Raw genomic sequence first — 57,671 nt, forward strand, 5'->3', positions numbered from 1 at the left:
TGACAGAAGACCAAGAACCAGACCATTGGAAGTGCTTGCGGATTCTGCTTATGATGAGATACAAATCAGGAAATATCTGAGACGCAGAGCGATCAAAAGTAATATTCCTGTTAATATCAGGAATAGGAAATATCCTAAAAGAGGAAGACCTACAAGACTTGAATATGAGTCATATCGGAAAAGAGGGACAATTGAACGATTCTTTGCATGGTTGAAAATGGGATTCAGGAAAATAGCAAGTCGATATGAAAGGCTTAATGTTGTTTTCAAAGGACTACTGGATATTGCATGTTTTCTACTATGCTGGAAAAAGTTTCAAGAGGCGTTTTGAGATAGGTTCATCTTCTTTTTTAGTGTATTGTTCCCATGTGCTGCAGCAATGGATGAAGCAGTGTGAAAATACCGATGATTATGATTATCGTACCACTAACAAGTGGAAGGCTATTGATACTTTTATTTCCCACATAGCTCTGGAGAAATCCTCTTCCCTTCACCATCATTACTGAGAGTCCGACTATTGAGATTGCAAGTCCAACACTGAATATCAGTATGTACCAGAGTCCGTTGTATACCTGATTGTTTGCAATGCTTACGAGAAGGACTGCAAGCGCAGCAGGACAGGGAACAAGTCCGGTGGAAAGACCAATTGCAATGACTCCTTTTCTTGAATCTATTTTGTGTTCATGGTGGTGCGGGTGATAGAATCTTCTGAGAATCCACAGGCCAACGGTTATGAGAATAAGTCCTCCGACAACGCTCATGATGTCATGGGTGATATCAACATCCAGCATGTCTATAAGGTATATGGAAGCAGCACCCAGTGCTATAACTACAATTATGTGTGAAAACACCACTGTAAGTCCAAGTATAAGTGCATCTTTTAAATTGGCATCAGTTCCCATTACAAATACTGCCATTACTGATTTTCCATGTCCTGGTTCGAGGGCATGTAGTGCCCCCAGAACAAATGCTGAAATTATGAATATGAGGTTCATTTCTGATGTTAATACACCAGGATCTGATAGTAACTCCATAGATTCTCACTCTCTGTTTAATTAGTTCTAATTGAGTTGTTTCTTACTTAGTAATACTTTATTTTTGTTTACTTATATAAGAGTTATGAGTTAGTATGTTATTAAAGTCATATTTTGTGTTACTATTGACTCTGGTCAATGATTTTTGTTTTTCTTCTAAAATATGCGTAACTGTTTTATATTTAGCAACATATATTCAGAAAGTGCATTTTAAATGTTCTTTCTTAATCTTTCATCAAAAGAGAGCACATTTGTTTGACTGGAATTCCAATGCAGCTGGTAGGGTAAAACAGGAGAGTTACAAAAATGACAGGACAACTAGAAAATAAAGAACTTGCCGGAATTATGACTGCTGTACACAGTGACATTATGGCACATATTGGCATAACTGATGCCCAGTTAGAGAAACTGATGAAGCTGTCTCAGGAAGAAGTATTACTTGGAGCAACAAAGGACATCACTTTCAAACTCAATGTCAAGAATGGAAAAGGTCACCAGTCAGTTTCCCAGACAACAGCATGGGTTACGATTTCCGGTGATTTTGAGATAATATCTCCTGATGGGGGCACCTGGGATATAGTTGTAAAAGATGGTAGCAGCACGATCCTGGATAAAAAAGGTGTAAAGAAAGGAGAGAAAATAAGTTTCAAACACAAGACCGGCTGGAAAGCAAACATCTCACTTGATGTAAAATGGAGTGAAGCCAAAGACACAACCCTTGAAGCTAAGATCCACGCTTCTTACTGAAATGTTGTAATTTGAGATATGTGGGAGTTTCCACATATCTCCCTCTCTAGTTTTTAGGTTGTCAGCCTCTTATACAAAAGCGGCAACATTTCCGGTAACATCAATGCATCATCAATAATTGTATATCCTACATCGGAAAAGATGTTATTGAGATATTCTCCCGGATTCTTATCCACAGTTATACAGAAGAAATGCATTCCACGATTTTTTCCTTCAGAGATTGCCATTCGGGTATCTTCCTGTGCAATATCGCCCTGATATGAATCTTCACCTCTGGCTCTGTCATAGGGTTCTCCATCAGACAACAATACGAGCATTTTAGTTCTTGCACCATTTTTTTCCAGTTTCTTAATGGAATGCCTGATAGCCGGTCCAAGGCGCGTGTTTGACTCGGAAGACAGTATGCTCATTCTCCGTGCAACGTCATCTGAGAATCTCTCATCGAATTCTTTGATCTTGAAATATTCCACATTATCTTTGCTCTTGCCCGAAAACGCATAGATGGCATACTTGTCACCAATGCTCTCAAGCGCCTGGCTCATTATTATCAAAGCATCCTTTTCCACATCAATTATGCTCCTTCCATCCATTCCAAGTATCTTGCGTGTGGAGGCGCTGACATCCATGAGGAACAGGGTTGCAACGTCTCTTTCCTGTTTGTCCCAACGAATATACATTCCCTCGTCGGGATTGGACCCACATTTTTTAGTTATCAGGGATTCTGTGTAGGCATCAATGTCAATTTCAGTACCGTCATTCTGTCCTTTCATCCTGTGGAATGCTTCAGGTTTCATAAGGCCGAATGTGTGCCTGAGAAGTGCGATCTCATTGCCATAACGTTCCAATGCTTTTTTGTAATGAGCGGTGTTTCCTCCGTATGGTTCCATCTCATTGACAGTGCTCCACTCTGAGCGATAATCGTTGATGGTGCTGTCCCACTCATCATATTTGTAACTGCCAAGCACACGCCAGTTATTTTCAAGAGGTTGTGTAGGTTTATCGGTAGCCTGCTCCTTTGGTCTTTCTTCATCAGCGGTAAGGTCAGCTTCAGTTTCCGGGATGAAGTTCTTGATGACATTTTCATATGGTTTTGTCATCATAGGGTCAGTTTGACCGGTTGCACCGACATCCATTCCACGATACTCGATATTTCTGATCATTCTGTAGTTGATCTCACCGAGTGGGCCAAGTTTGTCTTCCAGAGAGCGGTATGTTTCAAAAGCCAGCTCTAAGGTTGAAAAGGTGCTGGATCCTGTGGTGAATATCCTTTTTTCAAGTTCATCCTGCAAGCTTCTCTGAATTCCAGGCAGAATATCATCAAGTTCAAGTTCTGATCTTGCTTCATGTCCGGTGGAAATCCATAACAAACCCTCCATGAACTTCTCAAGTTCACTTTCAGGGATGTCCCTCATAAAAAGCATCTTGTGGCGTACTTCCTCAAGGTCAGTACGAACTCCTCTGTAATGCTCCATTATCATATACTCTACACGTGCATCTTCCAGTAATCCAAATATGGTTGCTGCAAGTATCTGGTTTGGAAAAAGTGAGAGCAAATCTACAAGGTCGATGCTTTCAGCATCTTGTTTATTATCGGTAATTGCTACAGGATATTTTTCTTTGATCTTTTTTTCAAGTTCTGTCAATTTTTCCGGTTCAACATCCAGCGAACTGTAGCGTGCATGTCCTACTTCATGCATCACACTGAGCTTGTAGATCTTGAAATTATCCTCTATGTTCTCGTAAACTCCAATCTTTGGTGCGAGATAGATTGTATTGCCAGCGATTATAGGGTTCATTCCCTGAACTTCAATTTGCAGAGGAAGAGCTGCCATTGAACGTATTATGAAATTGCTACCTGAAAGACCGAGGGCATAGTATCTCAGGACGTTGGCAACTTTCTTAAGAGCAATCGCACCGGTAAGTTCCTCCACAAATTCTCTGGAGCTTTTTGATTCAAGTGAAAAATAGGCTTTTCCGGCAGGTTTTTTTTCATCTGCCGCTTCCATTCCTTTAAGTGTCCACTCTTCCAACTCTTCCATGTCCAGTTTTTCAAGAAGGCCGGGAGAATTTGCAAAGAAATCCGGTGCGAGTTTTCTGTCTTTTCCGTAAACTCTGATTCCTATGTTTGCCCATTTCTCAGCATTTTCAGGTTTGTTTTTCTCTGAAAAGTTCCCTAAATTGGCAAAGAATGCACTGGTAAGAGCTTCTTCTTTTTGAAGAAGTTTATCAGCTATACTGAATATTTCTTCATGCAGTTGAGGTGGTATTTTTGATAAAGATGCAACCGATTTTTCGTAGTATTCTCTGGCACTATCCGGGTCTTGCAATGCAATTCCCTCTCCAATCTCTGCCCAGATGGAGAACATATCTTTGGCAAGAATGTTGTAGGCGGCTGAAGCATTCTCAAAATAGCTTTCAAGGCATTCGGTCTGAATATCTGCAAGTTTTATTCCTGCATCTACAATCTCTGATCTTGTTTTATGAGTAGTATTTTCATATTTTCCAAGTGCAAAGGTAGTTGTTATAAACTCTCTGAGAGCATCTTTGTTTTTGTTTAATTCTCTGGTTCCTTTGTTTATCCATTCCAATGCTTCGGAAAGTTCCAGTGTATCAATGTGCTGTGGGTATGTTTTTAGAAAATAACTTGCACTTTTCCTGTCTTCATTTGCAAGACTACAGGTGGCATCAATTAATCTTGTCAGCTTTTCATCATCTGTTTTTTCCACAATTATTCCGGCATTTCTGAACAATGCCATTGTGACAAGTTCTCCGCATTCCAATGTTTCTTTCATAGAAATAAGGAGCTTTTTTCTTTTCTGAGGTGGAATTTCGGTTAATATCTTTTCAGTGATATCAATAAGTTCAATGCCTGTAAGCCAGTGTATGCTACTGATTTTTTCTACTATTTCGCAGTAGGTTGCAAAGTCGGTTTCATCAATTACAGAACTTAGCTGTAGCAGATGTTCAAAATAGGCTTCTGCAACTTTTGTGTTGATATTTCCAAGCTCACTTCCATGAGAAACCAGTTTCAGGAATCTTTCAGGTTCTGTTGTGACAACAACTTCTCCTGTGTGTTTGAAATAGGCTATAGCTATCCATTTGTTCTGTTCAGATAGTTCAATTCCTCTCAGGGTCCATTTTTCGAGAAGTTCAAATCCACCTTTATTAATTATGTCAGGTGATGAGTCAAAGAATCCTTCACAACATGAAATGCTAAGCAGCGATACTTTCTTTGCAAGTTCAAGCCAGTTGTTAAACTCTGTTTTTCCAAGGGTTTTGTATACTCCGGGTGCTGCTCCAAGATAAGCAATGAGGATTCTTTGCCCTCGCTTTTGTGCACCTTTTCCTGCGTGGAGTATAGTTTCCAGTGCATTCTCTTCAAGATTGTCAAATCCTGTTGCAAGCTTAGAAACCAGCGAACTTTCCAGTGATGGAAAATAGGATGATATAAGTCCTGTAATTTTATCAGTACTCATAGTCTCTCTTTTTTCAGAGTTGTGGGTTGGCGTGCAGATCCACTCCAGTACTCATTTATTCCCGCTATTCGTCAATCCCTATATTTATCCCATAATCGCTGCAATGATCTCATCAATACTTCTCTGCAGGTCCTGATTGTCAGTAATAGGCTGTGACATTGCTATTTTGCAGGCTTCTTTTGCATCGATGCCTTCCCGGATGAGCTTGCCCGCATAGATGAGCAGACGTGTGCTTACCCCTTCTTCAAGTCCGTGGTGTTTGAAGTTCCTTATGCTCTGTCCGATTTCAACGAGTCTGGCTGCTGTTTGTTCGTCTACCTGTGTCTCATGAGCTACGATCCGCTTTTCAAGTTCAGCAGGAGGATAATCAAATTCAATGGCAACAAATCTCTGTCTTGTGCTCTGTTTCATATCCTTGACAATGCTCTGGTAGCCGGGGTTGTATGAAACTGAGAGCATGAACTCATCCGGTGCTTTTACGATAACTCCGAGTTTGTCGATTGGGATTATGCGCCTGTCATCGGTAAGCGGGTGAATGACTACTATGGTGTCCTTTCTGGCTTCCACAACTTCATCAAGGTAACAGATGGCACCGCTTTTCACAGCTTCTGTGAGAGGTCCGTCACTCCATTCAACGTTCTCTCCCTTGATGAGAAATCTTCCCACAAGGTCGGTTGCTGTGAGGTCCTCGTGGCAGGCAATTGTTATCAGAGGACGCTGTAATTTCCATGCCATGTATTCCATGAATCGTGTTTTTCCACAACCTGTCGGTCCTTTGAGATTTACCGGAAGTTTGTTCCTGTAAGCAGCTATAAAAATCTCCACTTCGTTGCCTACCGGTACGTAATAAGGTTCTTCAGTTATCAGGTATTCATCAACTGGCAGTTCCTTGGATAAAGCGCATTTCATTGCCATAGCAATCCTCCTCTTATGGTAGTAACTATCCTTTTCTGGTTTAAATGTGCTGTGCAGGAGTTTCTTGAAGTAAGAACTGTATGTTTATTATCTATTAAAGAGACAGTTACAACTCCTCCTGATAATCGAGTTGGCAATGATCAATAGTATTCTACTTCCAAAAGCTGCCATTATCTCAGATTAATATAACCTGCTGCTAACCCCATGACAAATATCATTGCGATATATAGGAGAATTACAAGCATGATTCCCATGGTGCTTGATTTGCCATTATCATTCATATGTACCATATAAAAAGGTGTTAATCTTGTATAAGTATTTTTTTAAATATTTTTTGATTAAAAAAGCTGCTTTACTTAATTTATAACATATGTATCATACATTGCTATGCAGTAATTTTCTTTACACAGATGCCACCTCTCTTTGTAATAGTTGACAGGGTTTATTTTATATAGTATCAGTTTCCCAATTAAAATAGGAGATTTCAAGGGGTTTAAGCTATTTGAAAAAAACTTCTTGTTTTCAGGGGAGGTTAATTTAATGGAGTCTGAAAATAGTCTGCAAGAAGATGATGAATCGTTCTTACAAAACAAATCTGAGACTAATAATCAAAAAGATGAACTTGCCGGGGATAAGTTCATCGAAGGCGACGACGCAGTGAAATACTGGTTCATAGGGTCTTTATTATGGTTCCCTATATTTGCCACACTTGGATTTATACTGGCGATAAAATTCTTCCAGCCTTATTTCTTAAGTGATGCGGCTTTCCTTACATTTGGCAGGATACGGCCTGCACATATCAATGGTGTGCTTTTTGGATTCGTTTCTTCGGGTCTGATAGGCAGTATGTTTTGGGCTATCCCAAGACTTGTGAATACGCAAATATATAGTGCCAGACTTGCCAAGTTATCTGCTGTACTCTGGAACTTCGCTCTTCTGACAGGAATATCCATGATCCTTTTCCTTGGTGATACACAGGGAAGGGAATATGCAGAACTTCCATGGTCAATCGACGTTCTTATAATGCTTGTATTATTGCTGATCCTTTACAACATTCTGCGCACTTTCGGACGCAGGACAGAGAAAAAACTTTATGTTTCCACCTGGTATTACACAGGTACGTTCATCTGGTTCCCTATTGTTTATTTTGTTGGTAATGTCATGTGGAACCCACCATCCGGTGCCCTTCAGGGTATTACCGATTCCATATTCAACTGGTACTATGGACACAACGTTCTGGGACTCTGGTTCACCACCCTTGGAATAGGTACTTGGTACTATGCAGTACCACGTATAATAAACAGGCCATTGTACAGTCACCTCCTTTCGGTTATAAGTTTCTTCACCATTGCATTCTTCTATACCGGCGTGGGAGGTCATCACCTGCTCCAGACACCAATACCTGAATGGGTAAAGACAATGGCTGTGGTGATGAGCATTCTAATGCTTGTACCTGTAGTTACTTTCGCTGTCAATCTGGGTATGACCCTTAGAGGCACATGGGATACCTTCACAAAGGATATTCCTTTCAGATTCATAGTCACAGGTTTCTTTTTCTATGTTCTCACTTCCATCCAGGGAAGTTATCAGGGTCTGAGAAGCACCAACTCATTCCTGCATTTCTCACAGTGGCCTGTAGGACATGCTCATCTTGCAATACTTGGAGGCTTTGGATTCCTTGCAGTAGGAATGATGTACTGGTTGATCCCTAAAATAACAAGGACAAAGATATACAGTGAAAGACTAATGAGCATAAGCTGGTGGCTTGCACTTATAGGTTTTACCGGTTTTTTCCTCGCCATGACCATAGCAGGACTGGTGGCCAATTCAGCATGGTTCCAGAACATCACTGTAGCACCTGTTCTAAAGTTACTACAATTCTGGTATGTTACCAGAGCTATGGGCGGTGGACTGGTAGTGGTGGCAGGTTATGTCTTTGCATATAACACACTGCTGACATTCACGCACTCAAAGGAACCTCATGTAGAGGAGAATATCTTCAGCATATCTTCCAAACAAAGTTCCCGACCACATTCATCATTGCAAAGAAAGTCCCAGCATGCTATAAGTATGCCTGTTATAGTATTCGGTGGTCTGGCTCTCTTCCTTCTGATGACCTGGATGGTGGTTGCCATGCCGGCACTTAATCTTGATTCTGTAAATGCCACGGATATGGCACATCCATATACCGAAATGGAAGCAAAGGGAAGAGTGCTCTATACGGAAATGGGTTGTTTCTATTGTCATTCACAATTTGTAAGACCACAGGACTGGGCTATCGGAAGAATATCCGAACAGGGTGATTACTACTATGACTCACCTCATTTGCTGGGTACGGAGCGTACAGGTCCGGATCTGTCCCAGATTGGAGGAATGAGGCCTACAGGATGGCATTACCTGCATGACAGGGATGCAAGGACCACAAGTCCGAGTTCTATTATGCCTCCGTTCGGTTTCCTAACGGATACTGAACTTGATCAATTGGTAGCATATATCCAGAATCTTGGAACATACAATCTTGATGAGATGAGTTTCCATCCTGAAGTTCCATATGAGTATCAGAACAAAGATCAGCCTTATGCAAACTATATGTCTGCTGCCATGATGAATTATAATTCAAGTGACCAGACATATACAGGAGATCAGGCAACAGGTGAAGAATTTGCCACTATATTCGAAGAGGGCAAGCAAACTTACACTGAACGTTGTCTGGCATGTCATGGGTGTTCCGGAAATGCGCAGGGTCCATATGCAAGACATGTTGTAACTCAGCCTGCAAATCTGCATGAAAGGATAATGAGCTATATGCCGGAGCCTGGGGATCCTTATCACTTCTGGCGTGTAAGTGAAGGTGTCCCAGGTACAGCAATGCCAAGCTGGAAACTGAGCCTAAACGAGACTGAAATCTGGAAGACGAATTTCTATGAAATGAGCTTTGCAACAGGTTCCATCAGAACTGTTAGTGGTGATGTATCTGATGCAGAAGCAATTAACTTCTCTAACCAGACCCATATCACACCGCCTATTGCTGGAACGCAGGAACAGTTCGAGAAGGGACAGAAGCTCTTTAACCTGTACTGTTCCCAGTGTCACGGTGTTGACGGACAGGGAGATGGTGTTGCCTCTATTCTGAGTTCAGGCGGATATATCAACCCGGAACCTGCAAATTTCACAGAATCCGGTGGTGATTTCCAGTACTACGGACAATATGTATGGAAGGTAAAGGAAGGTGTGGAGACCACAAACATGCCTCCATGGAAATATGCTCTCAGTGACGATGAGATATACATGGCTATATTCTATATCCAGAATTTCGCCACAACAGACGATTACAATGCAAAATGGGGTCCATTGTATGAAAGTGAATATGCAAGAAACATGAGGAGCTGATTTCGTATGGATGAATATAATCTGGCAATGTTTGTGGTAGCATTCTCATTATTCCTCATTTTCCTTGGTTTTTTAATATGGGGGATTAAGACCGGCCAGTTCAAGGACATAGAAGAGGCAAAGTATAGGATGCTTGAGATAGACAGGCCGGGTAGAACAGGTACTGATGAACTGGATGAAGTTAGGGGGGAGATAATATGAGTTTTACTATGGAGTATGCATCCTATGTTAACTCTTTGGCATGGCTAACTGTTCTCATAGTGCTGTCAAGCCTGATATTTGTCTGGCTAAGCGCAAAGAACAAGGACCACTACAGTCTGGAAGATGCAAATTCCCATGCAGAGGAGTTTGGAGGAGTGATAGCTGAATCCCATGGACCTATCACAATTTTCCTATATGTGGTCTACATTATACTATTCGTATGGACAGTGGCCTACTTTATGGCACACTGGGCTGAGTTTGGAAGTATTTCAATGTGAATGGTGACAATGTATGAAGGAAACGGAAACCTCAGGTATAACCAATGCAAAAGATTTGAGTGTGGATGAATTATTCACCAAATTAGGATCGACTTCAAAAGGCATAAAAGATAGTGATGTACAGGGAAGGCTTGAACAATACGGCTATAACGAACTGCTTGAAAAGAAGACAAGTCCTTTCATAAAGTTCATCGGTTATTTCTGGGGTCCGATTCCCTGGATGATCGAGATAGCAGCTTTGCTTTCGGCATTTATACAACGCTGGGAAGATTTTGCTATCATCTCAATCCTTTTGATTTTAAATGGTGTGGTAGGTTTCTGGCAAGAAAACAAAGCAGATAATGCCATTGAGTTACTTAAAAATAAAATGGCTCTTCGGGCAAGGGTTCTAAGAGATGGTAAATGGATAACTCTTCCTGCACGTGAACTTGTGCCGGGAGATGTTATACGTCTTCGTTCAGGTGATATTGTGCCGGCAGATGTCAAACTCTTTGATGGTGATTATCTGCAGATAGATGAGTCCGCATTGACCGGAGAATCTCTGCCAGCAGATAAAGGTATCAACGATATTGGTTTTTCAGGTTCCATTATCCAGAAAGGAGAAATGAACGGACTCGTATTTGCTACTGGAATGGATACTTATTTTGGCAAGACTACAAAATTGCTGACAAACGTCAAGACACAGAGTCATTTCCAGAAAGCTATCATTAAGATCGGTGATTATCTAATAGTCCTTGCTGCCATTCTGGTTGCAGTTGTTTTTATTGTTGCTGTTTTCAGGCAGGAGAGTCTTGTAGAGACACTTCAGTTCGCTCTGGTACTTGTTGTTGCTGCAATACCTGCAGCTTTGCCCGCAGTACTTTCGGTATCCATGGCTGTTGGTGCTACAAACCTTGCAGGAAAGGGTGCTATTGTAAGTAAACTGGTGTCAATCGAAGAAATGGCAGGAATGGATGTTCTCTGTTCCGATAAGACCGGTACGATCACAAAGAATGAACTGACGTTGTCTGACATGATCCCATTCGGTTATTATACAACAGAGGATCTTCTGATTTACAGTGCTCTTGCTTCCAGAGAGGAAGATAATGACCCAATCGATAATGCGGTTCTGAGAAAGATAGCAACTCTGGATGGTGTACAGGAAAAAACGGCTGGTTATAATGTACTGAATTTTAAACCGTTTGACCCTGTTATCAAACATACGGAGGCCAGTATTGAGAGTTCTGATGGCAGAAAGTTCAAGGTAGCCAAAGGGGCACCACAGGTTCTTCTTGATATGGCTATTAACAAGGATAGTATCAAGGATGATGTGGAGGAGAAAGTAAATGTCCTTGCATCGAAAGGTTATCGTCCTCTTGGAGTTGGTGTATGCGAAGGGAATGAATGTCACTTTGCAGGACTGATCGGACTGTATGATCCTCCTCATGAAGATTCTGCAGAAACGATAGATACGGCTGTTAGCATGGGCGTTGATGTTAAGATGATCACTGGTGACCATGCTGCCATTGCAAAGGAGATTGCAAGCCAGATAGGTCTGGGTACTAATATCACCACTGCTTCTGAACTGGAAGATAAGACTGACATTCAGGCACAGGAGGTAGTTGACAAGGCTGATGGGTTCGCACAGGTGTTCCCGGAACATAAGTACAGAATAGTGGAGCTACTTCAGGATGACGGACATATAGTAGGTATGACCGGTGATGGAGTAAATGATGCTCCAGCGCTTAAGAAGGCAGATGCCGGAATTGCAGTTGCCGGAGCTACGGATGCAGCAAGGTCTGCTGCTGATATTGTGTTCACTGCCCCGGGTCTTTCAACGATAATCGATTCGATAAAAGAGAGCCGAAAAATATTCCAGCGTATGAAGAGCTATTCGATATACAGGATAGCTGAAACTGTACGTGTGTTATTCTTTATTGCAACTTCGATTATTGCTTTTAACTTCTATCCCGTGACCGCTATTATGATAGTATTGCTGGCACTGTTCAATGATGCTCCTATAATGGCTATTGCATATGATAATGTGAATTATTCACCTTTCCCTGAGAAATGGAATATAAGGGAAGTCATCAGTATGGCAACTTTCCTGGGAATTATAGGTGTGATATCTTCATTCACGATATTTTATATCGGACTAAATGTTCTTAATCTGAATCAGGATGTACTACAGTCATTCATATTCCTGAAACTTGCAGTTGCAGGACATCTCACAATATTCGTTGCACGTACAAGAGGTCCTTTCTGGTCTATCAAGCCAAGTGGCATACTCTTCTGGTCCACGATTGGTACCAAATTCCTTGCAACCCTCGTTGTTGTCTATGGTTTCTACATATCACCGATAGGCTGGAAGCTTGCAGGCATTGTATGGCTGTATGCACTTGTGGCTTTTGTGATAACTGATCTGATAAAAGTGAGATTGTACCATCTGCTGGATCATAAAGGTATAATTTTCCAGAGATGATATATTGATCAGATATCGTAATGATGATTAAAAAGAGGGTAATGGAAACTTACCCTTCTTAGTTTCTTTTAACTTCTATCTTCATAGAGTCAGAACTACACAATCTCAACTGTATTCATAAATATAATATGTAGTGTAAATCACTGCGCTTCGATTATTGCCCAGTTTCTAGGGATGACTGCCTTGGCTTCAAATGCCCCGTCAGCCTGGAACTCTCCAAGTAGTGTGGCATCCGCTGTTATTTTTATATCGTTTGCAGTAATGGTTGTAATGTGTTTTCCTTCTTCCGTGTAAATCTCAAATTTAGTTCCCATTCCCGATCACTTCCATTCTTTGTTATTTAGTTATATATTGTCGTAGAGATTTTAAATTTGTGTTTCGACTTTGCTTTTTATACTCTAACTTACAACGCTGTATGTGATGAATATGTTTAATCGACAGGAATGGAGTCAGGTTCTGATTCCCAAAACGACAAAGGAAGGTATATGCAAGACTGCAAAAGCTCATAATCTCAAGATATGGGAAGTTGTTGACAATTCCTTCCAGGTATTTAATCACAGGTTGAACAATGAAACAGAATACTTTAACCTCGAATCAAGGCTTGAAAGAATAGAGAAAGACCTAGAAATCATTCAAGAACAACTATCAGAAGTTCCAAAAAAAAAAGATAGTCCCGGCCGAATTCGAATCGGCGTCTTCGGCTCCAAAGGCCGAAAGGATTGACCGCTACCCTACGGGACTACATTGATTAGCACAATAATTGCATAATAATACTTATTTGTTATGCAGGCAAGGCATTTAAGTACATCACTTAGCGATGATAAGCGTCAGTAAGTCCTTGTCTGCAAGCACGTGGTCAAGACCGGCTCGCTGTCCAGGGTGCTTTGCAGATTCTCCCCATACCTGGGCGTACCTGAACTTTCTTCTGAAATCACGATGCAGGTGGTCACAGATATCACCCACGGTGACACCGTTCCTCACAATAAGAGGCTCTTCCATATCAGCAGGTCCTCCCTGTGGTTTCAGATAGATACGAATAAAGTCGAGGGCATCGTATATCAGATCCTTCACAGAATCAAGGTTAACTTCTTTATCTGCAGAAATATATGTAGCTTCTGGGTATTCTGCTTTACATTTCTTCAACACATACTCATCAGCCATGTCTACCTTATTCACTACGGTAACTGCAGGGATATAGACCCTGTTACCCATTACGGCATCAATAAGCTGGTCCACATTGATATGATCCCTGATAAGCACATGTGCATTATGGATCTTATAATCGTTGAGTACCGCCTTAATAAGGTCATCAGATATCTCAAGGTCAAGGGTGCTGTTAATGTTAATTCCACCCCTATCCTGTCTCTTGATAACTACATCAGGGGATTTCTGGTTAAGACGGATGCCTGCATCATATAATTCCTGTGTAAGGACTTCATGGTGATAATTCTGGAAAACATCAAGAATAAAGACCACAAGGTCACAGTTCCTGACCACAGAGATGACTTCTCTTCCACGACCTCTGCCGCTGGCTGCACCTTTTACAAGTCCCGGTACATCAAGGATCTGGATAGTTGCATTATTGTACTCAAGAACACCGGGAATTACATCAAGGGTGGTAAACTCATAGGCACCTACCTCTGAATTAGCTCCCGTGAGCTTGTTAAGCAACGTGGATTTACCTACGGATGGGAAACCTACAAGTGTAACTGTGGCATCTCCTGACTTTCTTACGGAGTAACCTTCACCGCCTCCTTTACTTGCAGCCTTTTTCACAACCTCATCACGCAGACGTGCAAGTTTTGCTTTCAGCCTGCCTATGTGATGTGATGTCGCCTTGTTGTAAGGAGTCTTCTTGATCTCCTCTTCAACTTCCTGTATATCCTCGTGTAATCCCATTTGCAACCTACCATAACGTCAAAATAAAAAAGATTTTCCCGATTTTTGAATATGACTTAACGTTAAAAGGAGGATATTATACTACCGGTCATTTCATAAGTACTGATTCCTGCTGGCAGTCTCTTTGAGAACTCCTCAGAACGCAATACTGCAAGGAAATTCTGTATCTCATCTATTTGCAGAAGGTCTTTTCTGATTACAAAATCAAACTCATCCTCTGCCAACGGAATAAATTCAAGTCCTGCTTCCTCTGCCGCAGCCCTTATACCAAATCCGACATCGACTTTGCCACTCTTCACAGCATCGCAAACCGACCTGTGAGTCTTGGAACCGGAATTATATCCCTTCAGGCTTTTGATCATCTCTGTTTTAGAGAGTCCCTTACCCTCAGCCAGCAGACCAATCTCTCTATCAAGAAGCGCCCTTGTACCAGAACCTCTGTTCCTGTTGATAAGCTGGAGATTGATCACATCTTCAAGTCCATAGATGTGGTTATCAGGACTGAATATAAGACCCTGCTCACGCCTGTAACCTTTCACAAGCACCACATTATCAAGGTTCATTCTTTTCAGGACAGATGAATTATAATTGCCATCTGAATCAACCATGTTGACACATGCAATATCTGCAGTGCCGCTCGATATTGCTGTAAAACCTGCACTTGATCCCATGTTTAAAGTTCTGAATGTGAGTCCTGTCATCTCTTCAAGCAGATCTACTCCTGGACACTGCCCTCCAACCAGCATCAGGTCAGGACTTCTGACATTGCCGAACATTGTAACTTCAACCACCGCACCTGGTTCGATGTACTCAGTATGTGCTCTAATCTCAATAATTCCATCGGCATCGGACAGTGTGGTAATAGCTCCTGATGTCTTATCCGCAGGATAGACCTTTCCACGAACAACTCCAACAGGGAAAAGTTCCTCCCTACCACCTGAACGTATTCCTGTTCCCATGACAGCAGTTACTTTAGTTCTAAATGATGGCTTAACACCAAGTGAATTGTAAATGATCGGTGCAACAAACTCATTGAATATACTGAGTGCAGAAGTCGGATTACCCGGAAGTCCGATTGTAGGGACGTTGCCAACCATGCCGATGACCACAGGTTTTCCCGGCTTGATTGCAATTCCATGAGTAAGAGTTTCTCCCTTTTCCTCAATAATCATATACATGATATCGCCTGCACCGGCGGAAGTGCTTCCTGATGTAAGCACGATATCACATTCTGCTATAGCTATGTCAAGAGCTTCTTCCATGAGTTTCTCGTCATCACGCACGATTCCGTATATCCGGGGAGTACCGCCACATTCTTCAATTGCAGCACCGATTGCGTATGAATTAGCATCATATATCTTGCTGATTCCCAACTTTTCTCCGGGTCTGATAAGTTCACTGCCAGTAGAAATTATTCCAACAACCAGTTCTTTGACCGGAACTTTATCCATGCCAATTGATGCCAGAACTCCAATCTCACGGGAACCTATTCGTGTGTTCTTTCTCAGTATCCTCTCACCTTTCATGATGTCGGTTCCCGCACGCATTATATTCTCATTGATATGTACTGGCTGGTAGATGAGAAGTGAGTCTGAAGTCTGTTTTGTACTTTCAACCATCACAACGGCATCAGCACCATCTGGAATTGGTGCACCGGTTGAGATCTCTATTGCCTCGCCATCGCCAACAAAAAAACTGTCTTCGCATCCTGCAGGTATAGCACCTGTAACTTTAAGTTCAATTGGTTCTGGCTCGCTTGCCTGGTATGTGTCTTTTGCCCTGACAGCATAGCCATCTTTTACAGAGCGATTGAAAGCAGGCACATCAAGTCCTGAAAGCATGTCCTCTGCAATTATGTGTCCTGCAGCTTCTTCAATAGGTAAAACAGTAATTTCCGGTTGAACTCTTATGCTGTCAACCAGTTCTCTCGCATCCTCTACAGATGTCAGTTCTCTGAATTCTTTCCTTTCCATTCTGGTCGGTCTACTTTTCGTCTATATACTCAATAAGCTTTTTGTTAAGCTTGAACACTCTTGAAGCTACATACCAGAGTCCCATCAGGTAAACTATCCATGTTGCAATAGAAATCCATTTGAGACTTCCCGTATCATCAAGTGCTTCAAAAGTGATGACAAGGGTAACAGGCATCAAAAGTAATATGGCCAACACTGAATCGTTCAGATATTTCAGGTTCTCCAGAACGATTTTATCTTTTCTTCCCTCTTCTACCATTTAATGACCTCTTTGTTTGACTAAAGTCCCTCAGTCTTTGTCCTGTTGTTAATCGTAATTCAATTATTATTGTAATAATATATAAGAAGACTTATTCCTAATTAATGTTTTGAAAAATTTTGTTTTATTTCGGATTATACAAAGCTCAAGCTGGTAGACAAGAATCGTTACTAAAGAAAAAAGAGAATGAAGAACTATGTCTTCATTTTAGTCCCATTTATGTCTGAGATCTAGGGATAAATTGGTGTACCGGTAGTGGTTGTTACCTTTTCAAAGGCTGCAACCATCTTCTTTGTGATCGGGCCTGGCTTTCCATCACCTATTGGACGACCATCTACCTTTACAAGCGGTGCGGCTTCTGCTGCTGTTCCCGTAACAAATATCTCGTCTGCAGTGTAGAGATCGAACATTCCCAGGTTCTCAACATGGGTATCAATACCCATTTCTGCAAGAAGCTCAATAGCTGTTGCCCTGGTGATTCCCTTTAGATTATTGATGGTTGGTGGTGTGTAAACCTTACCGTTCTTGATGATGAATATGTTGTCGCCTGAACCTTCAGAGAGGTAACCGTTCTGGTCGAAGAAGATCGCTTCATCCCCGCCTTTCTCGTTTGCCTCGATCTTTGCAAGAATGTTGTTCAGGTAGTTGAGTGATTTGATGTTTGGTGAAAGTGCATCACAGGAGTTCCTTCTGACTGATACGGTAACACCGGTAAGACCAACTTCATAGAGGTCTCCATACATTGCGCCCCATTCCTGTGAAATGATGAATATGTTTGGTTTTGGGCATTTTCTTGGGTCAAGACCAAGATCTCCAACACCTCTTGACACTATAGGTCTGATGTATGCGTCTGTCAGGTTGTTTTTCCTGAGTGTTTCCAGAATAGCTTCTTCCATCTCTTCCCTGGATATTGGTATTTCAAGAGCTATTGCCTTTGCGGAGTCATAGAGCCTGTCAACATGCTCGCGTAATTTGAAAACACGCCCGTTGTAAGCTCTTATTCCCTCAAAGACACCATCTCCATACAAAAATCCGTGGTCGTAGACGGAGGTTGTGGCCTGGGACTTAGGGACAAAGTCACCGTTGTAATAAATCAATAGTTCACTCATTGTAAAGCCTCAGTATAATAATAGTTGCTAGTGTTCAGGTTAAACTATTATTTATTATTATTCACCTGAACCCATCAGATTAATTGTAAATGTGTACAGGTCCTGACAAAAGTGTTTTATACTAAAAAACCTATTTGCAATCCCAGTCAATGCTTAGCGGTCCCGTGGCTTAGCCAGGATATAGCATCGGGCTTCTAACCCGAGGGTCAGGGGTTCAAATCCCTTCGGGATCGCTTTTCTTCTTTTTCACTTTTGTATACCATAAACAAATTTATGAATAATTTATATTAACTTTTTTACATTTTTACGGAACATAGTTTCGCAACGGGATTATATCCCAAATACTAAACATATTATTGTACAATTACTGAATAATTGTATGTTGATTGGAGTATATCTGCTATAAAAGGGGTATTTATGTGAAAATAGATGCAATGCGTCTAACATTAACAATAGCAGTCTTGTTGATAGTGGGTATTGTATATTCATTGGCTGTTGATACTGATGGTGAGATCCCAGAATTTCCGACAATTGCACTCCCTATGATAACAATTGTAGGACTGACGTTGTTCTTTAAGAGGAGGGGATAAATCCTCCTTCTTTTACATTTTCTATTTTCAAATACTATGCCATGATAAAAGTATGGGCGCCGGTGAACCAGTTAGACGCCCCGTTCGTACACCAATACGTTTTTCAGAAATGTTTTGGGAAGGCACTACAGGTGAGTAACATGTTACTCGAAGCATACTAGTTCAGGCTCGTATTTAGTTATAGGCAAAAGAATCTATATAGGCACATAGGATTGTCAATATGGATCTGAAAAAAAGATTAGTATGGTAAAGTACACTGTTTTCACTTTACAAATACTAAAGTCTACGAAAAATAGCTGTAATTGGTAATGTTATCACATAAATAAAAGAAAAAAGAATCTCAATCGTTAAGGCCGAGGATGTTTCTCTTATCTTTCTTTTTCTCTTCTTTTTTCTCTTTTTTGCTGGTCTTTACAAACTCATTGACTTCCTTGAGTCTGTGCATATTTACTTCATCTTTTCCCATACTTTTTCTCCAGAATATAATTATCATTCACTATATATCCAGTATCCTTTTAGGCTTTTCTGCCACCTTTTAAGTGTAAAATCATGCTATGTTTTCTCAGGGAGATTTATTATACGGTGTAGTATATTTCTACATTTATTATATTTATGATGTATCTTCTCAAAGGTTGCGGGTATAAGATGAAAAAACAATTAAAATACTACGGCTTATCCTTAATATTCTGCTTAATCATATTCTTTACAATTATTTCGGTCAATGCAGCAGAAGTAGATTCACAAACAGAACTAAGTTCCAGTGATATTTCAAATGGGTCTCAATTATCGATGGCTCCTCTAAATCCTGCATTTCTTCAATATCAGGAAGAACTGGAACAGAGTCAAAATGATGCATCAGGTGCAGATAACCTGATGTCCGTGTCTAGTTTGGTATTACCGGTCAGTCAATCAAATCTACTATTTTCAAATGAAAATGAATCATCTGATATATTTACTCCTTCAAACGGTTATATGCCTTCACCTGTAGACCTCTCTCATCTTTCTCCCGTAAGCATGGATGCCTTACTTGCCGACGATACTATCAGAACTTCAGGTCTTGAACTCATGGGGTCTGAAGTATCATACCCGTCACGATATGACCTGCGTGATGAAAATGGTGTCACAGCAGTAAGAGATCAGGGACAGGCTGGAAGTTGCTGGGCACATGCATCGATAGCATCCCTAGAATCCTACCTTTTATATAATCGATCTGAAACCTGGGACTTTTCGGAGAATAACGTAAAGAATACACTTGCATCTTCTTATCCGAATGGATTTGACCGTGATGCTGACGGTGGAGGAAGCCCATTCATGACAGCTGCATATCTTACAAGGTGGGATGGACCGGTACTCGAGTCCGATGATCCATACAATGACCTATCAGGCATATCTCCCTCAGACATAACAGTGGCAAAACACGTTCAAGAGGTACTTATGCTTCCTGAACTAAATCATTCGGATGATATCTTTAGATGGGGTCTGACCAATTATGGTGCAATAGCAATATTCATGGAGTTTTATGACTCTTCGATGAATTTAGAAAACAATAGTTATTACTTCAGTAGTGATCCTGATGAAGTTGATAGTGGAAATCACCTTGTGACTCTTGTAGGCTGGGATGACAACTATAGCAAATATAATTTTACACCCACTGCTCCTGATGATGGCGCTTATATTATCAAGAATTCCTGGGGAGATAACTGGGGTGAAGATGGATATTTCTATATCTCATATTACGATAACACACTTCAATATTCCTGCACAATTTTTACTGCTGAAAATGTAAGTGATTTTGATCATATCTATCAGTATGACGAACTTGGTTTGGTAAATGATTATGGCTTTTCCAATACCACAGGATATGGGGCAAATATCTTTACTGCATCAACAAATGAAACTTTAGAGGCAGTAAGCTTCTACACAACCGATTCAAATTCCTTCTATAACATATCTGTCTATCTGGACCCGGTATCCGGTCCAATCAACAGTTCAGGTCCTGTATCGGTACAAAACGGAACAATGGCCATTGCCGGATACCATACAATTGATCTGGATACAAACGTTTCACTTAATGCAGGTCAGAATTTTTCAGTGGTTGTAAACTTCACAACACCTGCCTATAATTATCCTCTTCCAGTAGAATATCCGATGTCAGGTTGGAGTAGCAATGCACATGCAGAAGCAGGTCAGAGTTATGTAAGTTCTAATGGAAACGAATGGGAAGATATAAGCGAATCTGATGCAAATGTATGCATCAAAGCGTTCACAACAGAAAATAAAGAGCCACAAACTGCATTTGTTGCAGGTACAAGATACGTTCATGTTAATGAGTCTGTAGATTTCCATGATGCAAGTCTTTTCTCACCGGAAAGCTGGGAATGGGACTTTGGGGATAATTCTACATCATCAGTACAAAATCCGTTGCATTCTTATTCAGATGCTGGCGTTTATAATGTATCACTGAATGCATCGAACTCTTTTGGAAATAACATTTCCACAAGAACTTCGTTTATTCATGTTCTCAATTCAACAATTGTTGTCAATAGCAGTGGAAGTGCTGATTTCACGACAATCCGTGAAGCGGTTGATGCTGCATCTGATGGTGACACCATTGTTGTTGAATCTGGTACTTATAATGAGAATTTGTATTTTAAAAATGATAATATCAGTCTTGTTTCATCGACAGGCAATCCTGAAGATGTCAGGATTATTTCATCTTCTTCCAGTCACGTTGTTATCTACGTAAAAGCAAATTACATCACTATTTCAGGTATAAGTGCCGAAGATGGCTCTACTGCAATAGTCGTTGATTCATCAATTGGGTGTAACATAAGTAATTGCTATGCATTTGGAAGTACATATGGTATCTATCTCTATAATTCTCAGGACAACAGTGTCTCAAATTGTACTTCATATGAAAATTCATATGGTTTACGTTTGAGTAGTTCTATGAATAATGTTCTGGCTAATAATTCTATGAATAATAACACGTTAAATTCATATTTTGATTCAAACGTCAATATTGTGGGAACAAGTAATCTGGTAGACGGAAAACCAATATATTATCTTGTGAACAGCTCCGATCAGGTTATAGATGCCAGTTCCAATGCCGGACTTGTCTATTTATTTAATTGTTCTAACATAACAGTAGAAGATCTGGAAATCGAGAACAATTATTGTGGATTTTACCTCTACGACAGCAACAATGTAAGCATTGAAAATTGTACGAGCACTGGTAACCGATATGGTGTATATCTTTCTTCTTCTTCTGATAACAACACAATCTATAGTTGCAATATAAGTGAAATTTCCACTTATGGTCTCTTACTGGCTGAATGCAGCAATAATCTCATTTATAACAACTATTTCAACAACAGCAACAATGTCTATATTTCAGGTGTCGGGTCAAATGAATGGAACTCTATAATGACAAATGGAACCAACATTATCAACGGAAGCTATCTTGGCGGAAACTTCTGGGCAACACCTGCAGGAACAGGCTGGAGCCAGACTGAGTACTCCGTTGGAAATGGTTTCTGTGCTGCATATGAGATAACAGATGACGGAAACAATACTGATTATCTTCCACTGACCTTGAATAGTGTTCAACCAACTGTTTCAGGTGACAGTTCCAATCAAAACAATGATGATGGAATACGTGTAAAAATAGCCACAACCACATCATCTCCGTCAAATGTGATTGCAACAGATTCAAGTGTACGTTTCGTAGGCAGGGACGCTGAAGTGCAATATGTTTTCAGTAAAGATAACACCCCTGTAAATGAGATTAGTTTTGAATCCGATGTCAATGAAGGCTATATTATGGCAAGTGTCAGTCTTCTTAATGAACTGCCGGAGAGCTCTCCCGCACCTACGTCAGTAACGGTTTATCAGGGAATGGAAATTCTCCTTGGTGACAAAGACTTCTCATCTGGCATTGGTGATGCGAAGATATCTTTCTCAGTTTCAAAAGAATGGCTTGAGTCAAATGGTTTTGGTGAAGGAGATATCCGCATGGAACATTTCTCTGATGATATTTGGAACAAACTCCCAACTGTTGTAACAGGCGAAGATGACGAATATTTCTACTTTGAAGCGACAACAACAGGATTTTCACCATTTATGATCTGTGCAGATAATACTACGGTATCTGCTGATAATAATGTTCAGACAGCTGACTCTGCAATAGTTGCAAGTAGTCCGGGTTCCACGGCGACAAACGAGGATATTCAGGTTACCAATGAGAACGACAGTTCCGATTCAGGTAATCTGCTATCTATCTTTGTTATATTGTTGATAGTTGGAGCTATAGGTGTCATTTACTGGAAAAAGGGGATCAAGAGATGAAAATGTGATCCTTTATTTTTATTTTAAGTGAAAACAGAATGGAATTTGGAGCTTAATCTCTCATAGTTTTTTGCTCCATTTTTTTGCAACAATTATTTTAATTACTACTAATATACTATTTCTCCTTACATTTTTAATACTCTCGCATTTTAAGAAGGTACATATAAATGAAAAATCCATTATTATCAAATCACCTGTTATTTGCATGTTGCATCGTGTTGATATTACTATCATCCTGTTGTGCTGCAACAGAAAATGATACATATATGAGTTCTGATCAGAATGACTCTTCGCCTGGGATTTTGATTGCACCTCTGAATCCTGCATTTGTAGAATATCAGCAAGAACTGGTGGATGAACAAAAATCAGTTCAGGTAAACTCAAATGATTTGACTTTTTCAAGTCTCGCATTGCCTGTCAGTTCAAAAAATAATGTGCCTTCTGAAACGTTCGATCATCCCACAGGACTTATTCCTTCTCCTGTAGATCTCTCTCATCTTTCTCCTGTAAGTATGGATTATCTAATGGCTGATGATACCATTAAGACTTCAGGTCTTGAACTGATGAGTTCTGAAGTATCGTATCCTTCCTGTTTTGACTTGCGTGAGCACAATGGTGTCACGGCAGTTAGGGACCAGGGCCAGGCCGGAAGCTGCTGGACTCATTCAGCTACTGCATCCCTCGAATCTTATCTCCTTTTTAACAGATCAGAAACATGGGATTTTTCTGAGAATAACATAAAGGATACTCTGGTATCAAGCAATCCCGATGGATTCACCCGCACATATGATGATGGTGGTTTTGACCTTTTTGATGCTGCTTACTACTCAAGATGGAGTGGCCCTGTACTGGAATCCGATGATCCGTACAATGATCACTCAGGTTTTTCCCCGGATAACCTTCCAGTAGCAAAACATGTGCAGGAAATTATGATCCTTCCTGGTTTTGAAGGCAATGACACTCTTTATAAATGGATGCTTACTCACTATGGAGCCATATCAGTAGCCATAATGCAGGATGATTCTTATTTTGATTCCGATAATAACAGTTATTATTACAATGGCCCGGTTGTATATGCAAACCATGCTGTGACTCTGGTTGGCTGGGATGACAATTATTCTGCTCAGAATTTCACTCCCACAGCTCCTGGAAATGGAGCGTTCATAATCAAAAATTCCTGGGGTGATTCCTGGGGTGAGGATGGATTCTACTATGTATCCTACTATGACACAGTAATGGGAAATGATGAAGGTATAGATGGAATTGGTACCAAACCATATGCTGGCAATTTCCTGTACACGGCAGAGAACGTAAGCAATTATGGCCGTGTTTATCAGTATGATGAACTTGGATGGGTCGGTTGTGCAGGTTACAATAACAGCACTGCTTCAGGTGCTAATATCTTCACAGCGAGTTCAAATGAGACTCTTGAGGCTGTGAGCTTTTATACTGTAGATTCTAACTCCATTTACAATATCTCTGTGTATCTGAACCCTGAATCAGGTCCTGTTAATAGTTCAGGTCCGGTATCTGTTCAGAATGGAACGATTGCCATTGCAGGTTATCATACTATTGACCTTGATACAAATGTTTCACTTAATGCCGGTCAGAATTTCTCAGTTGTTGTAGAATTCACAACACCGAATTATACTTCCCCGATAGCAATCGAAAAAGTTGTAAAAGATTATAGTGAAAATGCCCATGCTGAAGCAGGCCAGAGTTTTATGAGTTTCAATGGCAGCCAGTGGACAGACATTTCGGATTCCAATATGAATGTATGTATCAAAGCGTTCACCACAGAGAACAAAGAGCCTGATTCTGCATTTGTTGCAGGTACAAGATATGTTCATGTCAATGAGACAGTTGATTTCCATGATGTAAGTCTGTTCTCACCGGAAAGCTGGGAATGGGACTTTGGGGACAATTCAACGTCATCGCTTCAGAACCCACTGCACTCTTATTCAGAAACCGGGATCTACACAGTATCACTGAATGCATCAAACTCTTATGGAAACAATACTTCTGTAAGGACTTCTTTCATTCAGGTTCTTAATTCAACAATTGTTGTCAATAGCAGTGGTAGTGCTGATTTTACTACTATAACTGAAGCAATCAATGCTGCATCTGATGGTGATACGGTTGTTATCGAACCTGGAACTTATACGGAGAATTTGTATCTGGACACAGACAACATCAGTATTCTGTCATCTACAGGTAATCCTGAAGATGTCAGAATAGTCTCTGAGGATTCAAGTGAGATTACAATTTATTTAATAGCTGATAATGTTAATATTTCAGGCATCAATGCTGTAGATGGATATATTGGAATACTTGTTTATTTTTCAGAAGGATGTAACATAAGTAATTGCTCTGCTTCTGGAAATACGTATGGTATCTATTTCTATTATTCTCAGGACAACAGCGTCTCAAATTGTACTTCAGATGAGAACACATATGGATTACGTTTACGTGGTTCAGAGAACAACATCCTGAATGACAATTCTATGAATAATAACACGTTTAATTCATATTTTGATTCAAACGCCAATATTGTAGGAACGGATAATCTGGTTGACGGAAAGCCGATATATTACCTTGTGAACAGTTCGGATCAGGTTCTAGATGCCAGTTCCAATGCAGGAATTGTCTATTTATTTAATTGTTCCAACGTAACAGTAGAGGATCTGGAAATTGAGAATAACTATTGTGGATTTTACCTCTACGACAGCGACAATGTGAGCATCGATAATTGTACGAGTACTGATAATCGATATGGTGTTTATCTTTCTTCTTCAGATAACAACACTATCTATAGTTGCAATATAAGTGACATTTCCACTTATGGTCTTTCACTGGTTGATTGCAGTGACAATCTGATCTATAACAATTACTTCAACAGCAGTGCCAATGTCTATGTTTCAGGCGGTACGTCCAACGACTGGAATATCACAATGGCAAATGGAATCAACATCATCAATGAAAGTTATCTTGGTGGAAATTTCTGGGCAAAGCCAGATAACACTGGTTGGAGCCAGACAGAATATTCTATTGGAAATGGTTTCTGCGATGCATATGAGATCACAGATGACGGAAACAATACTGATTATCTTCCGCTGACCTTGAATAGTGTTCAACCGGCGGTTTCAGATGACAGTTCCAGCCATGATGACGGAATACGTGTAAAAATAGCCACAATCACTTCTTCTGCGTCAAATATTGTTGCAACTGATTCCAGCGTACGTTTTGTTGGTAAAGATGCTGAAGTAAAATATGTATTCACAGGTGATTCCACTCCGGTAAATGAGATAAGTTTTGAATCCGGGACAAATCAAGGTTATGTCATGGCAACTGTCAGTTTGCTAAATGAACTGCCGGAAAGTTCTCCCGCACCTTCATCTGTATCGGTTTATCAGGGAATGGATATTCTTCTTGGTGATGAAGATTTCTCATCTGGCATTGGTGATGCGAAGATCTCCTTCTCAGTATCAAGAGAATGGCTAGAGTCCAATGGTTTTGTTGAAGGGGATATCCGCATGGAACACTTTTCAGATGGTATCTGGAACACACTTCCAACGGTTGTGACAGGTGAAGATGATGAGTACATCTACTTTGAAGCGACAACAACAGGATTTTCACCATTCATTATCTGTGTTGATATCTCAGGAGACGGTCAGGTTAACGCAGGCTCTTCTTCAGGCAATAAAGGCGACACCGCAGTTTCAGAGAATATCATACCGGATGTTCTGCAGGATTCTGATCAATCCCGGAACAATTCTGTACGCACATTAACAACGTTGTCCGGTTTGATAGTGGCCACAATTCTGGGATTAGTTTTCAAGATGAAGAAATCAGAGTAACATTCTGATTTCTTTACTTTCTTTTTAATATTGTAATCAATAACCTGAGGCTAGAATATTCAATACCAGAATTAGATTATTAAGCAAGCTTAAAAAAGTTTATTCCTGATATCTGATCTCTGCTTCCTCACCGAATACATTTCTTAAGTTCAAAAGAAGTGACGATCTGGTCCTATCGATCTCATCTTTAAGATTATAGAGGTGCTTGCTCTCAGAGTCGATATCGTTGTTCACATCTTTTAGATTTAGATTGTACTTCTCTATTTCCTTCTCTATCTCTTCTTTCTCTTTGTAGATGCTAAGGGAATTCAATTCAGCAAGAAGTTCATCTTTCTCCTCAAGATGTTCTTTCCTATGTTCAACAAATGATGAAATCAGATCTCTGTCATTGAGGATATCTATCTGTTTCAGGGCCTTCTCACACATCTGCTCCTTAAGTCCCAGTTCTCCACTCTCTATTCGATTTGTAAGTTCAGTAAGGAATGGATCAATATTCTGTTCAATTGCATTAGCAGGCTCTTCTTTTATTGATTTGAGAATTGTCCTGTTCTCAGGTGAAAGCACACACCTATCATTATCATCCTGCTTTTCCATTCTTGAGATAGCCTTGGATAAAGGTGTGAACAATCTCTTGATTTCTGCTTCTATGTCTTTTATCTCTGAGTCAACCGTTCTAATCTCATCTTTCAGTTGCCTTGCTTTTTCAAATTCCTCGCTGTTCTCCAGTTCCGTAAGCCTTGACTCTGCTTTGCTGAGTTTCTCTTTTGCAGCGTCATATCTGGAATGCATTTCCTGGATTCTTTTAGCGATACTGTCCATTTCTTCTTCTATTCTTTTTACATCCTCAGCATTGGATTCAATTTTATCAAGGTCTTCGATTCTTCTGATTCCTTTCATAATTGAGGAATAGAGTTCATCAAGAGAATCCTCAAGTTCAGAAAGCCCTTGATTGATCATCTGGTGTTCCTGAGGATAAAGTGCTTTGATGTACATCAGGCTACGACTTGTGTTATCAAGAACAGTTTTAAGAACAGATTTTGCATCCTTGTAGAATTCTGAGGCAATTAATGGTGATGTATCTTTTGGGACTTCCAATTTATCATGTATGAGGTTCAGGTTGTTGACAACATTATCCCTGTTTGATCCACCGAGTTTCTCTCCTCGTTTGCTGACATTCTCCATAGGCTCAGCAGCCAGCAACTCTTCCTTCTGGTTTTCAAGTTCCTCTAATGCTGCCTTAATTGAACCATAATTCTCCTCTACGACAGGTCTGAGTCCATCTATCTGTTTTTCAGATTCCTCTGTCACAATTGCGGCAAGTTCCCTGAACTCAAAAACAGCTGAATGAGACTCTTCTTTTTCCTGCTTTTTCCCTAAAAGCCTTTCAATGAATTTCATCTCTTCACTCAGAAAAGGCGATGCAACTTTAAAAGTTTATTGGGTATTTTGGCTCTGACAAGAAAGTAATATCAGAAAAGGACTATTCTGTCTCTTTCAATACGGACAAGACACCTGTCATCCTCTTTCAGGTTGAGATTTTCAAAGAACTGGTCGGATATTTCAGCTATCATCAGATTTTCATGTTCCTTTATCTCAAGTGCAAGGGTTTTGCTTGAACCCTTGTTCACCATGCTCTTAACACATGCATGGAGTGTATTCTCATCTTTGATGGTTTCATCGGTCACAGGAAGGATACGCAGGTTTTCCGGTCTGATCCCCCATGATATGGTTTCTTTAACCTGATAGTCAGGCCTCTTTGCAGTGATCTTCAGGTTTTCACAACCTATTGTGAGAGTTCCTGCCATCTCATCATCTTTTATTACCGACGAATCCTCAAATATATTTGTCACACCTACAAGTTCGGCAACATGGCAGTTTTTGGGATGATAGAACACCTCTTCAGGAGTTCCTATCTGCTGAACTCTTCCATCATGGAACACAACAACCTTATCGGCGATCGTGAATGCTTCAACGTGGTTATGGGTTATGAAAAGTACAGGGATCTTCAGTTCTCTCTGTATCTCCTTGATCTTCTCCCTGAGTTTCATGCGGACAACCCTGTCAAGAGCGGAAAACGGTTCGTCCAGTAATAGTATGTCAGGTTTTGGTGCCAGTGCACGTGCAAGTGCAACTCTTTGTTTCTGACCGCCTGAAAGCTGAGAGGGGTAATTATTCTCCAGTCCTTTGATGTCAAGCATCTGGAGCATGTCATCGATTCGTTCTTCCTTGTCTTTTTCTTCCCATCCCTTCAGTCCATAGGCTATATTCTTTTTCACATCCATATGCGGGAAAAGTGCATAGCTCTGAAAAACATAACCAAGGCTGCGTTGTTGTACTGGCAGGTTGATCCTCTTATGGCAATCGAAATACACATTGCCGTTGACAATTATCTTGCCACCGTTTGGTTCCAGCAGTCCAGAGATGCATTGTAGAGCTGTTGTTTTCCCTGATCCCGAGCGACCGAAAAATACTGCAAGCTCATCGCCGACTTCAAATTGAGCATCTAGTGTGAAAGCGGCTTCAATGCCTTTTCTCTTATCACTTTTTTTTCGATAATACCGTTTTCTGAAATCCGCTTTAATGCCCATGATATCGCCTCATATCTTCCAGTTGTTAATGACCTTTGCAGTTATGGCCATTGAAAGCAGGGACATTACTATCAGTATGATGACCAGTGTGTTGGCAAGTTCATTATTCCCTGCCTGGAATGCGCTGTAAATTGAAATAGACATTGTGTTAGTTCTTCCGGGGATGTTTCCGGCAAACATAAGTGTGGCACCAAATTCCCCGACTGCCCTTGCAAAACTGAGGACTATTCCTGCAAGTATGCCTTTCTTTGCAAGCGGAAGAGTTATGAAGAGGGCGGTGTCAAGTTCTTTTCTCCCAAGGGTGAAAGCCGCATACTCGTATTCCCTGTCTACTGCTTCTATGGCTGCGGTGGTGGTTTTGACCATAAGCGGCAGGGATACAACAAAAGCTGCAATTACCGCTGCCTGCCAGGTAAATACTATGCTCCATCCTGTAAGGTTGTAGAGAATGCTCCCAAGTGCTCCTTTTTTCCCAAGCAACACTACCAGAAGATAACCTGTTACTGTGGGTGGAAGTACAAGGGGTAAAGTTACAACAATGTCGGCCAGCCATTTTCCCCGAAAATCACGTCTTGCAAGTATGTATGATATCACCATGCCTGTTATTGCCACTATTAATGTGGAAAGGCCGGCTATTTTAAGTGTGATCAGCAGGGGAAATCCAATCTGGTCGAACATTATTATTTTCCTTTTAAGCTGTGAATCCGTAAGACTGCAGGATTGCCTTTCCTTCATCGGATGTGACAAAGTCCACAAATGTCTGTGCTTCCGTCTGATGTTCTGATGATTCAACTACTGCAATCGGATAGCTGATAGGGGTTACAGTAGGTATGGTTGCTTTTACCTCGATTGTACCTTCATCTGCTGTTGCTGCGTCTGTGCTGTAGACAAATCCCGCATCAACTTCTCCTCTTTCAACATACACGAGCACCTGCTTTACATCATCTGCAAGCAGTGTCTTGGACTGAAGTTTGTCCCAGAGACCTGCCTGTTCCAGTGCTTCTACGGTGTATTTTCCAACCGGTGCAGTTTCCGGGTTTCCGATGCTTATTGTTTCAACATCATTTGACAGAAGATCTTCAGGTCCTGTTATGTTCAGTGTACTGTCAACTGGTGTTATCAGTACAACGGTGTTTGATGCGAAGTCCTTTCTTGATTCTTCAACAATAAGGGATTCATTACTTAATATATTCATATGGCTCTGTGATGCTGATGCGAACACGTCAATAGGTGCTCCACCTTCTATCTGTATCCTGAGTGTTCCTGAACCTGCAAAGTTGTAGTTCACATCGATATCAGGATTCTCTTCTTCAAAAACGGTTTCAAGTTCTGTGAATGCTTCTGTAAGGCTCGCTGCTGCCGATACTGTGATGGTTGTCACTTCACCTGAGCCACTATCGGTATTTACGTCAGTTCCTACGTCACTTGTTGTACTGGTGTCGGTACAACCGCTTACGAATACCACAAGAGCAAGTATGGCTGCAATAGCCAGAATTAGTTTTTTGTTAAATGTCATAATTACTACCTTCCTGCATGCAGTCAGCCGAACTTAACGTAAAATATCTATTAATTATGCGTTATGTTCTCTGCCACATAACGCTAACTTCCTCATTCTAATATAAGTAATTTTCCTGATAGTGATACTGTTAAGTTAAGGAGTATTTTGATTATCTGAAATTTCTGTTATAATAAGAAATAATTCAGTAGATTAAAAATGTATCTTAAAAAAGAGAGTAGCAGCAAAAAAGCTGCCAAAACAAAATAATTATTCTTCGACGACAGTGACTTTGTTCATCTTGTCTTTTGCCTTGATCTTGTTGACGACATCCTGACCTTCGATAACCTGACCGAAGACAGTGTGCACGCCATCAAGGTGTGGCTGTGGGGAGTGTGTGATGAAGAACTGGCTTCCACCGGTGTTCTTTCCTGCGTGTGCCATTGAAAGTGCACCCTTGCCGTGTTTGCGTGGGTTTCCCTTTGTCTCACACTTGATAGTATATCCTGGTCCGCCGGTTCCGTCTCCTCTTGGGCATCCACCCTGGATAACGAAGTTTGGAATCACTCTGTGGAAAGTAAGTCCGTCATAGAATCCTTCCTTAATGAGCTTCTCAAAGTTTTCCACGGTCTTTGGTGCGTCCTTTTCGAACAGTTCAAGGACAATATTTCCTTTATCGGTCTCAATGATTGCTTTCTTCATGAATTTCACCTTTATGGGATTTCTAAAGGCTTATGGCTAATTTAAGTTTTTCTGTGAACTCCACTTGATCGAGTTATATTAACTGACAGTAGCATGCAGCTCATTACTGGTAATGTGCAGGAATGTAATGATACCGCCACCGGAATCATAGATAAGAGTATATTCTGATTGGTCTTCCTGTATCTTATTATTGTTCTTCTGCTCCCAGGAACATGCAATAACACCATCCTGTGCCAGCAGCTTCATGTAATGGTTAGTAACGTTGTACAAACTCATTACATCCCCATCTGATATTGTAACATTTGGAAGCATTGTTGTCGAGCTTTTCTCATCCCACGAATATTCCGTAATATCAGCGTCACTGTACTCCAGCATATAGGTATCACTCAGAAGATCAAAAGTACTGTTTGCCAGCTTCACATTTGCAGGATCCTCATAAACCGGGAATTCACTGCTTCCATAAGTATCCCAAATTTCTTTATCCGGACTGACCGATGTATCTGAATATTCAATAGTATCTATGACATTCTTTTTGATCTCATAGTAAAGTGTCTTAGTTCCTGAAGTTGCAGTAACAGTGGTTTCAACCGAATTGAAATTTGAAGCTTCACCATCTTCATCCTGGAAATAGAACGAAAAATTATACATCGGGTCCGGATTTGAAGCATTCAGCTTTATGATCTTGAATGAATTTGAAAGTGCAAAAGTTCCCATGGGTGGTAAAGTATCAAGTTCAATTACTGCAGTTTGGTTTTCATGATCCAGAGCTACTAAAGTAGATGTAAGTGACTCTGCATACTCTGCCCATCCCTCATAGAAGTCGCTCTTTATGTAAATTATAATATTATCAGCTTTCAGAGGGTTTGTAAAATTACTATTCAGGACCACATTTGGGAAGAGGATCTCTGGCTTATTAGTAGAAACAACCTTAATGGTCGTATCGCTAATTCCTGATACAGACGTATTTCCACTTATCCTCATTACAGGAAGTGTAAGTGTTTCTATATTGTAGTGGAATTCTGGTGGCGAGATCATAATAGTGCCGCCATTGCCATACTTAGACCACACACCACCACCTTCGTAAGCAATTATCCTGTTACCTGAAGTGTACTTGATCTTTCCCATTGGTATAGGTGAACCATATCCTGCAAAATCCGATTCGTTCTCATATTTTTTCCATGAATTCCACAGTGTGCGGTTATCATAAAATTCTGAATACCATGATGAATCACTATCCAATGCTAATACCATTATCTGGCTATCGTTGTAGTCTGCGGTGTCACCCATAACCTCAAGTTTTCCACCCATCTGGTTGACCCTCGTTATCTGGATGGGTGATTCTCCCAATGAGGCCTTGCTTGCTCTTGAGTCAAAAACCGTAAAGGCCTGCTCGACCTTTTGAGCTTCAGCGATATCTTCGAGGTTGTCCAGGGTAGGTGTTGTGTAAAGGATTATAATTGCTATGGATAGAAGTGTAATTGCAAGGATGAGTACAATTCCAACAACAGATGAAACTGCTCTTTCATTTGATAATTGTTTTAGTTTCATTATTCCATCTCATCCTTTCAATTTATGGTAACATGCATGGGTGCTTCAACAATAAAGACATCTATATTTGATGAATAATCTTTACTGGTACTGACTGTGCTATTTGTCCAATCCACATTTTCGATTGGCATTTCCATACTTTCGTTCAGGTATTTTTCCCACGCTTTAAAGTAATCACTTTTAATCGAAATATTGACCTGAGATACATTGTAGTATCTCTCTATTGTTCTTCTGCCACCATTTACACTAACACTTACAAGTCCGGTTCCTGAAAGGCTGGAAGTACCGGATAGACTTGAACATGGTATCAGAAGCACATTATCAGAAAAACTGAACAAAGGGTTCAGTTTAACCAATGACTGACCATTTTCATATCTCGACCAAATTCCTGTATTCTCATAACAAACAAACGTATTCTCATAGTTATTCTCTATCGTCCCAATATGCTTTGCAAACTTTTCGGTATCATAAGAACTATTTGATACATTCCATACCTGCATATTGACTTCCATGTAACTGAAACTTGACACAGAAAGTGATCCACCATACATTTTCAGTTCAATGGATTGGGAAGGTGCACTACCTTTAACCACTTTATTGATATTCGGGGCAAGAACCTGGAAACTCTGTACGATATTCTCTGAATGCTGATTTTCCTGCAAGTGTTGAATAAGCGGATACCCGGCAACCACAATGATGGCTGTTGCTAGTAGTATAATACTCAATATTATGCTGAAATCTATTAATTCAGATACCGCATCATCAGATCTCAGATCCCTTCCTTTCATATCAACACTTCTTTTTGGTTTATCTGATACCTATTAAATTTGAATTTGCATCATAATACAGTTCAAAATAGTCCTGTCCGCTGTATACTTTATTTGAGGCAACACTTGAAGTTGATGTAACGTACGTTATCTTTACTTCTGTTTCAGGCCCGCTCTCTGATCTAAAAATTATTTCCCTGGTACTATTTGATAGTTCAATAGAATATTGATGCCTTGCAATTGCAGCAGGTAATGAAAACTGATAGCTGATATTCTCAGCTTTTCCACCGTAGTTGTTTGTGATCTGAACAGCGGTATCTATATTTGATATTTGCAGTGCCAGATCATTTCCATGTATTTCAAACTGATCACGTGCGACACTCCTCTCGTGCCTGTCCATCATTGTGTAGAACGAACCAACCACAACCACCAGTGTTATCACTGTTATTGAAAGCATAAGAACAGTTCCAACCGAAATGGATACTGCATTATCGTCATCTTTTATTTTTTTGATCATGCTTGCCCTTTTGGTAATGTGATTGGTATCAATGCGTTCATCTTGAGATTACCATTTTTAACCATCTCGATTCTCGTTTCAACTACATCAATTCTCTCTATCTCAAATTGATTTCCATTTATTGTATCTCCTGCAATCAGGAATGTACCGGATGTAGCACTTCCATTAATGAATCGGATGCTGTATGTTTTCCCGGCTGTTTCGTCATTAAAATAATAATTGAAAAAGGAACTTCCGTCTATAAGGTTAGAACTAATGTTCATTTCCCCGCTGCTGCTACTATATGTGTCGAGTACTGTAACTCCATCTGTAACACTAACGTTTACGTTGATGCCGGATCTAACAAATTTTGCAGACCATATTGTTCCTGATAGATCAAAGGCCTCTACGGAAAACACTGTACCGTTGGTGAATGCTGTAGAATTGATTGCCACCATAAAAGTATCAGTGTTATTTATTCTTTCAATAACGGTCCAGTTAGCTTTTCCATCAATAAGTCCATTCTGTGTAAAGTAAGGCTCCTGAAAGTCTCCGTGTTCTATAGTATAGATAACTCCGCAAAAAGCACAGCTTTCCGTCATCTTCCGGGAAAAAACACCAATATAATCATTGAATTTAGCATCATTTACAGATCCGTTATATGAGTAAGAATATGCTTTTTCATAGGCTTCAACAGTAACCTGGACAGTGTTTGAATAATCATACACATTTGTTTCAACATTTGATTCCGAAGCTGTGTTGCTGGCAAAAATAATGCTGTTTAGCATAAGTGTCAATACGACTACAGCCATGCCTATGGCAAAACTGGCAATCAGTATCATCTGTGCAGCATCATCTGATTTTCTCATATTTACACCATCACATCCGCCACAAGGTTAACCTGACATCTATCAAACTATAGAAGTCAGTATTTGTGTCCATATCTCCTATTCCGGTGGTTGTTGCAAACTGTGAAGGTGTTTGCATGTCAGAATTTGAAAGTAACAGTTTTTTTGAAACAACGACTGCATTGTTTGAAGGCTCACCATTGTAAATGTAAGGAAGAGTAATCGTATTTCCGTTATTATCTATCCAGGTAAATTCAACATTATGCGCAATTCCTCTCGGAACAATTACCGTTTTAAGCATATCTGCTGTTGAGCTGTTAACCAGTGTTTTATTGGTATGGGCATAGGTCACACTGTTCCAGCTATAAGAATCTCCATCCCAGTTGAGTATATCCTTTTTGAGATCGGAGTCTTCACCATTCTGTGAATAATCCAGTGAGTTCAGGATATCCTGTCCGATTGTATAAAGGTGGGTTTCCACATGGGCATTAGCTGTTGAGGATGTCAGGGGGGTAAGTGATGTAGCCTGGATTGAGAATATGAGTACACCTATTATGATGGTGGCAGCGATCAGAGCCTCAAGGGTATATATTTGAGCTATGTTGTCTTTGCTGATGGAAAATGGTGCTTTAGCTCTCATATTACCACACCCTTACAGAAAGAACAGATATGGATGAGTTACCTGTGGTCTCATTCCTTAACATTATTACCCTTTTTGTCTGAGCAATATTGCTGTATTCAGGAAGTTGTTTACCGCCAGCATATATTGTGCTGTTTTCATTTTCGATCGTGACATTCATATCATAGCGCAAATATGTACTATTTAAACCATAGAAATTGAGGATCCCGTCATAATTGCCATTGATCTCTGTGAAAAAGGTGGCAACTTTTGTACCGTCAAGAAGGTTAATGTTTCCAGGTTTCTGGGCACTGAGTTCCTGTTCTACTATATTTGTAGATATTCTGTCAGCAATAAGGGTAATTTCATCGGAGTTTGACTCGAATGGAAGAAATAATCCTGATGTATATGAAAATACGAAAATAATGGTGGTCAGGAATATCGATATTCCTATTATATAGTCAATTTGCATCTGTCCGCGATTATCCAAAAAATCCCCTTATTTTTATAATAGATTTAGTATTATATAATAATATCTTTGTTTGATCCCTTTCTATACTCTGTTGTAGTTGATTTTTCTTAACTTGATTTTCTGCACAGTTTCACAATGGAGTAATATACAAAATGTCTTATATTATTGTCACATTATATTATCTTATAATAGATTTGCTTAAAAATTCAAATCTAGTTTTTGCGGTGACATAAAAACTATCACGTGGTGGCTTAATGGTGTTCTTTAAAAAATTAACGTTCTTTCTATTGATCTTATTTGTATTCTCTATAACTTCTTTGGCGCTTGATGTGGAAATGCTTACAACAGATATACAGAGCAATGCTTCAGAGGGTGTCAACATCAGCGTAATGATCACAGACAACGGCACTCCGGTGAACAATGCACCTGTCAACTTTACAACAGATCTTGGTATCCTCAGTTCTTCTTCAGCTTATTCAAATCTATCCGGCATAGCTGAAGTAACTATCAATTCCAGTGTAGCAGGTACAGCCCATGTCAATGCAAGTGCCGGAAATTTCTCTAACCAGACCACCGTAACATTTTCTCCATTATCAATATCTTCTATAATAGTCCATGCAGATCACTATCAGAATACGGCAGGCAATATCACAAACATTACATTTTCACCAATCGATTCCATAGGAAATATCAACTACAGCACACCGGTTACTCTGAATGTGATCATAAAAGATATTTTTGGCATTCCATTGCATGACCTGGAAATGTATGTAAACTCATCAAAGATATCATCCCTATATGCAAGTTCTGCAACAAGAAATGTTACTTATGTTACATCTCCTTCCCAGGATTTCCTTCTCTCACTCAACTCTACTGTAGCAGGCAATATCACTATTTATTCAACTGCAGGCTCAGTTACAAACACCACATATCTTGATGTAGTTCCTGGTTCACCCGGACTGATGAAGGTAATATACAACAAAGAATATACTGTCAACACCGGTTCTAACATTTCCGCAATAGTCTATGATTCATTCTATAATCCAGTAGGGAATGTGAATATCAGTTTTTCAGTAACACCACCTGAAAACACTGTTTATAATAGTCCCAACACTTACAATTCAGCCAGTCTTGAATATTATAATGGCACCACTGATTCAAGCGGTATAGTTCCAAATATCTTCACAACCGACAAAAGAGCAGGTGGAAATACTGTTACCATTAATGTTCTGAATACCTCATTGCAACATAATGTTACTATTACAGGAATTGCTGATAAGATCAATAATTTTTTTATGAGCTATAGTCCAGAATATTCACTTTCAAACAATGAGGATCGCTACACACTTTCAGCAAGACCTGTTGATCAATTCATGAATCCGATACTTCCTCTTTCCACTCCTGTCAAAGAGCAAGTCAGGTTCACAAGTGCAAGTGGAAACCTTGTATTAGTACCTCTGAACAGCCAGGGACGTGCAAATATTGTTATTGGTCCCACACCCTACATTGAATCCCTTTCAGTAACTGCAACCTATAAGAATGAATCCGGCTTTACTAATTTCACAAACGGTTCCACTCTCTATTTCACAGCGGGTCCTCTTGATTCAATGGACCTGTACGCAAATCCAGCTGCAGTACTTTCCCAGGATCTCAATGGAAACCATCATACTGACATAACACTGGTCGCACTGGATGAATGGGGTCATTCGTTGCCAAATATCCATGTTCTTTTTAACAATACAAACACTACAGTGGGAACATTTACTATTGCTAACTATAATGATACAGATCTCATTAATGCAACAACAGATTCTCAAGGACGTATCTATGGTGCCTTCACTGGAAACGTATCAGGAAACACCAGCATCTTGGCAACCAGTGCAAATATGACCGTCTCTACTAATATAAGTGTTAAATCAGAGCCATTCCTTAGTGTAAGTCTTAATGTAACACCTTCAACAGTAAACTCCGGTTCTCTTGTAAATATTACAACTATTATTTCCATAGAAGGAGAGCTTCCTATTGTAAGACCAGCAGCAAGTGCAATGCTTGTGCTTGACCGCTCAGGTAGTATGGATCCTGACTATTATGCCGGTTCTCCTCTGGATGTTGTACTTGTGATCGACCGTTCAGGAAGTATGTCGGGCACACCTATCCAGGATGCAAGGAATGCAGCAAAAGAATTCACTGATAATCTTGTGTCTAACTCTGAAGTGGGTATTGTTTCATTTGCAAGTTCAAGTGGTGTGAATGAGGATATGACATTGCTTAATGCCTACAACAATAAAGTATCCGTTAAAAGTGCCATTGATTCAATAACCGATGGTGGTTCTACGGCCATGGGAGAAGGTATGGCAGATGCAAATGATCTTCTCATTAACCACGGACGTTCAAGTGCCAGAAAAGTAATGATTGTTCTGACTGACGGAGAAACAAATGCAGGTGAGGACCAGGATGGTGAGAACGCCATAGCATATGCAAATGCCAATGGTGTGACCATCTATACAATTGGTCTTGGAAGCAGTCTCGATGAAGCCCTGCTGCGCCACATCGCATCAGAGACAGGCGGTACTTACTACAATGCACCTGACAGTTCCGACCTCAGTGAGATCTATGCTACGATCTCCCAGGAACTTAGTGATTACGATGTATCTGAAATTGAATATGGTGTTGAAGGTTTCACCCCTTATGATTACACATTCCAGGGTTCACTTTCAGCGCCTTCTTCTATAAGTAATGTGAAACTCAGGTTTGATGGATATGATCTGGATACTACGTTTAATGCAGGTTCCAACTATGGTGGTTCAAGTGCAGGAGAGGCTCTTGTTAAAGTAAATGGCGATAATTTTGTATTGATCCCTTCTTCTGATACAGGTATAAATGAACAATGGGATAGTTATGAGTATGACATCTCAAGCTATGTACAACCAGGAAGTAATACAATCTCATTCTACGATTATTATTATCTTATTGAGCATAGCAATTGGAACAATCGTGTAAAGAATGTTGAAATAGTCTGGAATGGAACTCCAATCCAATCTTATTCTGCTGACACTGAGCTGTACGATCATGCTTATGATTGTTCATTCGATTTGATGGAACCTTATGAGAAGACAATCTTTATCAACGAAACCATCAATGATCTGAAAGTTCAGCTCGATTGGCAAAATAGCAGCAATGATTTTTCTCTTCAATTGACAAGTCCTTCCGGAACAATTTATGGTCCGAATGACAACACCACAGGTTATTACCCAGATGCTACTTCCGAATATATATGGATTCAGCCATTGTCTTATGTTTACCCGAACGATGATGGAGATACAGTAGAAAAAGGTAACTGGACAATTACTGTGTTTGGAAGTTCTTCAGAAGACTTTACAATCACAACCTACATCGATAAAAAGAGTGCAACACAGTTGTCCTCACATGCTTTTATGTCAAGCTTTGATGAAACAAGAGGTGACAAGGCAGGACTTGCGCTATATAGTTTCGAGGACGTGGTTTCAGAAGGCAGCCAGACCAGTTATGTGCTGGCTAACAGTACTTGGGTCGGTTATTTCACTCCGGATACGGACGGATATTACATATTCAATGTATCATGGGATGATTCCACTACAGTAAATGTGTCCCTGTATGATGGTATAGATGTCCTCTCTTCATCTACGGGAACCAGTTTCTGTGAAGTCTCAGCACTACTTACCGCAGATAATACTTATAATATTGATGTATCCAAAGGCGCCGGTGTCCAGGCAGATACGAAGTTTACGGTAAATGTATCCACCACTGATATTGATACTGTAATGACAGCATATTACGACAGTGGAGGCGGTGGAGGTACACCAAAGGTACGTACATGGGACGGTGTTGACTGGTCTTCAGAAAGCTCTGCCAATTATGTTGGTGCAAGTCCTTGTTATGTAGTACTTGAATCAAGTCCTATAGATTCAGAGATCATAATGGCAACTTCTGATGACGGTTATGATGTTAATGTCCAGGTATGGGATGGTTCTTCCTGGGGAACTGTCAATGAGTTCTCAAATCATCTCGATTCATACGGACAGAGAGGTTTTGACCTGAAATATGAACAGGTGTCCGGAGATGCCATAATAACTTACATGAACATGGATGAGGATGATGGAGTTCCATTGTATCGTGTCTGGGATGGTTCATCCTGGAGCTCAGAGTCTCTGGTATACAGTAACAATGAAGGAAAAGGAGATGTAAGGTGGATCCGGCTCGAAGCAAATCCAAATTCCGATGAGATGGTTCTTGTAACACTGGACGATAAACTTGACCTTTGTGCTCAGGTCTGGGATGGCTCCTCCTGGGGCAACCAGATAGAATTGACCAACGATGCTGTTATTGAAAGTTACCAGTGCTTTGATGTCATGTATGAGCAGGACTCAGGAAGGGCAATAGTTGCATGGGCTGATTCTGATGGCCGCATGAAATATCGCATATGGGATGGCAGTTCATGGGGTTCAGAGACAAACATGTATTATTACTCCGATTATGTTTTCTGGGTAAAGATGGCAGCTGATCCTAACTCAGACAGAATCCTTCTTGCTACTGAAGACTGGTCATATGATATCTATGTAACAGACTGGGATGGCTCTTCCTGGGAAACACCTTTAAGAGTAGAAAATGATGTCTACGAATACAGTCGAAGGTCTGTTGATGTTGCTTTTGAAGAGAACAGTGGTACAGGTATCATTGTATGGGGTGAAAGCAATCCTGTTCCTAAATATAGAACATGGGATGGTTCTTCCTGGAGTTCAGAATCTTCTGCATTCGCTATAGGAAGTAGCGGTTACACACGTTGGGTCCAGTTGACTCCTGATCCATCATCTGATGCTATCTTCCTCATGACATCTGATGGAAGTAATGATCTTAATATCCAGAGGTGGGATGGTTCATCCTGGGGTGTTGTTACAGAGGTTGAAACTTCATCCACCAGATATTACGAGTGCTTTGATATAGTGTTCAGTGACACTGATCAGACGCCGGTATCAACTCCTGTTTCATGGAACGAATGGACCGGAAGTGTGACATCAACATTTGACAATGATTCTCTCTCACATTTGGAAAATGCGATAGATACAATCACTGCTGACGGACTTACAGCAATCGATGAGGGTCTTTATCTGGCTAATAATGAATTATCGTCTGTAGACGGAAACTCAACCATAGTCATCATGACAGACGGACTTGACAATGCAGGTTATCATTCCTTGCTGGAAGAAGCATACAGGGCCAGGGACAACAACACAGTTATCTACACAGTAGGATTTGGTAACAGTGAAGCAGACGTAGACCCGATACTGCAGGAAATTGCAACCATCACCGGTGGTGAATACTATTTCGCACCAAATTCCAGTGTCCTGAAAGATATCTTCCAGGGAATTGCCATGCAGATAACTAATTTCTCTGCAGATGGCCCTGTTCTGGATCTTCGTGTTCCATATAATTACGTAACTCCTCTTGCAGTTGCAAAAGCAACATATCAGTCAGGTAGCAGCAATGCTACCATAGGCAATTTGACATTCTTTGATACACCAACTGCGCCTGCAACCGGTAATGCAGAGCCTACAATTACTCAATCCGGTTCAACTTCATCCTTAGAATGGCAATTGCCAAACATGGGACCAGGTGACAAATGGGGTATATGGTATCAGATGAAAGTGGATGGTGCAGGTTATGTTCCTATTATCATGCCAACTTCAACGGTAACATATACAGACCTTAGTGGTGAGAATATCACTGTTTCTGTTGGTGGTGCTGGAAGTGCCAGTGTAGGTGGTAGTGTCACTGGAGTGTCTGCGTTCCCATTGGGAAGCTTTGATATGTATCCTGATGATGAGGTTATACTGATAGACAATACTACTACGTTGACTCTAACTCTTAAAGACACGATGGGAAACACAAGTTTTGCTTATGTGTATCTTTACAGCAACATAGGATATTTTGGAAACTATGAGAACCCAATTAATGTCACCGTTGTTGATTGGGATACTGTGGACTTTACCAGTGCAATTGCTGGAAGAGCTTACATCACTGCATATGCCTATCAAATAGGAAATGAGAGTAGCATGCTTGTTGCCAGGGATGTGCTGGCAGTCAGACCAAAAGGGATGATAAGTATTAGTTGATTTACAGTTGTAGTATTAGAGATTAAAATCTATTCAGAAGCTTTGGTAAAACCTGAGCTTCTTTTACTTTTCTATTTGTAGTTTCATTCAAGAACTGACTACTTACCTTATTAATCTATGATTCGGTTTTATCGGTGCAAAAGTAGCTTTGTACTTACCGGATGTTCTGTCAGTTCAGCAGATCCAAAATTAGTAAAAATAGTCTATCTATCAATTCAAGTATGGTCGCTCGTTATCGAATAGATATATAAAAAAGCATCCGGTTTGCCATGGAACCGGATACTGTTTGTAATATAATGCTTATGTTATGTCAACATCCACAACGTGCTCGCTCATGATGAGCATCGTGTTGTTGATGTGTGCATTAACGCTTGATGAGGTCACATTGTCAACTGTGAATCCCATGTCATCGAGATAATCTTCCCATTTGTATGCGTGGGTGCTGTTTATAAGCACACTGACATTGGCGATTGATGAAGTCATGTTCATACTACTTGAATTATGTCTCAGGTTAATTGTAGCGATTCCTTTTCCGGACATCTGTGAATATCCACTCAATGATACTATTCCTATATTTGTTACAGTGGTACCTTCAAGTGAAGTGACATATATGGGTGGTTCAGATACCATCACAGTGGCATCATGCGGATATTTCTTGAAAACTCCTCCCATCTCATAGCTTATCATTTTATCATCTCTGGAGAACACTATCTCTCCAGTGGGATATTTTTCCATAGGGTTCCCATCATAGGCCACAGATATGGAAGAGTGATTGCTAACACTTATTGAAGAACTCTGAAGCTTGAATTTAAGCATTTTTACAGGTGTCTGGTCAAATGCTACTCTTTCGATATTGCTTTGCAGAACAATGAAATTCTGTTCTGCGCTTTCAAATACATTTGCATCCATATTTGTCTGCAGTGCCGGGTATCCTATAGCATAGATAACTCCCATGGACAGGGTAACAATTGCAAATAACAGTATATATCCAAGTGTTTCGGAAACTGCTGCATTCCTTCTATCTTCTCGAGTCATAACTGATCATATGATTTGTTGAACTGCTGGATGCAGTACCATTGATCGGCATTGTCGTAGCAATTCCACCGATCGTAACTCTTATTTTCTTTCCAGAATCGGATGAGACTAATTCTATTATCTGGTCCGTATAGGCGATGTCCGCATTGATGATATATGTTTCAGTGCCTACTTTTGGCGGGAGATTGTACTCAGTATCAATCCTTCCGTTTGCCGGAAGAATGAGATACATATCCGTTATCATTGTGCTCATCATGTTCCCGATATCGCTCATCTCGTTCTCCATTACCACTTCGTTTGGTGTGTGCATGAATATCTCATCGGAGTTGACGCTCACGATCATGAAAAATCCGATACATATAAGGGAAAACAGGATGTATTCGAAAAGAAGTGATACTCCTTTTTCATCAGCAAAGAACCGTTTCATTTATTCACCTCAATTAGTTCCGGTTCAGCCACATAATGAGTTATTCCGTCATCGTAGGTAATGTTTACAAGTACCATGTCAATGTCATCCATAGTATATTTCCCGGTAGTGGAATTTATTGAAACCATGGACACATCAACAACTTCCCCATGCACAGCATAGAGCTTCTTCATTTGTATACTGTAATTGTCAAACAATTGATCAAAGGCATCAGGGACTGTTTCATTGGTTGTGCTGTTAATGTAAAATGACATGCTCCTGATCATCCGGGCATTGTCATGTGTGTGCAGGTTGAGTTCTCTTATGTTCTCTTTTGGAAATTCAAGGGCTGCATTGGATGAATGGTATCCTGCAAGAATTGCCTGATTTGCCAGTACGGCAAGTCCTATGAGTATAAGTGATATCACAAGACCTGAAAGTGCTATCCACTGTCCCTTTGTATCTTTTCTCAGACTTCCCATGCTGTCAACCTCACTTCAACCACTCTAAGTTCAGTTTCTCCAAGATTCCAGCTTCCTCCCATCTCAGACACAGTTTCGTTTGTAAGCGTTACAAAGTGTCTGGTGACCACTGAATTCTTTCCGGCAGGTCCTCTGATGATAGCATTGTCAACTTTCAGATCTCCGTTTTCGATGTATGCCAGGTCTACATTGTATAATGTATCCGGCAAGAGATACTGAAGTCCGGCGTCCAGCTCATCCAGATTGCCTGTCATGTTATCAGGATAACTTGCTTCGGTCATGTCCCAGCTTGCAATACATTCTGTCAGGTTATACTGGTCAGAATCCACAGGATTTCTATCCAGGACCGTAAGTGCATCTGAACTGATCTGTTCAAGATGTACATCAATTGCAAGCTCATTCTGTGGTGTGACTATCATCGTACTCTGCGTGATAGTAAGTATTGTAAGTGTCATCAGGACAGCCGCACCAAGTCCTTCCAGTGTATGCAGCTGTGCTTTATCGTTCATTCCCACACCTCCACAACAAGGTAAGCAGGTTCGTAATGTGTGCTGTTCCAGTCGTTATAATCAATAAAAGGAGGTCCTGGCGTGGGTAGGGTTACATTCCTGAACTCAAGGTCAAGTCTGTACTCAGAAGACGAACTGAAAAGCTCTTTGTCAAAATTAAAAGACAGGACATCTGTTGGTGATGACAATGAACCATTGAAGGATGATTTTTCCCACCCATCAATCTTGCAGACTGTATAATTTGATGGTTGGATCAGTGTGGTTCCATCAAGGCTTGCATTAAGGAACATGGGAGACAAACCTGTAAAATTCAGATCGCAGATCTGGATGGTGATGTTTTCCACAAAAGGACCGGTTATATTGATAGTGGCTGTGTTGACCAATTCACTTGTGAGATCATCTCCTGTAAAGCTTGCAATGGTGCCTTTTTCCATCAGCACTATCCGGGTGATCTTTGTGGTTTCCTTATATTCAGGGACTATCTGTCCTCTTATTATACTGGTATTATTCAGCATCAGGACATTTCCATCCTGCGTAAATGAAATGTTGTATCCATAAGCAAAAAGAGTGTCATCGACGTTGTTATAGAGTCCCAGCATCTCAATGAATGTTGTCTTGTCAACGTTCATCATTTGTAGTGTTTTTTTTCTGGATATGATGTTTGGACTGTTAGTGAGTTTTGAACTCAGGTCGTCATCAACTGCAAGCCCTATTCTCATTACATTGCCGGGGTGTTCCTCCCAGTCAGTACCACTACTTGTACTGTTGCCCCACCATCCGGTGTCTTCTACAAGAACAGTGGCTGTACGGTATGCAGTATAGTCCAGACTGCTTTCACCTGCTGAACCAGACATGAACATGCCTGGTATAAATTGTACTGTGAAGGTCAGAGCAATGAGAAATAATGATATTCCTAGCAGGAAGTCAACTGCAATTTGACCCTTGTCATCCATCATCTTTTCAATGTATATGCACCCTAATATAAAAAAGATTTGTTAAAAATAATCTTATTTATGCACATGTGTGCATCAATGCACACTTTTGAGTACTTATACAATGTTTAATTAAGGTTTACCAAAAGGTCATTCCTGCTTACGTGGAGATATGTGATGCTTCCAGGCATTCCATCATAATATAGTGTAAGAGTAGACTCATCATAATCCACTGGGTCAGAACCTCCACCATTACCGTGTCCACCCATGCCCGGGTGATTAAGATTGAATATGACCGTTCCTTCCATTGTGATAAGTTTCATGTAATGTTGGGTAAGATTATAGAGTGATGTCTGATCCCCACTTGTAAAATCCATGTCCGGTCCTGTTCCAAGAGAACTGCTGCTATTCCATGAGAATGAGGCAACAGGTTCGTCGTATTCACACATGAAAGTCTTATCAAGAAGGTCAACAATGGAATCTTCATCTTCCTGTGTACCATTGATAAGGAAATAACCCTGTCCATCCCATGTTTCAGTTCCTCCTCCAGGTGCAATGTCTTCATAAATAATATCCATTACAAGACGGTTTGGACCATTTTTCTTTTGAAGAGTATAGGTAAGGGTTCTTGTTCCTGAACTTGCAGTAATCTGGTAATTACTTGGATTCAACCCGGCATTTCCTCTTGCTTCAAGGTCTAAACTAAAATTGTATATTGGTGCAGGATTATACTGGTTCACTGCTCCTACTTTGAAATTTTGTTTGAGTGAATCTTTTCCCATGGCAGGAATAACTTCCAGTTCAATAACAGCAGTCATATTCTCATCATCAGTTGTTGCACTGGCATATGCGAGGGAATTTGCATAATCCGCCCAGGCAGTGTAAAATTCACTTTTTATATAAACTATAACTTTGTCTGAAGTTAGTGGATTTGTCCTGTTCAGATTAGTAGCAGGGTCTGGATATAATATGGTCGGCATGTTATCTGAGCTAACGGTAACTGCTACATCGGATGCTCCTGATGATACAGCATCTCCCTCTATTCTCATAATTGGGAGTGTCAGGGTTTCTCCATTGTAATGAAATTCAGGGGGTGATATCATTACAGATTTTCCATTAGGATACTTGGACCATACACCTCCACCCTCATATCCTATAATGCGTTCATCATTTGTGAAAACAATACTTCCCATTGAGGAATTAAACTCATTCATGCCTGTGGACGCAATATAATTTTCCCACGAACCCCATTTGTTCTTTTTAGATTCAAAACCGCTGGTTCCACTGTACCATGAAGAATTCATATCTACGGATACAATAACTATCTTGCTGTCATTGTACGCTTGATTGTTCCCATTTACTTTAATGTTCCCTTTCATCATGGAAAACGATGTAGTCTGGCTTGGGGATTCGCCAAGAGCAACTTTGCTTGTTCTGGAGTCAAATACAGTGAAGGCCTGTTCCACTTTCTGTGCATTTGCCATGTCTTCCATCTTATAGATAGTAGGAACTCCGTAAAGAAAAATTACACTTATTGATGTAATTGTAAGTGCAAGTATTGCTACTATTCCTACAATTGCCGTTACGGCATTTTCCGATTGTATAAACTTTTTCATGTAATGCCACCCACAGATTATTCTATTCCACTGTAACACTCATGGGGGATACTGTTATGAAAACATCTATGTTATTCGGGCTGTAACTTTTTTCCATTGTCAAGGTTTTAGTGCTGGTATTGATGGAGACTGCTTGCATCCCGACCGATTCGTTCAGATATTTTTCCCATGCTTCATAGTATTTGCTGGATAGTGTTATTTCTACATTTGATACATTTTGGTATTTCTCTACAGAGAGCTGCCCACCATCTGATATCACTCTGATAAGTCCTGATCCGGATATTCCACTGGAGCCGGTAATTGTTACCATGGGTATGACCAGGGAATCGTCTCCGTATGCAAACATGGGTTCTGATACGATCACTGCCTTACCAATAGGATATTTTGCCCACGCAGCTGTATTTTCATAGGCTACTGATGTGTCAACATACTGGTTTTCTATCATGCGCATTTGTCTTTCAAATGAAAGAGAATCTACTGTGGAGCTTGTTTCGTTCCAGAGATCCATGGTAATATTCATGTAACTGGTGCCGCTAATGGAAACTGTGGATCCGCCGTACATTTTCAGTTCCACTGATTGTGAAGGTGCTTTCCCCAATGCTATCTTGTTCATATTGGGTGTAAGTACTGAAAAACTCTGTTTTATATTCTCAATGTGTCCGGATTCTTTCATGTGCTCGATCATTGGATAACCTGCAAGTGCTATGATGCTCATTGCCAGTATCATTATTCCCAGCGTAATGCTGAAATCCAGTATTTCCGATACTGCATCATTGGAACTCAGTAGATTATCTTTTTGTCTCATTTCTGTTCCCTGCATATCAGCTTATTATTATGGCGTTTGAATCCTGATCGTACATGATCACAAAATTTTCTTTGGGGCTATTCAATGTAGTTGAAAAGACCACCGTATTCTCTGCATAATATGGTATCTTTACTATGGTTTCTTCTCGACCTTCGGACATGAATACAATATCTCTGGTACCGTTCACAAATTCCACAGAGTACGGCTTACCTGCTATTTTTGCTGGCAGTCGAATGTTATATTCTAATCTACCCACCTGGGAACCAGAGTCTATAGCACTACCCGTCATGGTATCTATCGTAGCGATACGTACTGCGATATCACTTCCATGTATCTCGAATTCGTCACGCATGACCGTTTGCTCTGCTCTATCCATCAGTGAATAAAATGAGCTAAGCACTGTCATTAGTATGATCACCGTAATGGAAAAGGTAAGTATGAATCCAACAGTTATCGAAACAGCAGTGTCATCATCCTTAAAATTACGTAGTTTCATGCAACCCTCCCTGGCAAAGATATTGGAAGGGTACGGGTCATTTCCATTTCATAGGAATGCATCGTTATAGTAGGATTGACGATCCAGTATCTTGCAAATCTGTAATCATCACCGTTGGTCAGTTTTCCTTGTAATGTGAAATCACCGGCTGAGTTACCTCCACCTCTAACATTTATGGAGTAATCTTTTCCATCGGTATGGGACTGGAACTGATATGTTGCTATATCTCCTGTTATATTGAGGTAGGATGATCCTGTAACTGAACCTATGCTCGATGTCCCGTCTGATATATTTGCCTGTATTGTTCCGCTGGAATTATAAAGTTCAATTGACCAGAGTGTCCCTGAATTGTTGGTTGCTGCTATCAAAAGACTGTCTGAGCTGTCTCCCAATGTAGTACTGTTCACCTCTATTACAAAAATATCCGTAATATTCACATTACTAACAATTGTCCAGTTATCTCTTCCATCGGATAATCCGTTCTGAGTATAGTACGGTTCAGATCGTGTATTATTTTCAAAATAGAATGTGAATCCTGATATGGCAAAGTTCTTGGATGCCATGTCCTCATATACTTTCAGGTGTTGTTCATATGTTGTGTTGTCAAAGCTTCCTGACTCCATTGAAGCTTTATAGGCATCCTCATAAGCTTCAGTTGTGATCTGGATTGCATTTGCTATCTCATAACGTGAAGTATCTATACTAGATTCTGAAGCGATGTTGCTAGCATATATTACATTGTTCAGCATAATTGTAAGTACAACTATGCCAACTCCCACAGCAAATCCTGCTAGAAGAAGTAGCTGCGCATTATCATCAAATTCTTTGATTCTCTCACGTTCCAAATCTCTCACATTCTCCAGAGTGTCATCTTGACGTTAACGATATTGTAAAAATTACTACTGTTATCAACATCAGGTATTCCTGTGTTGATATAAAATGTAGAGTTACTCCCTACATCGTAATTTGAAAGGTATACCTTTTTTGAGATAATGACAGCGTTGTCCGAAGGATCTCCATTATAAATATAAGGCCTTGAAGCTGTCAATCCATTATCATCTATCCACGTGAAATGGACATTATGGGCAATTCCTCTTGGGGTTGCTATAAAATTGAGTATATCAGCAAGCGAACTGTTTGTAAGGGTTAGATTGCTACTGTCTCTTGATACATATGATGAGCCTTCCCACACAAATTCAGTTCCATCCCAGTTCTTAACATCCTTTTTAAGGGCTGAATCGTGATCATAACCTTCATAGGAAAGAGCGTTCAGCATGTCCTGTCCCATGGTCTGCATCTGGGCTTCAATATGCGCGTTAGCAGTTGATGATGTTAGTGGTGTAAGTGAGGTTGCCTCTACGGCAAAAACAATAACTCCTATCATTATGAGTGCTGCCATTACTGCTTCCAGTGTATGCATCTGGGCTTTTGCATCAGGTATGAGAATATGTTTTTTCTGAGCCGTTTTACCACACCCTGAAGGACATTATAGCCATTTCCGCTTCACCGTTCTCATCATTTTTAACGAGGACTATCCGTTTTGTTTGGCCGACATTAACACCCGGAGGAATTACTTTACCTGCTGTATTCATTACTGATGTCTGGTTCTCCATCGTGACATTGAAATCATATCTCAGATATGAACCGGTCAGTCCCAGATAATCAATGTATGAATCATAATTTGTATCTATTTCTGTGAATAAGATGTCAACTTTTGCTTTGTTAACAAGATTCGGGACAGTTTCATCTCCTTCACTCAGTATCTTTTCAACAAGTGCGGTGGATGTCCTGTCAGCTATAAGTGTTATTTCATCAGAATTTGAGTGAAAAGGTGTAAATATTCCGGAAGTGTAATTGAATATAAAGAGGACCGCGAAAAGGAATATGACTATTCCTATAAGGTAGTCAATGGTAATCTGTCCCTTGCTATCCATAAATGCCCCTTATTGCAAAACTATGTAATTGTTACATCATGCTTACACAATATACAATTCAATATTATATAATATTAATATATTGCTATACTTGGATAAATATTATCCCAAACAATTTAAACTAAATGAAGCATATCATAATCCTTGATGGATGAGATAAGAATAATCCACACAGGGGATACACATCTTGGATACCGGCAATATCACAGCGATGTTCGTCGGAAGGATTTTCTTAATGCTTTTTCTGCTGTTGTGGATGATGCTGTTGATATGGGTGTGGATGCTGTAATACATGCAGGCGACCTGTTTGACTCACGTAATCCCACACTGGATGATATTCTTGATGCAATGGGACTTTTTTCAAGGCTTAAAAGTGCAGGTATTCCATTGCTTGCGATAGTTGGAAACCATGAGAGCAAGCAGAACACACAGTGGCTTGACCTGTACAGCAGTCTCGGACTGGTTACCCGTCTTAGTAGTGAACCTTACAGGCTGGGTGAAGTGGCTATCTACGGTATTGACAGTGTGGCAAAGACAAAGATACCATTATTCGATTATTCCATATTCGATGGCAAAGGAACTGATGCACGCTACAGTTTTCTTGTGATGCACCAGCTCGTTAACCCATTCTCATTCGGTGACTGGGACATCAGGGAGGTCATTGATTCAATTCCCTTCGATATACATGCGGTGCTTCTTGGTGATAATCACAAGTCTGAGATTATCAAAGTCGATGACACATGGGTTACATATGCCGGAAGTACGGAGAGGAACAGCACATCTGAAAGGGAACCCCGGTCATATAATATTATCACTATAAGGGACAGCGGAATAGAGATAAGCAAAAGGATCATCCCTACCCGTGATTTTCTGTTCATTCCTGTGAATGTGAATGAAGGATCAGATGCCCTTGAAGATGTTTTTAATGCCATTATGGAACACGACATTCATGATAAGGTCGTGTTTATTGAGCTTTCAGGTGATGTGAAGGCCCGGCTTGATTTCAGCGGGATAGAGAAGTTTCTTCTCTCAAGAGGTGCTCTTGTTCCTGGAATAAAGGACTTGAGGGCAGGAGTTGATACGCTGAACGATCCTACCTTGAAAGTTGTTTTCTCAGACCCGGATGATGTGATCAAGGAAGAGATAAGGAAAATGAATCTTACCTCAGGAGGTCTTCTTCTTGATGATCTGATAAGGGATTCCCAGATAGCCAAGACCAGAATTGGGGATGAGGCAGAACTCAAACTAGGTGAGCTTCTGGAGAAAATCGATTTTACAAATCCTGTTCCGGTTTCAGTTCCTGTTGAAGGGATTGTTTCAGAAACCTCTGATGAGCAGGACATGCAGTCTATTGCTGAAACCTCTGTTTCTTACTCTGAAACTGAACAAGTTCCCGAAGTTTCCTCTCAGTTTGTGGAAGAGGAAAAAGCCGAGTTTGAAAATAGTGAAGACTATTCGAGGGAGGAATCTGATGTTGAAGTTTCAGATTCAGGTTCTGCTCCAGAGCATGATACAAAACCGATTGAACCTGTGGCTGATAATAAAAGTGTGGTGCCATTGGAAAAAGAGGATTCCAGTGTATCCGGGGAAGCTGAAAAGAAGTCTTCTTCTGAGAAAAAGAAGGATGAAGATACTCATAAACCACGACAGTACAATCTGGGTGATTATCTGTGATGCTAAAACGCCTGAAAGTTGAGAATATAAGGAGCTACAAGGAGCTTGACCTGTCCTTTAAGGATGGAGTGACCGTAGTTTCAGGTGTGAACGGAAGTGGCAAATCCAGTCTTCTTGAGGCATGTTTTACAGGACTTTTCGGGAGTAAGACTCTGGATAAAGAATTCGTTCTTTCTGACATCATTACAAAAGGTGCTTCCAAAGCATCAATACTACTTGAATTTAAGCAGAATGGCCATAATTATTCCATTGAGCAGTCTTTCAGGAATGACCCTGAAAAAGGACGTGCTTCTAATACTAAATCCGTCTTCAAAAGAGATGGTGAGATAATATTCGATCAGGCTTCCCGTACCTATGAGGCCGTGACGTCACTTCTTAATATGAACGAAGAGGCGTACCGCAACTGTGTTTACATCAGGCAGGGAGAGATCGATGTACTCATCAATTCCAGACCAAAAGACCGCCAGAAAATGATCGATGACCTGCTGCAACTTGGGAAACTGGAAGAATACAGGGAGAGAGCTTCAAGTGCAAGGGTCGGTGTAGGAAGACACCAGAGAGACAATGAAAGACGGATAAAGGAACTGAATGCGGACATTCAGCTTTTTGAGGATTCAGACCCAAGCGGAAGGCTGGCAACCTTGAGAACGAGGTCTTTGCAGATAGATGAAGAAATCTCCTCCCTGAATGAGAAAAGAGATCAGGCACGCAGTCTTATTGATGAGGTTGCAAAAAAGTTGTCAGAATTAAGTGAGCTTTCATCCAAAAAAGAAGCTGTGCAGCAGCAGATAAAGGAACTTGCCGACCGCAAGTCCCGTTCTTTCGTTTCTATTGACACACTTTCAAAGGATATTCGCTCACGCAGGGAAGCTCTTGAACTGAAAAAATCACGGATTTCTGAAATAGAATCAAAACTTTCAGTTGATTCAAAGGAAGCTGATTCCCGTGTAGCTAAAATTGATGATGAAGAACGTTCTGTTCGCGACAGGTTAGCTGAAGTGAAAAGCAAGAAGGCGGTTGCTGAGAAAGACCTTCTTAACATGGGGCAATCAATAAAAGATGCTGAAAAACAGGTAAAGGCTCTTGAGGATGGGACGGCGGATGTACAGTCCAGAATAGAATCTGTTCATACTGAAACTAAAAATCATAAACATAAGATCGCTGAACTTGAGAGCACACGTAAGGAGATTGTTTCAAAAGTTTCCTCTCTTGGATTCAGTCTTGAGAAACTTGAAAATATCGATGATGTTCTTGATCTTGTAAATGATCAGCAGAAAAGGTTTCATGGTCTGGAATCTGAACTGAAGGTAAAGATCTCAGAATTGAAAGCCCGGCTTGAAAAATCAAAAAAGCTGCTGGAAGCTGGAAAATGTCCGACATGTGGGCAGGAGCTGAAAGGTTCTTGTGTGGAGCAGTCCACTGTTGAGGATGATGAGGCGCTGGTAAAGCTGGAATCTGAACTTTCAGAGTTGCAGGTCAAGCAAACCGAAACTGAGGCAAGGGTTGAGAAAATAAAGTCTGCAAGAAGCTGTAAGTCTGAGATTGATGCTGTTCTCCGCGATATTGAAAATGAAAAGGAAGCAATTGAGCGTGATGAAAAAAGAGTTGAGGAGTATCAGGTTCGTATAAAGGCTGATGAGGTCAGAATTAAGGAATTGTTTTCTGGTAAAGAGTCTCTGGAGAAGACTCTTGAAGGAACTAAAACGGCAATCCATCAGATTATTCTTGATGTGGAGTCTGTTCAGAAAGAGCATGTAGCAGTTCTTGAAAAACTTGCTTTACTCAGGGAAATGCAGAAAGCTCTTGGAGAATCTGAGAAGATAAACTCTGAGATTCTTCAGATGAATGATAAAATAAAAGGCATTCAGGAACTGGTTTCTTTATTCGATGCTCAGATAGGTGAAAAGAAAGAATTACTTGCAGATGTCGATAAGAGTATTGGTGAGTTCGATAAGAAAGAACTGGAAGTCCTGAGTCAGAAATACGCTGCTGCTTTTGAGAATATCAATTCCATGATCGATAAACTGAAGCTTGAAAAGGATGAGGTTATGAAGAAAGCCGGAATGGCTGAGAATGATCGTAAGCGGCTTTCCGATATGAAGAAAGGTCTTACTGTGCTTCAGAATAAAGGTGATTTCCTGCGGGCTGTGTATTCTGATGCGGAAAATCTTGAGAGTATGTATATGCGTATTCGTGCCCAGTTGCGTTCGAGCAATATTCAGACACTTGATACGCTCATCAATGAGATATTCACGTTCATGTATTCCAATAATGCGTATTCTCACGTGACACTGGATGCTGATTACAACCTGACTGTTTTTGAGAAGGATGGAACCGCGCTTGAACCTAAACTTCTCAGTGGTGGTGAAAGGGCACTCTTTAACCTGGTGCTCCGCTGTGCTATCTATCGTTTGTTGTCACTTGGAAATTCCACGCATGCAGGGGAAGGTCTTCCGCCTCTTATTATGGATGAGCCGACGGTTTTCCTTGACCGTGGACATGTTCACCAGCTCATCAAACTTGTTGACATGATGAGGGAGATAGGAGTTGCCCAGATACTTATTGTATCTCACGATGAGTCTCTGATAGATTCTGCAGACCATGTATTTGCAGTTGAAAAAGACCCTATTACGAACAATTCTGCCATATTTGCCCGGTAAACTGCCCTTTGAAACGCTAAAACGCAGGTCAAATTAAATAATTATTTATTGCTTGAATAAAATACAAGAGACTACCATAAGGTATATTATACTTTTATTCATATATTAACATGGTATTTTCGCGTAACAGCGATGAGGGACTGAATGGATTTGCGAGGCTTTTCATGAACACTGAAAACAGGGACTTTGTCATTGAACGCCTTGAGCGGCAGCTCAAGGAAAAAGAAGCAGAATTAGACGATATTAAAACCAATCTCCGTGAGTCTATACTCCGTGAGATCAGAAGTGATCTTAAGAACGATCTTGATTTTAACAATCGTATAGCTCAGCTTGAGCGTAAGGTCCAGTCCATAAGCAGTAATCTTAACGGGATAATGGATGAGCTTCTTGACCAGAAATCAATGATCAGATCACTGAAAGAGCTTTCAGTTTCAAAAGAAAGGAAAGTTGAGCCAAAAGCTACACCAAATCTTACACAAGATCTAATGCCTAATACGGTACCTAAGGTCGAAAAGCCGGTTTCAGAAGCAGCTCCTGCTGAATACTCAAGTCCCAGGGTTTACAGGCCGGAACCTAAACCTGTTTCAGCTTCATCCAGTGCTTCACAACCTAAGAGTGTATCACCTTCATCGATGGTTCCTCCGTCAAACCCCTCAGTTCCTAAAGAACCCGCATCTTATGCAAGTCACTCAAATCCAAAATTTTCTATCAGATCTGCAGAACCAGAGTCCGTTTCCAGACAATCTCCTACTGCACAATCCTCTAATATGCGTTTTAATGTGAGAGAAGTTCCTTCTGTGAAACGTCCCGAAATGCCTGAACCTGAACCAAGGTCCGAATATATCATTGCAGAAACCGATGATGAACGTCAGATGAGACTCAACAGGACATCACGTCAGGAAAGGGACTCCTGCAACTATATTGTTGCTGAAGAGGACGGTCCAGCTTCATGCAATGATGATAATGAAGATTCTGATTACGAGTCCGTAGAGGCACGTGAGGATGAAGATGCGGTAATAATGACTACCACACGAAGAAAATGACCTTTCATAAAAACAGGGGAATCACGTGCATATCAAGGAACTTGAGTTTATAAACTTCAAATCCTTCGGGAAAAAGGTAAAGATACCTTTTTTTGATGGTTTCACTACCATATCTGGTCCGAATGGTAGTGGTAAATCTAACATAATAGACGGTATTCTCTTTGTGCTGGGTCTTTCAAGTTCCAGGACCCTGAGAGCTGAGAAGCTCACCGATCTAATATACAATGGAGAAGGTTCTAAAAAACCTGATTTTGCTCAGGTTACTATTCGTTTTGACAATGTTGATCGTGAAATGCCATTCGACGCTGATGAGATTTCCATCACAAGAAAAATAAGGGAAACAGATTCCGGTTATTATAGTTATTTCTATTTCAACGGTAAGGCTGTAAGCCTTACTGATGTTCATAATTATCTTGCAAAGGCCCGTGTAACTCCTGAAGGATACAACGTTGTGATGCAGGGAGACGTTACCCGTATCATCAATATGACTCCCGGTGAAAGACGTAAGATTATTGATGAGATTGCCGGTGTTGCTGAGTTTGACAGCAAGAGGGACAGGGCGCTCAGCGAACTTGAGATCGTGCGTGAGAGAGTTGAAAGAGTCGATATTATCATTGAAGAGGTTGGTCAGCAGCTTGAAAAGCTAAAGACGGAACGTGATCAGGCTCTCAAATACCAGTCTCTTAAAGAAGAGAAAATGAAATTTGAAGGCTTCGTTCTGCTGGCAAAGCTGAAGGATGCCAAAGTAGAACTCACAAATGTTGCTGACGACATTCTTGCAAAAGAGGAAGTTCTTGCCAAACTGGAAGTTGACCTCGAAGCCAAAAGAATTGCTGTGGATAAACTCGAGCAGGAACTTGAGGAAATGACCCTCAACATCCAGAGGATGGGTGAGGATGAGCAGATTCAGATCAAGAAGGACATTGAAGGAATCCGTGGTGAAGTTTCAAGGTGTATGGACACCATTGAGATCTCAGAAAAGGAAATGGAAGATGTTGAATCCAGAAGAAGAAAAGCCTTTGTGGATATCGATGATATAAAAGGCAAGCTTGAGGAACTGGATTCCAAAATCTCAGAAGAGACAATGCGTAAGGAAAGCATCCTTGCTGAAATGTCTGATCGCAAGACCGAACGTATGCTTCTGCAAAGCAAGATCGCTGATGTGGATGCGAAGTTTGCCCAGACCCGAGATGAGTTAAGCACATTGAAATCCCGGCTTGAAGCTGTTAAGAATGAGAAGAATGAGCTTATGCGTCAGGAGGACCGCCTGCTTGATGCCCAGAGAAGAAAGTCTGTTGAAGCAAGGGATATTGAGAGTGAGATAGCGGATGCGAAATCAAAGGCAGAATCTTCAGGAAGCGACACAAAATCCGTAGAATATGATATTGATAAACTCAACGAGAAGATCGATGCCCTGACCAAGGACATGGATGATCTTGAGTTCACACGTTCCCAGTTAAAAGTTATTGTTAAGGAATTTGAGGATGAGCTTCGAAAGCATGAGAATGATTATGCCAGGATCGAGGTTCGTGTAAGGGCAGCAGAGGACCACAGTAAGTATTCCAAAGCAGTTGACATGGTGATGAATGAGAAGAAACATCATGGCCTGCCGGGAATTTACGGAACGATTGCAGAGCTTGGTAGTGTTGACCAGAAGTATTCCAATGCGCTGGGAATTGCTGCCGGCGGACGTATGCAGGCAGTTGTGGTTGAAAATGATGAGGATGCTTCAAGAGCAATCTCCTTCCTGAAACAAAGGCGGGGTGGCAGGGCAACTTTCCTTCCACTGAACAAAATGGAATCCCGCAGGCCGTACAAGGATCTTTCTGACAGGGAAGGAGTTATTGGCTATGCAATTG

The 57,671-nt window shown here is 40.6% G+C and carries 45 protein-coding genes and 2 tRNA genes (1 of these 47 running past the window's edge); 15 read left to right on the forward strand and 32 right to left on the reverse strand.

Annotated features, from left to right (window positions below):
• The coding region (locus tag BLP52_RS12695; protein WP_091710411.1) for a transposase at window positions 1–331 on the forward strand (331 nt) is incomplete at its 5' end.
• A gap of 19 nt (window positions 332–350) precedes the next feature.
• Here BLP52_RS12695 and BLP52_RS12700 read toward each other — a convergent pair.
• Window positions 351–1,034 carry a HoxN/HupN/NixA family nickel/cobalt transporter gene (locus BLP52_RS12700; protein ID WP_091710866.1) on the reverse strand — a complete coding sequence of 228 codons (684 nt, stop codon included), beginning with the start codon at window positions 1,032–1,034 and terminating at the stop codon, window positions 351–353.
• Window positions 1,035–1,340: 306 nt separating this feature from the next.
• Here BLP52_RS12700 and BLP52_RS12705 point away from each other — a divergent pair, with 306 nt between their 5' ends.
• Window positions 1,341–1,781, forward strand: a complete 441-nt coding sequence (locus BLP52_RS12705; protein ID WP_091710867.1) for a hypothetical protein — start codon at window positions 1,341–1,343, stop codon at window positions 1,779–1,781.
• Window positions 1,782–1,834: 53 nt separating this feature from the next.
• Here BLP52_RS12705 and BLP52_RS14715 read toward each other — a convergent pair whose 3' ends face one another.
• Both BLP52_RS14715 and BLP52_RS12715 read right to left on the reverse strand, forming a co-directional pair.
• Entirely contained in the window at window positions 1,835–5,257 is a 3,423-nt protein-coding gene (locus tag BLP52_RS14715) for a nitric oxide reductase activation protein NorD (RefSeq protein ID WP_238380835.1), read from the reverse strand.
• Between the two features lie 84 nt (window positions 5,258–5,341).
• Window positions 5,342–6,172, reverse strand: a complete 831-nt coding sequence (locus tag BLP52_RS12715) for a CbbQ/NirQ/NorQ/GpvN family protein (protein ID WP_091710868.1) — start codon at window positions 6,170–6,172, stop codon at window positions 5,342–5,344.
• Between the two features lie 540 nt (window positions 6,173–6,712).
• Here BLP52_RS12715 and BLP52_RS12720 point away from each other — a divergent pair.
• From BLP52_RS12720 to BLP52_RS12735, 4 genes are read left to right on the forward strand one after another with little or no spacing between them, the layout of a single operon-like run.
• Window positions 6,713–9,562 carry a cbb3-type cytochrome c oxidase subunit I gene (locus BLP52_RS12720; RefSeq protein ID WP_091710869.1) on the forward strand — a complete coding sequence of 950 codons (2,850 nt, stop codon included), beginning with the start codon at window positions 6,713–6,715 and terminating at the stop codon, window positions 9,560–9,562.
• Between the two features lie 6 nt (window positions 9,563–9,568).
• Entirely contained in the window at window positions 9,569–9,763 is a 195-nt protein-coding gene (locus tag BLP52_RS12725) for a cbb3-type cytochrome oxidase assembly protein (RefSeq protein ID WP_091710870.1), read from the forward strand.
• Window positions 9,760–10,041: a hypothetical protein gene (locus tag BLP52_RS12730; protein WP_091710871.1), complete on the forward strand. Its 282-nt coding sequence runs from the start codon at window positions 9,760–9,762 to the stop codon at window positions 10,039–10,041. Before BLP52_RS12725 ends, BLP52_RS12730 begins: the two co-directional genes overlap by 4 nt.
• Before the next feature lie 13 nt (window positions 10,042–10,054).
• Window positions 10,055–12,502, forward strand: a complete 2,448-nt coding sequence (locus BLP52_RS12735) for a plasma-membrane proton-efflux P-type ATPase (RefSeq protein ID WP_091710872.1) — start codon at window positions 10,055–10,057, stop codon at window positions 12,500–12,502.
• Window positions 12,503–12,642: 140 nt separating this feature from the next.
• On the opposite strand, the gene BLP52_RS14475 is transcribed toward BLP52_RS12735, so the two are convergent.
• The 6 genes from BLP52_RS14475 to ilvE form a co-directional block, all read right to left on the reverse strand.
• Window positions 12,643–12,816, reverse strand: a complete 174-nt coding sequence (locus tag BLP52_RS14475; RefSeq protein ID WP_154717881.1) for a hypothetical protein — start codon at window positions 12,814–12,816, stop codon at window positions 12,643–12,645.
• A gap of 354 nt (window positions 12,817–13,170) precedes the next feature.
• Window positions 13,171–13,243: transfer RNA gene (locus BLP52_RS12740), tRNA-Gln, on the reverse strand.
• 66 nt (window positions 13,244–13,309) lie between these two features.
• A complete protein-coding gene (locus BLP52_RS12745) occupies window positions 13,310–14,401 on the reverse strand; it encodes an OBG GTPase family GTP-binding protein (RefSeq protein WP_091710873.1) in 1,092 nt (363 codons plus the stop codon).
• Between the two features lie 62 nt (window positions 14,402–14,463).
• Complete coding sequence (locus tag BLP52_RS12750; protein ID WP_091710874.1) at window positions 14,464–16,374, reverse strand: molybdopterin biosynthesis protein; 1,911 nt, start codon at window positions 16,372–16,374, stop codon at window positions 14,464–14,466.
• 10 nt (window positions 16,375–16,384) lie between these two features.
• A complete protein-coding gene (locus tag BLP52_RS12755) occupies window positions 16,385–16,633 on the reverse strand; it encodes a sodium:proton antiporter (protein ID WP_091710875.1) in 249 nt (82 codons plus the stop codon).
• Window positions 16,634–16,863: 230 nt separating this feature from the next.
• Window positions 16,864–17,742: a branched-chain-amino-acid transaminase gene (gene ilvE, locus BLP52_RS12760; RefSeq protein ID WP_091710876.1), complete on the reverse strand. Its 879-nt coding sequence runs from the start codon at window positions 17,740–17,742 to the stop codon at window positions 16,864–16,866.
• A 158-nt stretch (window positions 17,743–17,900) separates the two neighbouring features.
• Here ilvE and BLP52_RS12765 point away from each other — a divergent pair.
• Both BLP52_RS12765 and BLP52_RS14480 read left to right on the forward strand, forming a co-directional pair.
• Window positions 17,901–17,975 (forward strand) — tRNA-Arg (locus tag BLP52_RS12765).
• A gap of 186 nt (window positions 17,976–18,161) precedes the next feature.
• Entirely contained in the window at window positions 18,162–18,332 is a 171-nt protein-coding gene (locus BLP52_RS14480; protein WP_154717882.1) for a PEF-CTERM sorting domain-containing protein, read from the forward strand.
• Window positions 18,333–18,672: 340 nt separating this feature from the next.
• Here BLP52_RS14480 and BLP52_RS14815 read toward each other — a convergent pair whose 3' ends face one another.
• The gene (locus tag BLP52_RS14815; RefSeq protein WP_274377651.1) at window positions 18,673–18,798 is read right to left on the reverse strand and encodes a hypothetical protein; all 126 of its coding nucleotides are present in this window, start codon (window positions 18,796–18,798) and stop codon (window positions 18,673–18,675) included.
• Between the two features lie 179 nt (window positions 18,799–18,977).
• On the opposite strand from BLP52_RS14815, the gene BLP52_RS12770 reads away from it, so the two are divergent.
• Together BLP52_RS12770 and BLP52_RS12775 are read left to right on the forward strand one after the other, a co-directional pair.
• Window positions 18,978–22,679 carry a lectin like domain-containing protein gene (locus tag BLP52_RS12770; RefSeq protein WP_162272989.1) on the forward strand — a complete coding sequence of 1,234 codons (3,702 nt, stop codon included), beginning with the start codon at window positions 18,978–18,980 and terminating at the stop codon, window positions 22,677–22,679.
• Between the two features lie 266 nt (window positions 22,680–22,945).
• Entirely contained in the window at window positions 22,946–26,536 is a 3,591-nt protein-coding gene (locus tag BLP52_RS12775) for a lectin like domain-containing protein (protein ID WP_162272990.1), read from the forward strand.
• Window positions 26,537–26,635: 99 nt separating this feature from the next.
• Here BLP52_RS12775 and BLP52_RS12780 read toward each other — a convergent pair whose 3' ends face one another.
• The 11 genes from BLP52_RS12780 to BLP52_RS12830 all read right to left on the reverse strand — a co-directional run bounded on the left by BLP52_RS12780 (window position 26,636) and on the right by BLP52_RS12830 (window position 36,089).
• Window positions 26,636–27,934: a hypothetical protein gene (locus tag BLP52_RS12780; protein WP_091710879.1), complete on the reverse strand. Its 1,299-nt coding sequence runs from the start codon at window positions 27,932–27,934 to the stop codon at window positions 26,636–26,638.
• A gap of 71 nt (window positions 27,935–28,005) precedes the next feature.
• The gene (locus BLP52_RS12785; RefSeq protein WP_091710880.1) at window positions 28,006–29,124 is read right to left on the reverse strand and encodes an ABC transporter ATP-binding protein; all 1,119 of its coding nucleotides are present in this window, start codon (window positions 29,122–29,124) and stop codon (window positions 28,006–28,008) included.
• 9 nt (window positions 29,125–29,133) lie between these two features.
• Window positions 29,134–29,802, reverse strand: a complete 669-nt coding sequence (modB, locus tag BLP52_RS12790) for a molybdate ABC transporter permease subunit (RefSeq protein ID WP_091710881.1) — start codon at window positions 29,800–29,802, stop codon at window positions 29,134–29,136.
• A 13-nt stretch (window positions 29,803–29,815) separates the two neighbouring features.
• The gene (gene modA, locus BLP52_RS12795; protein ID WP_091710882.1) at window positions 29,816–30,640 is read right to left on the reverse strand and encodes a molybdate ABC transporter substrate-binding protein; all 825 of its coding nucleotides are present in this window, start codon (window positions 30,638–30,640) and stop codon (window positions 29,816–29,818) included.
• A 249-nt stretch (window positions 30,641–30,889) separates the two neighbouring features.
• Window positions 30,890–31,321: a peptidylprolyl isomerase gene (locus BLP52_RS12800; RefSeq protein ID WP_091710883.1), complete on the reverse strand. Its 432-nt coding sequence runs from the start codon at window positions 31,319–31,321 to the stop codon at window positions 30,890–30,892.
• A gap of 78 nt (window positions 31,322–31,399) precedes the next feature.
• Complete coding sequence (locus BLP52_RS12805; protein ID WP_091710884.1) at window positions 31,400–32,869, reverse strand: DUF7289 family protein; 1,470 nt, start codon at window positions 32,867–32,869, stop codon at window positions 31,400–31,402.
• A gap of 17 nt (window positions 32,870–32,886) precedes the next feature.
• Window positions 32,887–33,657: a DUF7289 family protein gene (locus tag BLP52_RS12810; protein ID WP_091710885.1), complete on the reverse strand. Its 771-nt coding sequence runs from the start codon at window positions 33,655–33,657 to the stop codon at window positions 32,887–32,889.
• A 19-nt stretch (window positions 33,658–33,676) separates the two neighbouring features.
• The gene (locus BLP52_RS12815; protein ID WP_091710886.1) at window positions 33,677–34,153 is read right to left on the reverse strand and encodes a DUF7266 family protein; all 477 of its coding nucleotides are present in this window, start codon (window positions 34,151–34,153) and stop codon (window positions 33,677–33,679) included.
• Window positions 34,150–35,001, reverse strand: a complete 852-nt coding sequence (locus BLP52_RS12820; protein ID WP_091710887.1) for a cupredoxin domain-containing protein — start codon at window positions 34,999–35,001, stop codon at window positions 34,150–34,152. Before BLP52_RS12820 ends, BLP52_RS12815 begins: the two co-directional genes overlap by 4 nt.
• 10 nt (window positions 35,002–35,011) lie before the next feature.
• Window positions 35,012–35,620: a DUF7288 family protein gene (locus BLP52_RS12825; protein WP_091710888.1), complete on the reverse strand. Its 609-nt coding sequence runs from the start codon at window positions 35,618–35,620 to the stop codon at window positions 35,012–35,014.
• 1 nt (window position 35,621) lies between these two features.
• Window positions 35,622–36,089, reverse strand: a complete 468-nt coding sequence (locus BLP52_RS12830) for a DUF7287 family protein (RefSeq protein WP_091710889.1) — start codon at window positions 36,087–36,089, stop codon at window positions 35,622–35,624.
• Window positions 36,090–36,406: 317 nt separating this feature from the next.
• Here BLP52_RS12830 and BLP52_RS12835 point away from each other — a divergent pair, with 317 nt between their 5' ends.
• Window positions 36,407–42,220, forward strand: coding sequence for a VWA domain-containing protein (locus BLP52_RS12835; protein ID WP_162272991.1), 5,814 nt, complete (start codon window positions 36,407–36,409; stop codon window positions 42,218–42,220).
• A 300-nt stretch (window positions 42,221–42,520) separates the two neighbouring features.
• Here the strand turns inward: BLP52_RS12835 and BLP52_RS12840 are convergent, their stop codons facing one another.
• From BLP52_RS12840 to BLP52_RS12890, 11 genes are all read right to left on the reverse strand, one after another.
• Window positions 42,521–43,255 (reverse strand): DUF7289 family protein, encoded by a 735-nt coding sequence (locus tag BLP52_RS12840; RefSeq protein ID WP_091710891.1) that lies wholly within the window; start codon window positions 43,253–43,255, stop codon window positions 42,521–42,523.
• Window positions 43,239–43,682 (reverse strand): hypothetical protein, encoded by a 444-nt coding sequence (locus BLP52_RS12845; protein WP_091710892.1) that lies wholly within the window; start codon window positions 43,680–43,682, stop codon window positions 43,239–43,241. Before BLP52_RS12845 ends, BLP52_RS12840 begins: the two co-directional genes overlap by 17 nt.
• On the reverse strand, window positions 43,679–44,143 hold the full coding sequence (locus tag BLP52_RS12850; protein WP_091710893.1) for a hypothetical protein: 465 nt from the start codon (window positions 44,141–44,143) through the stop codon (window positions 43,679–43,681). Before BLP52_RS12850 ends, BLP52_RS12845 begins: the two co-directional genes overlap by 4 nt.
• Window positions 44,131–44,652: a DUF7288 family protein gene (locus tag BLP52_RS12855; protein WP_091710894.1), complete on the reverse strand. Its 522-nt coding sequence runs from the start codon at window positions 44,650–44,652 to the stop codon at window positions 44,131–44,133. The genes BLP52_RS12850 and BLP52_RS12855 overlap by 13 nt, the downstream gene beginning before the upstream one ends.
• Window positions 44,649–45,608, reverse strand: coding sequence for a DUF7287 family protein (locus tag BLP52_RS12860; protein ID WP_091710895.1), 960 nt, complete (start codon window positions 45,606–45,608; stop codon window positions 44,649–44,651). The genes BLP52_RS12855 and BLP52_RS12860 overlap by 4 nt, the downstream gene beginning before the upstream one ends.
• Before the next feature lie 104 nt (window positions 45,609–45,712).
• Window positions 45,713–47,200, reverse strand: coding sequence for a DUF7289 family protein (locus BLP52_RS12865; protein ID WP_091710896.1), 1,488 nt, complete (start codon window positions 47,198–47,200; stop codon window positions 45,713–45,715).
• 22 nt (window positions 47,201–47,222) lie between these two features.
• Complete coding sequence (locus BLP52_RS12870) at window positions 47,223–48,005, reverse strand: DUF7289 family protein (RefSeq protein ID WP_091710947.1); 783 nt, start codon at window positions 48,003–48,005, stop codon at window positions 47,223–47,225.
• Window positions 48,006–48,021: 16 nt separating this feature from the next.
• Entirely contained in the window at window positions 48,022–48,501 is a 480-nt protein-coding gene (locus BLP52_RS12875) for a DUF7266 family protein (RefSeq protein WP_091710897.1), read from the reverse strand.
• A complete protein-coding gene (locus tag BLP52_RS12880; protein WP_091710898.1) occupies window positions 48,498–49,355 on the reverse strand; it encodes a hypothetical protein in 858 nt (285 codons plus the stop codon). Before BLP52_RS12880 ends, BLP52_RS12875 begins: the two co-directional genes overlap by 4 nt.
• Window positions 49,352–49,921 carry a DUF7288 family protein gene (locus tag BLP52_RS12885; RefSeq protein WP_091710899.1) on the reverse strand — a complete coding sequence of 190 codons (570 nt, stop codon included), beginning with the start codon at window positions 49,919–49,921 and terminating at the stop codon, window positions 49,352–49,354. The genes BLP52_RS12880 and BLP52_RS12885 overlap by 4 nt, the downstream gene beginning before the upstream one ends.
• Window positions 49,922–49,967: 46 nt before the next feature.
• Window positions 49,968–50,435 carry a DUF7287 family protein gene (locus BLP52_RS12890; protein ID WP_091710900.1) on the reverse strand — a complete coding sequence of 156 codons (468 nt, stop codon included), beginning with the start codon at window positions 50,433–50,435 and terminating at the stop codon, window positions 49,968–49,970.
• A 147-nt stretch (window positions 50,436–50,582) separates the two neighbouring features.
• On the opposite strand from BLP52_RS12890, the gene BLP52_RS12895 reads away from it, so the two are divergent.
• From BLP52_RS12895 to smc, 4 genes are all read left to right on the forward strand, one after another.
• Window positions 50,583–52,109: a metallophosphoesterase family protein gene (locus BLP52_RS12895; RefSeq protein WP_238380836.1), complete on the forward strand. Its 1,527-nt coding sequence runs from the start codon at window positions 50,583–50,585 to the stop codon at window positions 52,107–52,109.
• The gene (locus BLP52_RS12900) at window positions 52,109–54,769 is read left to right on the forward strand and encodes an AAA family ATPase (protein ID WP_091710902.1); all 2,661 of its coding nucleotides are present in this window, start codon (window positions 52,109–52,111) and stop codon (window positions 54,767–54,769) included. Before BLP52_RS12895 ends, BLP52_RS12900 begins: the two co-directional genes overlap by 1 nt.
• A 110-nt stretch (window positions 54,770–54,879) precedes the next feature.
• Window positions 54,880–55,812 carry a hypothetical protein gene (locus BLP52_RS12905; RefSeq protein ID WP_091710903.1) on the forward strand — a complete coding sequence of 311 codons (933 nt, stop codon included), beginning with the start codon at window positions 54,880–54,882 and terminating at the stop codon, window positions 55,810–55,812.
• A 25-nt stretch (window positions 55,813–55,837) separates the two neighbouring features.
• A protein-coding gene (smc, locus tag BLP52_RS12910; protein WP_091710904.1) for a chromosome segregation protein SMC crosses the window boundary here: on the forward strand, window positions 55,838–57,671 show its 5' portion. It continues 1,691 nt past the right edge of the window; the window shows 1,834 of its 3,525 coding nt (coding positions 1–1,834); the start codon lies at window positions 55,838–55,840; its stop codon lies beyond the right edge, outside the window.

The sequence above is a fragment of the Methanolobus vulcani genome, from assembly GCF_900100715.1.
Lineage (GTDB): Archaea > Halobacteriota > Methanosarcinia > Methanosarcinales > Methanosarcinaceae > Methanolobus > Methanolobus vulcani.

Bases quoted from the DNA above. Each gene is read 5' to 3' on its own strand.
- BLP52_RS12700 (WP_091710866.1), bottom strand. From the start codon at position 1,034: ATGGAGTTACTATCAGATCCTGGTGTATTAACATCAGAAATGAACCTC.
- BLP52_RS12705 (WP_091710867.1), top strand. From the start codon at position 1,341: ATGACAGGACAACTAGAAAATAAAGAACTTGCCGGAATTATGACTGCT.
- BLP52_RS14715 (WP_238380835.1), bottom strand. From the start codon at position 5,257: ATGAGTACTGATAAAATTACAGGACTTATATCATCCTATTTTCCATCA.
- BLP52_RS12715 (WP_091710868.1), bottom strand. From the start codon at position 6,172: ATGGCAATGAAATGCGCTTTATCCAAGGAACTGCCAGTTGATGAATAC.
- BLP52_RS12720 (WP_091710869.1), top strand. From the start codon at position 6,713: ATGGAGTCTGAAAATAGTCTGCAAGAAGATGATGAATCGTTCTTACAA.
- BLP52_RS12725 (WP_091710870.1), top strand. From the start codon at position 9,569: ATGGATGAATATAATCTGGCAATGTTTGTGGTAGCATTCTCATTATTC.
- BLP52_RS12730 (WP_091710871.1), top strand. From the start codon at position 9,760: ATGAGTTTTACTATGGAGTATGCATCCTATGTTAACTCTTTGGCATGG.
- BLP52_RS12735 (WP_091710872.1), top strand. From the start codon at position 10,055: ATGAAGGAAACGGAAACCTCAGGTATAACCAATGCAAAAGATTTGAGT.
- BLP52_RS14475 (WP_154717881.1), bottom strand. From the start codon at position 12,816: ATGGGAACTAAATTTGAGATTTACACGGAAGAAGGAAAACACATTACA.
- BLP52_RS12745 (WP_091710873.1), bottom strand. From the start codon at position 14,401: ATGGGATTACACGAGGATATACAGGAAGTTGAAGAGGAGATCAAGAAG.
- BLP52_RS12750 (WP_091710874.1), bottom strand. From the start codon at position 16,374: ATGGAAAGGAAAGAATTCAGAGAACTGACATCTGTAGAGGATGCGAGA.
- BLP52_RS12755 (WP_091710875.1), bottom strand. From the start codon at position 16,633: ATGGTAGAAGAGGGAAGAAAAGATAAAATCGTTCTGGAGAACCTGAAA.
- ilvE (WP_091710876.1), bottom strand. From the start codon at position 17,742: ATGAGTGAACTATTGATTTATTACAACGGTGACTTTGTCCCTAAGTCC.
- BLP52_RS14815 (WP_274377651.1), bottom strand. From the start codon at position 18,798: ATGGGAAAAGATGAAGTAAATATGCACAGACTCAAGGAAGTCAATGAG.
- BLP52_RS12770 (WP_162272989.1), top strand. From the start codon at position 18,978: ATGAAAAAACAATTAAAATACTACGGCTTATCCTTAATATTCTGCTTA.
- BLP52_RS12775 (WP_162272990.1), top strand. From the start codon at position 22,946: ATGAGTTCTGATCAGAATGACTCTTCGCCTGGGATTTTGATTGCACCT.
- BLP52_RS12780 (WP_091710879.1), bottom strand. From the start codon at position 27,934: ATGAAATTCATTGAAAGGCTTTTAGGGAAAAAGCAGGAAAAAGAAGAG.
- BLP52_RS12785 (WP_091710880.1), bottom strand. From the start codon at position 29,124: ATGGGCATTAAAGCGGATTTCAGAAAACGGTATTATCGAAAAAAAAGT.
- modB (WP_091710881.1), bottom strand. From the start codon at position 29,802: ATGTTCGACCAGATTGGATTTCCCCTGCTGATCACACTTAAAATAGCC.
- modA (WP_091710882.1), bottom strand. From the start codon at position 30,640: ATGACATTTAACAAAAAACTAATTCTGGCTATTGCAGCCATACTTGCT.
- BLP52_RS12800 (WP_091710883.1), bottom strand. From the start codon at position 31,321: ATGAAGAAAGCAATCATTGAGACCGATAAAGGAAATATTGTCCTTGAA.
- BLP52_RS12805 (WP_091710884.1), bottom strand. From the start codon at position 32,869: ATGAAACTAAAACAATTATCAAATGAAAGAGCAGTTTCATCTGTTGTT.
- BLP52_RS12810 (WP_091710885.1), bottom strand. From the start codon at position 33,657: ATGAAAGGAAGGGATCTGAGATCTGATGATGCGGTATCTGAATTAATA.
- BLP52_RS12815 (WP_091710886.1), bottom strand. From the start codon at position 34,153: ATGATCAAAAAAATAAAAGATGACGATAATGCAGTATCCATTTCGGTT.
- BLP52_RS12820 (WP_091710887.1), bottom strand. From the start codon at position 35,001: ATGAGAAAATCAGATGATGCTGCACAGATGATACTGATTGCCAGTTTT.
- BLP52_RS12825 (WP_091710888.1), bottom strand. From the start codon at position 35,620: ATGAGAGCTAAAGCACCATTTTCCATCAGCAAAGACAACATAGCTCAA.
- BLP52_RS12835 (WP_162272991.1), top strand. From the start codon at position 36,407: ATGCTTACAACAGATATACAGAGCAATGCTTCAGAGGGTGTCAACATC.
- BLP52_RS12840 (WP_091710891.1), bottom strand. From the start codon at position 43,255: ATGACTCGAGAAGATAGAAGGAATGCAGCAGTTTCCGAAACACTTGGA.
- BLP52_RS12845 (WP_091710892.1), bottom strand. From the start codon at position 43,682: ATGAAACGGTTCTTTGCTGATGAAAAAGGAGTATCACTTCTTTTCGAA.
- BLP52_RS12850 (WP_091710893.1), bottom strand. From the start codon at position 44,143: ATGGGAAGTCTGAGAAAAGATACAAAGGGACAGTGGATAGCACTTTCA.
- BLP52_RS12855 (WP_091710894.1), bottom strand. From the start codon at position 44,652: ATGAACGATAAAGCACAGCTGCATACACTGGAAGGACTTGGTGCGGCT.
- BLP52_RS12860 (WP_091710895.1), bottom strand. From the start codon at position 45,608: ATGATGGATGACAAGGGTCAAATTGCAGTTGACTTCCTGCTAGGAATA.
- BLP52_RS12865 (WP_091710896.1), bottom strand. From the start codon at position 47,200: ATGAAAAAGTTTATACAATCGGAAAATGCCGTAACGGCAATTGTAGGA.
- BLP52_RS12870 (WP_091710947.1), bottom strand. From the start codon at position 48,005: ATGAGACAAAAAGATAATCTACTGAGTTCCAATGATGCAGTATCGGAA.
- BLP52_RS12875 (WP_091710897.1), bottom strand. From the start codon at position 48,501: ATGAAACTACGTAATTTTAAGGATGATGACACTGCTGTTTCGATAACT.
- BLP52_RS12885 (WP_091710899.1), bottom strand. From the start codon at position 49,921: ATGCATACACTGGAAGCAGTAATGGCAGCACTCATAATGATAGGAGTT.
- BLP52_RS12890 (WP_091710900.1), bottom strand. From the start codon at position 50,435: ATGGATAGCAAGGGACAGATTACCATTGACTACCTTATAGGAATAGTC.
- BLP52_RS12895 (WP_238380836.1), top strand. From the start codon at position 50,583: ATGGATGAGATAAGAATAATCCACACAGGGGATACACATCTTGGATAC.
- BLP52_RS12900 (WP_091710902.1), top strand. From the start codon at position 52,109: ATGCTAAAACGCCTGAAAGTTGAGAATATAAGGAGCTACAAGGAGCTT.
- BLP52_RS12905 (WP_091710903.1), top strand. From the start codon at position 54,880: ATGGTATTTTCGCGTAACAGCGATGAGGGACTGAATGGATTTGCGAGG.